Source organism: Nocardia nepalensis (genome assembly GCF_048910785.1).
Classification (GTDB): Bacteria; Actinomycetota; Actinomycetes; order Mycobacteriales; family Mycobacteriaceae; genus Nocardia; species Nocardia nepalensis.
This window is the reverse complement of sequence record NZ_JBKBET010000035.1, coordinates 170,338-225,800: the sequence shown is the minus strand read 5'-3', so window position 1 is coordinate 225,800 and position 55,463 is coordinate 170,338. Positions and strand designations below refer to the sequence as shown.

The following is a 55,463-nucleotide window of genomic DNA, read 5'->3' as shown; positions in this document are numbered from 1 at the left end:
GTTCGGGTGCCGCGCAGTCGCCATCGCGATCAGCGGAAGTCGGCGCGGTGGTCGGATACCCATTCGGCCAGGGAACGCGCCGGGCGGCCGGTGAGGTCGGCGACGGTGGAGGTGGTCACCGGTCGTGGTGCGGCCATCATCTTGTCGTATCCGTCGAGCAGGACCTCGACGAACGAGTCGGGGAAGGATTCGTCCGCGAGCAGCCGCTGCCTGGCCTGGTCGCGTGTGAGTTCGGCCCAGCGCAAGGAGCGGCCGAGTACTTCGCCGATGATCCGCACCTGCTCGGCCCGGGTGAGCACTTCCGGTCCGGTCAACGTGTAAGTCGCTCCGGCGTGGCCGTTTTCGATGAGTGCGCGGGCGGCCACGGCCGCCATATCGGCCTCGTGGATCAGGCTCATCGGCAGCTCGCCGTGGATGCCGTGCACGATGTCGCCGATGCGAATTTCCTTTGCCCACCAGAGCGTGTTGACGGCGAAAGTACTCGGCCGGATCACCACCGATTCGATGCCACAGCCGTGTACCAGCTTTTCCTGCTCCTCGAAGCTCAGATCCGGGATGCCGCCGGTGCCGAGGAACACCACTCGGCGGGTGTGCTCGGCGATGATGTCGAGCGCCTTCGGTAGTTGTGCGCCGGTATGCAGCGGCCATAACAGGAAGACCCCATCGGTGCCTTCCAGGCCGTCGATGAGGGTTTCGGGTTGCGACAGTTCGGCGCGCACGACCTGCACGTCGGGCGGGAATTCGGCTGCCGCGGGGGTGCGTGTGCCCGCGCGCACGCTGTGGCCGGCTGTCCGGAGTTGGTGGACGAGTTGTTTGCCGATGTTTCCGGTGGCGGCGAGGACGAGGATCTTTTCGGTCATGCTCCGATCGTGGCGGCGCGGGAGCGGCATCTGCCAGCGTCACGGCTAATATTGTTGGAAACTGTCATGAATGGAGACCTGATGATGGATACCGTCGACCGAGGCATCATCCACGCGCTGCAGATCGACGGCCGGGCATCCTTCCGAACCATTGCCGAAATCCTGGACGTCTCCGAGAACACCGTCGCCCGCCGCTACCGTCAGCTTCGAAATGTCCACGCGCTCAGAGTGATCGGACTTGTCAATGGTCACCGCCTCGGCTACGTCCAATGGACGATCCGATTGCGCTGCACCCCGGACGCTGCCGGATCGGTCGCGAAAGCCCTTGCGGCCCGGACGGATACGTCGTTCGTCTATCTGCTCTCCGCGGGCACCGAGGTGTCCTGCACCGTGCAGACCCGCAGCACAGAGGAGCAGGAAACCCTACTGCTACACAAACTTCCGCGCACCAGCCGACTCGTGGCCATGTCCGCCCACCTCCTGCTGCGCGGCTTCGTATTGCCCGACGGTTGGCAGGGTCTGAATGCACTGACCCCCGACCAGGTCGACCACCTGCGCCCCGCCCCCGTCGACATCGAAGACGGAGCCTTGCATCTGGATGAAGGGGACAAATCCCTGCTGCGCGCCCTCAACCACGACGGCCGCACCCCCTACTCCGACCTCGCCACCGCCACCCAGTGGTCCGAAACCAAGGTCCGCCGCCGCATGGACACCATGCGGCGCAATGGAATCCTGCACTATCAACTCGATATCCCGCCCGCCGCACTCGATTTCGGCACCGAAGCCCGTCTCTGGATCGCCACCCAACCTGCCGCCACCGTCACGGTCGGCGAAGCCATGGCCAGCCACCCCGAGATTTCCTTCGCGGCGGTCACCACGGGTGCCACCAACCTGGTCGCGGCCGTGAACTGCCGCGACCCGCACGACCTCGGCCGCTACCTCACCGAACGCATCGCCGGGCTAGCGGGCATCACCACCGTCGAAACTGCTCCGGTGATCCGCACCGTCAAACGCGCGGGATCCCTGCTCCTCTGACGCCCAGCGTGCGCTGCGTCACGGTGCCGAGCCGCCGCGCACGGCGTAAGTTCGTTAATTAGCGAAATATCGAAGGGAGGTAGGTGTGCTCGACGAGTGCAAGGCGCTGGCGAACGAGACCCGGTTGCGCATCCTGGCCTGGCTCAAGGATCCGGACACGAACTTCCCGGAACGGGGACCCGACACCGCCGAACTCGGTGTATGCGTCGGTCTCATCCAGCAGAAGGCCGGGACCTCGGCTTCGACCATCTCGGCGCATCTGGCGATCCTGCAGCGCGCCGGATTCCTCAACGCCACCCGGCGCGGCCAGTGGACCTACTACCGCCGCGACGACGCCCGCATCCGGGCCTTCACCGAAGAACTCCACCGCGTTCTCTGATTTCGAAAGGCAACGTCCTTATGCCTACCGCACTGTCGATCCTCGACTTGGCGTCGATCGCCCCCGGCCGCACCGCGCGCGAAAGTTTCGATAACAGCGTCGCGCTGGCCCGGGTCGCCGAGCGCAGCGGCTACCGGCGGGTCTGGTACGCCGAACACCACAACATGCGCTCGATCGCGTCCAGCGCCACCAGCGTTCTGATCGGCCACGTCGCGGCGCATACCGACACGATTCGGCTCGGCGCGGGCGGCATCATGCTGCCCAACCATTCGCCCCTGGTGATCGCGGAGCAGTTCGGCACCCTGGAGACGTTGTATCCCGGACGCATCGACCTCGGACTCGGCCGCGCGCCGGGCAGTGACCAGAAAACCATGCTCGCGCTGCGCCGGGACCCGACATCGGCGGACTCCTTTCCCAAGGATGTGCTGGAGTTGCAGGGCTACCTGACGGGGAGAACGCGAGTGCCCGGCGTGCAGGCGGTGCCGCGGGCGGAAGGCGTTGTGCCGCTATACATTTTGGGTTCGTCACTGTTCGGTGCGCAGCTCGCCGCGCAGCTCGGTCTGCCGTATGCCTTCGCATCGCACTTCGCGCCCGACGCGCTGCACCAAGCGATCGCCGTCTACCGCGACAATTTCCGGCCGTCGGAGCAGCTGGCCGAACCGTATGTGATGGCCGGATTGAATGTGTTCGCCGCCGATGATCATGATGCGGCGGCCGAACAGAAGGCGATCGCCTACCGTGCGCGGGCACGAGCCATGCTCAGGCGGGGTGCGGCGGGTGCCGACTTCACCGACGAGGAGATCGACGCATTCCTCGCCTCGTCGAACGGCAGCCAGCTCGCCGCGATGACTCGATACACCGCGGTCGGCACACCCGCCGAAGTTCGCGCGTACCTGGAAGATTTCGCGGGCTCCATCGACGCGGACGAGCTCATCGTCGCCCATCACGCCACGGAGATCGACGACCGGCTCCGGTCGGTCGAACTCACGGGCGCGGTCATGGCCGCGGACGAGCCTGTGGTGCGTTAACCGCGGTTCAGAGCCCGCTGCCGACGATCAGGTTCGCGGTGATGGAGCCGTCGGCTTCCTTATCGCCGTGCACGACGACAGCGGCGCCGACCTTCACATTCGACACGCTGGTGCCGCTGAGGACGAGCACCTGGGTGTTGGCGTTGATGTGCACCTTGGTCGTCGCCCCCAATAGCCCTGCCACCGTCATTGTTTTGCCGTCGTTCGCGGTGACCTCGCCGATGGTCAGTCCGCGGTTGACCTGGACCGCGTTCGCTGGCACGGCGGCGGTGCTGGCGGCCGCCGATCCGCTGGTTGGTGTGGCGTCTCCGGATCGGCCCGTGAACAGGAAGCCGACCACCAACGCCAGTACGACAACGATGGTGGTTCCCACGAGCATGCCGAGATCGGGTTGGTTCGGCCGCAACCGATTCCGCGGAATTGTGATCGCGGTGAGTATTACTCGGTCGACTGCCAGCTCGGTGCCACTGGACTCCTTGGCGGGCAGGCCCTCGGGCTGGTTCGACCACGGGGTGGCCGGTGGACTCATACCTTCAACGTTAAGTAACCGAATGCGGCCGGCTATCACCACTGACGGGAGCATCGCGGCGCGCTGATCGCGTCGGCGGGTCGGCGTGCAGCCGGACGGCCGGTACCTGGCATTATCCGTTCATGGTCATTCCCAGCGTGCTGCCGGAACGCCCTGCCGTCGGAACCCCGTTCGAAACAGGTTGGCCGGTCCGGCTCGCCGACACCGACCGGGACCGACGCCTGCGCCTCGACGCCATCGCCCGCTACCTGCAGGACATCGGCTTCGAACACCTCGATGCCGTCGAGGACGGTGACGCCCACCGCGGCTGGGTGGTCCGCCGCACGGTCATCGACGTACTCAAGCCCATCGAATTCGGCGAACACGTCACGCTGCGCCGCTGGTGCTCGGCCCTGTCCAACCGCTGGTGCAATATGCGCGTCCAAATCTGCGGCAGCAAGGGGGGATTGGTGGAAACCGAGGGATTCCTGATCCATTTCGGCACCGAATCCGGCGTTCCGGCCCGCATGAGCGACCGCTTCATGGCCCCCATGCTCGCCAGCACCACCGAACACCGTCTGCGCTGGAAGGCCGCCCTCACCGACCCACTACCCGCCGGCCCCGGAGTCCAAGAGCTGCCCTTCCCGCTCCGCGTCGCCGATATCGACTGGCTCGACCACGTCAACAACGCCGTCTACCTCAGCGCACTGGAAGAAATCCTCGCCACCCACAGCGACCTCATGTCCGGCCCGCACCGCACCGTCATCGAATACACGAAACCGTTGCAGGCGGGCGAACAGGTCCGCCTCATCGGCCGCCGCGACGGCAGCGCCCTCGACGTCTGGTTCACCGTCGGCGACGAATCCCGAGCCGCCGCCCGAGTCACCCCCCGCTGACCCCTCACACCCCACCCGCCACACCGATAACCAGGCGATTCGGCGTCTCGCCCACCCCTGAGGTAATCTTTCCGAGCGCCCGAACAACAGGGCGCAACGGGCTGTGGCGCAGCTTGGTAGCGCACCTGACTGGGGGTCAGGTGGTCGCAGGTTCAAATCCTGTCAGCCCGACCAAGTCAGAGGGGGTTAGCGCTCTTCGGAGACTGTTTGGCACTTCGAATGTGCCAGCAGTGTGCCAACGCACGGAGAGCACTCACATCATCCGAAGAGCGCGGCCCCCGCCGCACGCAAGTCCTCGGGCTGCGCGTCGCTGTAGATGCTCAGCGAGACGGCAGGGTCGTGCCCGTGCCCGGCAACGCCGCCCGACTCGGTCAGAGAGAAATGCGGTGACTGACACTTTTCGGCGCGGTCGCGAGCGTGGTGTTGGGGTTTACCCCAAAAAACGACGTCCTTCACGACGATGCACCGTCATCAGCGCTGCGCAACCAGAACTTCCGCTTCTGGTTCTGCTGGTCTTCCCAATCGTCGAGCAGGATCCCGAGGATTGCCATTGCGTGGAGGTTCCCGGCGTCGGCGGCCTTCCGCAACAACGACTCTGCCGCCTTCTCGTCGCCCGGCTCGTAGAGCAGGGCTCTGAGGTTGTCCACCGCGCCGGAGTGCCCGGCGTCGGCGGCCTTGCGCAACCACGACTCTGCCCCCTTCCTGTCGCCTCGCTCGTAGAGCAGGACCCCGAGGTTGTCCATCGCGCCGGAGTGCCCGGTGTCGGCGGCTTTCCGCAACCACGACTCCGCCTCCACCCCGTCCCCTCGCTCAGCGAGTAGGACCCCGAGGTTCGACATCGCGTCGGGGTGTCCTGCGTCGGCGGCCTTCCGGTACCAGCCCTCCGCCTCTGCCCGGTCTTCCCGCTCGACGAGCAGAACCCCGAGGCTGTACATCCCGTCGGGGTACCCGGCGTCGGCGGACTTCCGCAACCACGACTCCGCCTCTGCCCGCTCTCCCCGCTTGACGAGCAGAACCCCGAGGTTCGACATCGCGCCGGAGTGCCCGACATAGGCGGCCTTCCGATACCATGCCTCCGCCTCTGCCCGCTCTCCCCGCTTGACGAGCAGGACCCCGAGGTTGTACATCGCGCCGAGGTGCCCGACGTCGGCGGCCTTCCGATACCATGCCTCCGCCCCCTCCCGGTCTCCCCGCTTGTTCAACCGGACCCCGAGGTTGTACATCGCGTCGGGGTTCCCGGCGTCGGCGGCCTTGCGGTACCAGTCCTCCGCCTCTGCCAGGTCTCCCTGCTGAGTGAGCAGGACCGCGAGGTTGTACATCGCGCCGGGAAACCCGGTGTCGGAGGCATTCCGCAACCACGACTCCGCCTCCACCCCGTCCCCCCGCTCGACGAGCAGGACCCCGAGGCTCATCATCGCGCCGGGGTGTCCGGCGTCGGCGGCCTTGCGGTACCAGTCCTCCGCCTCTGCCCGGTCTCCCTGCTCGGTGAGCAGGACCCCGAGGTTCCACATCGCGTCGAGGTGCCCGGCGTCGGCAGCCTTGCGCCACAGTGTGCCCGCGATGGAGGTGTTCGCACGGAAAAAGGCGACAGTCCCGACCGTCGTCAGAATCTCGGGGTCGGCGTCGTGGGTCGCTCGGTGCCAGAACGCATCCGGGATAGGTCGCCGGCTGTGGCCGTTTTGACCGCCGTCGGCGGCGACGAGGTAGTCGAACGGCCGGTACCCGCGCATTCCGCCGTCGAGGTAGCGGGTGTGCAACGCCGCCGCCCGGCCCGCCCCCTGCGGGGGTGTCCGCGCGGCCGTGATCGCAGCGCGCACCGTCTCATCAGTCGTATCCAGTTCCGGACGGGTCTCCCGCAACCATTGGATCGCGAAATCGGTGAGAGCGGCCTCGGGAATCGGCTCGGATCGCCCTATCCGTGCCCAGTCGACCGCTACCGCGATCACAGCATGCTCGATCGGGTCGGCCGCCCGCGCGTCGTCGTAACGTGCCAGCAACTCCGGCGCCCCCGCCAGCACCTCACCCAGCCCGTAACCGTCGAATGCCTGCCCGGGGTACGCGGCCGCGGCCGCGGCTGACTCGGCAGGATCGTCGCTGGTGGAGGCCAGATCGATCAGCAGCGCCTGTTCCAGCAGCATACGAGTCTCACGCCCCAGTTCGCCGTCACCGCGCAACTGGGCACGCATCTCCGACCGCAACGTCGCCACCACCAGCGTCCGGCCCCGGCGAGCGGTCAGCCGAGCCAGCTCGGCAGGAGTCAGGGAATTCGGGCCGGACAGATACTCGTGCAGGTCATCCAGCCACACCACGACCGTGTCTGCGCTTGCGGCCAGGCGAGGATCCACAGCCAGCTCACCGATCCCGCCGTGCACCGGCCACACCACCCGCGCACCCGGATCGAAGGCATGGACCGCCTCGAACAGGGTGCGGGTCTTGCCCGCCTTGGACGGCCCCACCACGATCACCATCCGGGAGCCGGTCAACGCCTCGGCCAGCCGGGTATCGACCCGGTTCGCCGTCCGCGCGACATACCGGTCACGCACGCCATGCTCGGCGGGTCCACCGAACGCCGAACTGGTCGCCCCCAACAGATACGGGTCCAGCTCACCGACCGTCGGCAGGTCCTCGCGACCGAATACACGGACCAGCTCCCGCAACGGCCGCCGCACCACCGCGCCGCCCGAGGTGGTGACCGTGACGTCACCGTAGAAGGTGCTCCCAGCAATGTCGACGTTCCCGCCGCCGGTGGGGGCAGATGGCGCGGAGCTGCTGCCAGGGATCAGTCCCGCGCCGTGGTGGGGTCCGGCAGCGCCTGGAAACCCGCACGGATTCCGCTGATCTCGGTCGCACCGGTGATCGTGCCACCGGTGACGCGAACCCCGTCACCGGTCGAGTCGATATCGGTGATCTTCAACGCCTCGGCGATGTGATCACGAACCTCCGCACCCACCACGACATGCGGAGCGTGCTGCTGCAGCGCCTCCAGCACCGCCACCGCCGCAGCAGCCAGCTCCGCATCCCCCGCAGCGCCGGCATCTTCGAGATCTTCGGCCAGGGAAGCCTTCTTCGACTCCGAGTCGGGTTTACGCTCCACCCCCGACATATCCACATCCTTGTACTTACGCGAGATCAGACTCTTCAACCCGGTATAGGCGTCCTTCACCGCCTGCGCCGCAGTGTCTTTCACCCCCGCTGCCGCGCCCGCGGCGATCGCCGCAACCACCGCTGCCGTCACAGGATCCACCACGGTAAACCTCCCACTCCCCGAATACCGGCCCGCCACCAACCCGGTGCACCCCCGCCAAGATAGCCGAAAAGCACCGTCCCCGTAGTCGTTCGAATCGATGACAGGCACAAAGGACCCGAAGCTTCTGTCCGGCTGGGGCCTACTCCAACCGGACGGCACCGGCAGCGTCGCCAAGACCGGACCATCACACCTGCCGCCCCAGCTGCGGGCCAAACCCGAACGAAACCCATCACCCCACCCGCTCGAGCGCCTTGGTGAAAACGGATGGCGCCGGCCGCCTTTTCGCCGAGAGTCACCGGATCGAGGCGTGGACGTTCCCGCAATGGATGCACCCACAGCCGCCGCGGGTCCACGGAAACGCGCTGCCGAGATCGGATGTGTGAGTGGGGAACTCGTAACCTCGTCGCCAACCGGTTTGACGAGCACGCGGCCCGGGTCACCGTCGACCGCCACATCGACAACCCGGAACCGTGACACACCCTTCTCGCCGAGTTCGGCCAGTCGCCTAGCTTGATCTCCATTTGTCGCAGCTGGATTAGGACCGGTTGCCGTAGAAGGCGGTCCAGTCGCGCGCGGGACCGCTGGTGTAGGCGGGGGTGCCGGGCATGCTTCTCTGTTGGCCCACGCGCGTCGGCGCGCTGCCTCACCATTCCGGAGCGCAAGGCGATGGGGCTCAGCGGCGATTACCTCGGAGCAACTAACTCGAGCGCAATGTTGTCGGGGTCGCGGAACTCCAAGATGTAACTGACGCCGATGTCTTTGATGTCCTCATGCGCGACCCCGCAGGCATCGAGGTGCGCGGCAGCGGCTTCCAGGTCAGCGAGTGAGTCGACCGAGAAAGCGAGATGGTCGAGGCCGACGCGGTTCTCGTCGAACCGATCGTTCCCAGCTGGGCGCAGTCCGATCAATCCATGTTCCATTCGGTAGATCACCCCGCCATGGAGAAAACTGAGCCGCTGCCGTGTTGCGTCGTCCGCATCGGCGGGGATCTCCAGTGCTACAGGCCATCCGAAGACCTTTTCGTAGAAGGCCCTCGACCGGCGGATATCGCACACCGTCAGTCGGATATGTGCAACGGATTCCGCAGAAATCGGCATACCACCGATGCTTACACAGCATGTTCCTACTCGCTGGTTGAATCCCCCGGCGAGTCCGGAGACTTGACGGTGCTCGCCGGCTTCGGACGTGCCGCAGTCCTGCAGGCAGCAAAAATCCGCGCCGTGGCCGTGCTGCCCGGCTACGAGCGCCACGGAGTTGAAACGGCACTACTGCGCCGAGCGGTCACTACTTGCCCGCGAGGCGGGTGCGAACATCGTGTACGGCCAATTCGACACCAGCACAGCAGGACTGGCCCAATTCAATGGGGGAACGATTGTGGCCACTGTTCTTTCGTGTCCGGCGTGGTGTGAGTGGCATCGCGATCTAGATGAGCCGGGTGATTGTGGTGTGCATTGCGGTCCGGACACACTCTGGTTCAGGACATGACATGCGCAAGAATTCGCCGTTGTCACTGGATGATGCGGCCGAACTCGAGCCGTTCACCGGGAGCCAGGGCCCAGTGCTACCGCCTGCCGTCGTCGGCTGAGATTCGGCGACTATGACTTTCGACGATCTAGGGGCCGCTGTGGATGAGTGCCGCCCAGAGGTCGGGACGGTCGGGGTACTGCGCACGCAGGCTGCGGGAGGTGCGGTGAAGTGCGACAGCGGCGTGGTCTGCGGTGGGAGTTGGGGGCAAGTGTTCGTAGAAGTCGGTGGCACTGATGGCGGCGATGTCGTCGGCGAGGGGCCAGAGGCTGGCGATGACATGTCGGAATCCAGCGAGGTGGAACGCTGATGCCGGGTGAAGGGATTCATCGGCATGCCCGATCCCGCGGTGCGCGGTGGAACAAGCGGACAGGTAGACCAGCTCGGCCTCGGCGAGTTGGAGTCGGCTGATCTCGGGTAGGGACAGCGTTCCGTTGTGCAGACGCAATCCGCCTCGCGAAGGAGCGGTGAAATCGACACTGGCGTGACAGGCGAAGTGTGCCCAACTGGCCCGCGGAAGGGCCGCAAGAACGTGATCGGTGGTCGCGGAATCGTCGAGAAGAAGCGGGATGTCGGGGTGGTGTGCGTGCAGGGAGGTGGCTTCGTCGACAGTTCCGGGCAGGTCCGGCAAGCCGGGCGTGTGATGCAGCGCGACTGTCAGTTGGCGGCGCACGGTGGCGGGCGCTCGCCCGCGGGCATGAACCAGGGCGCGCAAAGTGGGGACGTAGGAGGAGATCACGGTGTCGAGGGCCCCGGGATGTCCATCGTGACCGGCGGCATGCAGCGGGAAGAGGCCGAGCAGTCCGATGGGCAGCCACCACACCCGCGGCAGTGACGCATCGGTGCGGGCAGGCAACAGTCCGGTCCGGAGGACGGGGTGGACGACCGCATCCCAGAGCCAGCCGAGAATCTCCGGTATCACACGCCGGCGCCGCAGCATTGCCACGAGGCTGTCGCCCTCGCTGGCGTCCAGCAGCATCTGAGTGTGGGCAACGACGTCAGCGAACGCAAGGTCGGGCAACCGCACGGCGACCGGATCGGTGTCAGCGCCAATGACGATCGCGTCGCTGCGATTTCGCCCGGCATTGACCATGATCGCGGTGCCCTCGGCGAGGGCGGGGTGCAGGTCGCTCAGACGCGGCGGCAACAGGAATCGGTCGAAGCCGTCTCGCTGGCGGATCTGCTTCAGCAGCTCATCGTGTTCTGTCCACCAGCGACGGCGTTCTCCGATCCAATCGGTGGCTCGAGCGGTTGCTCCGCCGGGGGCATTGTCGGGCGTTCGGTCGGTGTTGAGCATCGCCCGAACTCGCCGGAAGCGTTCGGCCAGATCGTGGTGGGCTCGGTCGAGATCGGTGAGGTCGGTGCGCGAATCCAGTTGAGCGGCCAGCAATACGCCGCGTCCCAATTCGCTGACCTCGACCGCACCCACCGTGTCGTTGAGCGCACAATGGGCGGCGATGGCCTCACCGACCAGGCCAAGATGTCGGCCGAGACGGTGTTCCTGGTCGGCCCACTGCGATTCCCGCGACACTACCGAAGGCATCAGCGCCACAGCGCCATCCAGCACTGTCGCCGCGAGTCGGTGCTCGTTGACGGCGTGTGCCAGGAACCCCACTCCACTTCCTGCCCGAACCCGATGGACCGGCGGCGCGGTCACCGCAGCAGCAACCTGATCGGCAAGGGTGTGCAGGGTCTCCCGGTCCACGGCCTGGCCGCCCAGATTCAATCGGACCTGATAGGCGTACGCGAGGTTGGACAGCATCACCGCCCGTCCAGGGTGATCGGCCGACAGAGTGGACACCGCTTGCCGACCGGTCTCGATCGCGCGATCGATATCGGCGGGTGCCCGGTGCCGCTCGTAGCGCAGCAAGTAAGAGTTCCCGAGATTGGTGTACGCGATCGCTCGGTCGGGGTGGTCGGTGCGAGTGGCGGCCACCGCCTGTTCGCCTGCCTGGATGGCCTGATCCAGGTCATCGGGTATCCCGTGACGTTCATATCGCGTTCGGTAGGCGTTGCCGAGATTGGACAGATACTTCGCCCGATCGGGGTAGTCGTGGGATGCGGCGATCACCGCCTGCCTGCCGACCTCGATCGCCCGATCCAGATCGGCCGGTGCCCAACGCTGGTCGTGGCGCGCGAGATAGGCGTTGCCGAGGTTGGACAGGTACTGCGCGCGGTCGGGGTGGTCGTGCGGTGTGGCGGTCACCGCCTGCTCGCCGACCTCGATCGCGCGGTCCATATCGGCTAGTACTCCGCTGTGTGTGAATCGCGACTGGTAGGCGTTGCCGAGGTTGGACAGGTACTGCGCGCGGTTGGGGTGGTCGTGCGGTGTGGCGGTCACTGCCTGCTCGCAGATATCGACCGCGCGTTCCAGGTGGGCCAACACCCCACTGTGGGTGAATCGGGTGTGGAACACGGCTCCCAGTGATGCCAACATCCCCGCGCGCTCGGTGTGGCCCACGGGTGTGGCAGCCAGCGCCTGCTCGCCCAGTTCGACCGCTCGGTCGAGGTCATCGCGACCGCCGAGGCGCTCGAATCGCCGCAGGTGGGCATGGCTGAGACTGGTCAGCGTCACCGCGTGGGCGGGGTGGCCAACGGGTACAGCGGTCACTGCCTGACGTGACACCTCGATCGCTCGGTTCAAGTCGTCGTAGTCGCCGTAGCGCTCCAACCGCGTTTGGTAGGCATCGCCGAGGTTGGCCAGCATGGCCGACCGGTTGGCATCATCGGAGGGTAGCGCGAGTGCCGCTTGCTCGCCGATCTCGATCGCTCGGTCCAAGTCGTCTCGGCTCCCAAGGCTGCGGAATCGCATCCGATAGGCCAGACCCAGGTTGGACAGTGCCCCTGCCCGGCTGATGTGGTCTGGGTGCCCGACGGCCACCGCCTGCTCACCCACCGCGATGGCTCGGTCGACGTCGTCGCGACCACCGAAGCGCTCGTAGCGCACCTGGTAGGCCAGGCCCAGGTTGGACAATGCACCCATGCGCTCGGAGTGGCCCACAGGTGCGGCGGCCACCGCCTCTTCCCCGACCTGAACCGCCCGATCCAAGTCGTCGAGCCCCCCACGCTGCTCATAACGCATTCGGTAGGCGACACCGCAGGTCGACAGCATCCACGCCCGGTCGGGGTGTGCTGTATGGGTGGCGGCCAAGGCCGACGTGAGCAGGTTGAGCGCAACGTCGAGAAGAACTGGATCGGTCGTGGTTTCGGCGTACTGCCGTATCCGTGCGGCGAGGTCGGCTTGGGCGACCGGATCGGCGGCCTCACCGAGGATGTTGTGCAGCACTTCAGGGATCGCCTCGATACCGAGGTGGGCTATCGGCTCAACGAGGACGATGGCGCGAGCGAGTTCTTGAACGTCGGGTCCGTCGGGTAGCACCATGTACCGCAGGGTGTGCAGCGTTCCCAAGATGTTTCGGGCCACGACGAGTCGCTCGCTGTCCTCGAGCGAGGGGTGATCCGGGTCGGTGGGCTGAGCGGCCGACCACAGCTCGGCGGCGGCATCGTCCAGCGCCGTGTCATCGAGTATGGCGGTGTCGATCGTCTCGCCTCGGTTATGGGTGAGGATTCGCTCGAGTAGCTTCCTCAGTAGCTCGTTATACGACAAGGTCGAGCCCCCCTCGTGCGGTACTCCAGGCTGCAGTTCCCAGATCGGCCCCGTTAGTGCATTATGCACTTACCGAGGGTGTTTCAGGTGAACTAGCCCACCTCTGCGGCGCTAGTTGGAACGGGGGGTGACGTGGTGGAAAGTGCTGAGCGGCAGGCGTTGTCGATGCTGTGTAGGGAGCTGGGCGCGTTGCGCGCAGAGTGCGCCCGCCAGTCCGAGGACCGCCAACAGTTGCTGGCACGCATCGAAGACGAGGCTCGGGCACGCCGCCCCATCATGGTGCTGTTGAGCCAACTGTTGGGCACCAATGCGCGGCAGATGATCGCTGTGGGCTTGCCCGGACTAGGTTCCGGCCAGCCGGATGAGGAATCGTTCGGTTGCCCGGACGGCGCCTGCAATCGACAATCCAGCACGCTGCCGGCCGGGCCGGTGCCACGCTGTCTGCTCACCGACATCCCGATGAAACGGCGGTAGAACCGCGTGGGTACCTTCTTCCAGGAGCTGGCCAAGAAGCTTGCCGAACGGTGGGTGACCCTTCTGGTGATCCCCGGCGCGCTACTCCTCGCCACGGTACGGATCGGTATCCGATTGCGGCACCAGCACGCCTTGGACTGCACGCGCCTTGGCGCGATCGCATCCGAGACCGCTACTTGGATCACACGGCAGTCCACGGGCAGCCAGGCCGTCCTGCTTGTCGCGGTGTTGTTGAGCGCCGCCGGGGCTGGACTGGCAGTCCAAGCTCTCGCAGGCGCGATCCGGCGGATCTGGCTCGGTTCGTGGCCAGGATCGCAGACTCTGGTGCAACGCACGCTGGTGGACAATCGACGCCGACGCTGGCGCGACCGTGTGGCCGATCGCCGCCGGCTCGAACAAGCCACCCCACGGGCCTCCCGCACTCCCGAGCAGCAACTGGCAATCAACACTGCGGCAGCGAGAGTCAATCGCATCGCCTTGGCCGAACCTGGCCGGCCCACCTGGATGGGCGACCGCATCCATGCGCTGGAATACACAGCGGCCAACCGCTACGGCCTGGACCTGACCTTCGCCTGGTCGCGCTTGTGGCTCGTCATACCCGATGCGGCTCGCACTGAGATCACTACAGCCAACGCCGCGTTCGCTGCAGCGGTGGCCATCGGAACCTGGGCTTGGCCCTACCTACTACTGGGCACAGTGTGGTGGCCCGCCGCACTCATCGGCATCGGAATCGGGACCACCGGATGGGTCCGAGCACGCGCCGCGATCGCCGACTTGACCACCCTGTCCGAAGCCGCCCTCGATCTACACGGCCGCGACCTCGCCACCGCACTCGGGGCGGCCGAACCCGACCGTGTCGGCCCGCTCACCATCACCGAAGGAGAGAAAGTCACCGCACTCATCCGCAAGGGCCGTTGACCGACCGCAGCTGTCATACCTCTGACCGCAGGAAAAAGTATTGCGCTGCAGCTGAAGTCGACAAATTCTCACCCTGCGGGCAGTGTCGTCAGTGACTGCAGCGAGACCCCCGCGTTGACCAGTGCGGTGGCGAAGGAGTGCCTCGTCTCCGCAGAGGCCCTTGTGCAGGCAAGTCCGTGTCGTAACACACAGCGACTGACTCGGAGAGTGGCGGTATGGATTGGGTGAGGTTGGGTGCCGAATTGGATGCGGTGTCAAGGCAATACGCGCATCGGCACGGGTTTCGTCGGACCGGCGAATGGCTGATGCTGAAGGTCGCCGAGGAAGCTGGCGAGTTGGTGCAGTGGTTTCTGGCCGCGTCCGGGCAAGGCCGCCCCCGCGGCAAATCACCTGCCGAGCTCGAGGATGCGGTCGATGACGAGATCGCGGACGTGATCTGTCATGCCCTGCTGTTGGCGCACCACCGCGGCACCGATGTCCAGGCTGTGATCGACCGAAAATGGCTGCGTCGCACGGACAATCATCCACAAGCACCGGCAGCGACGATGCTGGGCGAAGATCCCGACCTCCCACGCGCCGAGGTGGGGGAGTCAGCGCGGATTGTTGAACGCGTGCCGACGGTGGTCGAGTACCGGGCGCTGCGGGCCTCGGTCGGCTGGAAGGCCCCGGCAGCCGCCGAGTGCGAATCCGCGTTGGCCGCTTCGCTGTACAGCGTGGTAGCCGAGATCGGCGGGACGGCGGTCGGGATGGCCCGGGTAATCGGCGATGGCATCTATGCGGTCGTTGTGGATGTTGTCGTCACCGATGGCTATCAGCGGTGCGGGATCGGCGGATCAATGATGGATTCGATTGTCGGCTGGGCGACTCGGAGCCGGATCGCGCACGTTGGTCTGGTCGCCGACGATGCGGTGGCCGGATTCTACGACCGATGGCCGATGCGCGCCACCGGGCAGTTCCTGCGGTTGGATGGAAATGAGCAGTTCGATAACAGCACTCAGTCGGAGAGTTGACGGCGTCGGTCAGCGCGGTGGCGGTGGTTTTGCCGCTGAGCCGCGGACTGTTGCCGTGGCGGGGAGGTCGATATAGAGGCGTCGGCAGCCTGGATGGGCGGCGAAGAGGGGTTCGAGCGGTGTGAGTCAGGCCGGACTCTGGAAGATCAGAATGTCGTGGCCGTGTCGATTCTAGGCCTCGGTGCGCTGCTGAATCATCGCAAGCCGGGTCGAGGCCGCGAGCCGAACCTGTTGCGCCATATGGGTTTCGGCGCCTTCGGCATCTCCGGCTTCGAGCAGGGCGAGCAGCCGGGCGTGCGATTCCACGGCCTGGCTGGCGACCTTCGGGTTCGACCAAACCGATTGGGCGAGGGGGATGGGGTGGCTTTCCCAGATCCACTGCAGATGGCGGGCGATGATGGAGCGGCCGCCGACGCGCGCGATCTGGGCGTGAAATTCACGGCTGGTAGCGGCCATTCGTGCGGCGTCGCCCACGTCCAGCGCGGCGCGCAGTTCCCGATGGATGTCGTGCAGTCGTGCCAGCTCAGTGGGGGAGATGGACTTGGCGGCAAGTCGGGCGGCCAGGCCCTCGACGGTGGCTCGGAGCAAGTAGAGTTCCTCCAACTCGCCGGCGGCCAGTTCGGCGACTTTGGCGCCGAAATTCGATTCGTAGACCACCAATCCGACTGATTCGAGATTGCGCAGCGCCTCGCGCACCGGGGTGATCGAGACACCGAGCCGCTCGGCAACCTTGTCCTGCAGGATCGGGGTGCCGGGAGGCATTGCGCCGCTGAGGATTTCCGATCGCAGCACGTCCTGAACATAGCTGGCTCGGCTGCCGGGGGGCTTGACGCTGGCGTAGGTCAGGTCTGGGCCGGTCAGCCTGGGCCGTGCCGCTCCAGTTGCGGCGGACGCACTGCGTCGTGCCATCGAAGGCTCCTGTTCTGGGTCGCTGTCTGTCCTGATCGTAATCCCTCCAACGACCTCTTGACGCCTCATCTTATAACTTATAAGTTAATGCCCATGATGTGCCCTGAGTCACTGAAAGTGGTGGATGCCGCGACGCTGTTCGCGGGTCCACTGGCGGCGACGATGCTGGCGGATTTCGGCGCCGACGTCGTCAAGATCGAACACCCGCGCCGTCCGGATCCCAGTCGTGGTCACGGCGCCAGCAAGGACGGGGTGGGATTGGTCTGGAAACAGTTGGGCCGCAATAAGCGCCCAGTCGGAATCGATCTGTCGAGGCAGGACGGACAGGCGATCGCCCGGGCACTGCTGGCCGAGGCCGATGTGTTGATCGAGAACTTCCGGCCCGGCACGCTCGAGCGCTGGAACCTCGGGCCGGACGTGCTGCACGAACTCAACCCGCGGCTGGTGATAGCCCGGGTCACCGCCTTCGGGCAGTTCGGGCCCCGCTCGCACGAGCCTGGTTTCGGCACCCTGGCCGAGGCCATGAGCGGATTCGCCGCTATGACCGGTCAGCCGGACGGGCCGCCGACTCTGCCGCCGCTGGCCCTTGCCGATGGAATCGCAGGGCTGGCTACGGCTTTCGCGATCATGGTGGCGCTGGCTCAGCGGGAGCGCACCGACCGTGGGCAAGTGGTCGACCTGGCCATCATCGAACCGATCCTCATGATGCTCGGCGCGCAGATCACCAGCTACGACGCGTTGGGCGCCGTGCCGCGCCGCACCGGAAACCGTTCGGACAACAATGCGCCCCGCAATATCTATCGCAGTCGGGATGGGCGTTGGCTGGCGGTCTCGACCAGTGCCCAGTCGATCGCAGAACGCGTGATGACCCTCGTCGGCCGTCCGGACCTGGTGGAGCAACCGTGGTTCAAGAGCGGCTACGGCAGGGTCCAGCACGTCGAGGAGGTGGATGGCGCGGTCGCGGATTGGATCGCCCAGCGTGACGCGGCCGAGGTCGTCGAGGCGTTCACCGATGCGCAGGCGGCTATCTCGCCGGTCTACGATATCGCCGACATCTTCGGGGATCCGCAGTACAAGGCGCTGGAAACCATTGTGCGACTACCGGATCCGGATCTCGGCACGGTCGCGATGCAGAACGTGCTGTTCCGCCTGTCGGACACCCCCGGCACCATTCGCTGGCCCGGCCGGGCGCCAGGAGCCGACACCGACGAGATACTCGGCTCGCTGGGCTTTTCCAGCGAACAGATTCGCCAGTGGCGCGCAACCGGAGCGGTGGCATGAGGTATCCGGGAACCTGGCTATACGTTCCCGGCGATCGGCCCGACCGGATGGACAAAGCCGTCGCGTCCGGCGCCGCGATCGTGGTCCTCGACCTACAGGACGCGGTGGCAGAAGACCGCAAGCAGCAGGCTCGCGACGCGGTCGCGGACTTCCTCGCACGAATCGAACCCGATACCTTCTCGACACGGATTCATGTGCGGGTCAACAATATTCGTTCCGAGGCGGGGCGGCGTGATCTCGACGCCATCGCTGGGCTGCGAGCCCTCGCCGGTATTCGCCTGCCCCGAATCGAGTCCATCGCGGACATCGAAGCCGCCACCCGTATCGTGCGTGCGGGGGGAGCGCAGGCCGAATTCCACTGTCTGATCGAGACCGCGTTGGGCATCGAGAACGCGTATCAGATCGCCTCGGCACCCGGCGTCGTCGCGATCTCCCTGGGGGAGGGTGACTTACGCGTTGAACTGGGTGCCCTGGACGAACAGGCATTGGTATGGGCGCGCAGCCGGATCGTCGTTGCGGCGGCTGCCGCCCAGTTGCCGCCGCCCGCGATGGCCGTTTTCGGGAATGTGAAAGATGTTGCGGGACTGCGTGAGTCCTGTTTGCGCGGTCGCCGTTTGGGTATGCGCGGCCGCTCGGCCATTCATCCCGCACAGTTGCCTGTCATCGCCGACGCGTTCCGTCCCACGGACACCGAGGTCGAGCAGGCGCGGCGCGTCGTCGCCGCGGCGGACGCCCATTCGGGCGGATTCGCTTTGGAAGATGGCACATTCGTTGATCAGCCGGTCGTCGCCGCGGCCCGGCTGACGCTCGAATGGGCCCAGCTCTACCCACCGCTCGAGTACACAAGGTCGTGACCATGAGTGCCCACCCCACACCGGACCGGTCGCCGGTATTGATCGAATTCTCCGACGTCGCAATGACGTTCCGTGACGCCAAGCGTTCTTTTCGTGCGATAGACCGGCTGTCGCTCGCGATCCCGCGCGGGCAGTTCTGCTGCATTGTCGGGCCGAGCGGATGCGGTAAGTCGACACTATTGAACCTGGTCGCCGGGCTGCTGGAGCCCAGCGGCGGCACGGTGCGCTACGACGGAAAACCCGTGGCGGGTGCGAACACTCGCGTCGGCTACGTCACCCAGAAGGACAATCTGCTGCCATGGCGTACGGTGCGCGCCAATGTGCGGCTGCCGCTGGAACTGCGCGGACTCGGCAAGAGCGAGATCGAACGCCGCACCGAGGAAGTACTCGAGCTGGTCGGCCTCAGCGGATTCGCCGAGGTGTATCCGCGGCAGTTGTCCGGTGGGATGCGCAAGCGGGTAACCCTGGCCCGCACCCTGGTCTACGAGCCGGAGGTAATCCTCGCCGACGAGCCGTTCGGCGCCCTCGACAGCCAACTGCGCACGGTGTTGCAGGGCGAACTGCTCGACATCCGGGCACGCACGAATGCCACCGTCCTGTTCATCACCCATGATCTGGGTGAGGCGATCGCTTTGGGGGACCGGGTGCTGGTGATGAGTGCGCGACCCAGCCGTGTCTTGCTCGACGAACCGGTCACGCTGCCCCAGCCGCGTGATGTTTTCACGGCGCGTTTCGATCCAGCGTTCTCGCGATTGCACGAAACACTGTGGGCGGCCCTGAGTCCCGAAGTCGAATCAGGGGTGCCCGCATGAGCGCCATCGCGGCTGCCCGCGCCACCGCTACAGTGACCACCGCCGTGGACGACGCCGATTTCGACGGTCGCTACCGCCGGAGAAAACGCAGGTATCGGCTGGTGGTATACACGGCCCGGATTCTGATCGTCGCCGCGTTGCTGGGTGCCTGGCAGGGATTGTCAGGGCCGGTGATCGATCCGTTCTGGGTGTCCTCGCCGCAGGCTATCTGGGAGCGGCTGTCGGAGTGGACTCGCGACGGTACTCTGGCCGCCAACGCACAGGCGACGCTGCTGGCCATGGCAATCGGCCTGATGCTGGGTTCGGCGGCCGGGATCGTCACCGGATTCCTGTTGGGCCGCGTCCGCTTCCTCGGCGATGTGCTCAATCCGTTCATCATCGCCATGAACAGCCTGCCCAAACTGGCGCTCGCGCCGCTGTTCATCCTGTGGTTCGGGATCGGGTTGCAGGCCAAGGTCGTGATGACGGCGCTGGTGTGCTTCTTCCTCGTCTTTTACAACACTTTCGCCGGAGCCCGCGACGCCGACGCCGAACTGCTCGGCGTGGTCACCGTGCTCGGCGCCAACGGCCGCCAGCGACTGATGAAAGTGATTCTGCCGCACACGATGTCGTGGATCCTGACCGGATTCCGGCTGGCCGTGCCGTACTCGCTGCTCGGCGCGGTGGTCTCCGAGATCACTGCATCCAATGAGGGATTGGGCCATCTGCTCAAGACCTCAGCCAACACCTTCGACACCGCCGGCACCTTCGCCGCCATCGCCGTTCTCGTGGTGGTCGCGCTGCTGCTCAATATCGCGGTGACTCGCGCCGAGAGCCTCAGCTCCCGGTGGAAGTGAAAGAAAACGCCATGTCACCCAGAATCCGAATGGCGGCCGTGCTGGCCGCGCTCGCCCTCACCGGGTCCGCTGTCGTCGGCTGCGCCGCGGGCGGACCCACCGTCACCAGCTGTTCCGGGGAGACGGTGAAGATCGGCCAGTCCACGGCGAACAACCTGCAGTACGCGGCGCTGTACGTCGCCCAGGAGCAGGGTTTCCTCCGAGATCACGGTCTGACGATCGAATCCCTGGAAATGGGTGGGGGTTCGGAAGCCATCCAAGCCTTGGCAGGCGGCAGCGTGGATGTCGCCCTGACCACCTTCGCGGCCATCCTCAGCGCCTCCGAGCGCGGCGCGCCGCTGGTGGCTTTCGCCGCGACAGCCAACCGCAACACCGCCGACATCGGCGTGAAGAACCGTTACGCCCCGCCCGCGGGCGCGGACCTGGACACCGCGGTCCGGGGCCTGCGCGGCCTCAAAGTGGCCGTGACCTCGGCCGGTTCGGGCGCTGACCAGACGCTGCGCTATTTGCTGCGGCATGCGGGCATGAATCCGGACACCGATGTGAACATCGTGTCGGCCGGCGGTGCGGCCGAAACCGTCGCCGCCTTCGCCAACGGCTCGGTCGACGGCTACATCATCGGCCCGCCGTCGTCACTGGTGGCCGCCGAACGCGGCGACGGGCGCGTCATGCTGCGCCTGGCCTCCGGAATCGCTCCCGACCTGGACAATCTGCTCTACGGCGTGGCCGCCACGAGCAAGGCCACCATGAGCAGGAAGGAGGTTGTGATGCACTGCTTCGCCAAGGCGTTGAGCCAAGCAGACGCGTTCATTCACGGTCAGCCCGAGCAGGCAGCGGCCCTGCTCCGGTCCCGCTTCCCGGACATGGACGACAAGCAGTTCGCGCAGAGCTGGGATCCGATCGTCAAGGCGACACCCGCTACCGCGGCCATCGATCCCGCAGAGGCCGCCAAAGCCGCCCAGTTCGTGAGCACCGTGCTCAACAAGTCCGGTATCGACGCCACCAAGGCGTACGACACCCGCTTCGCCGAGGACATGAAATGACCAACCACACAGTCGATTCCGGCGCAACCCTGCGATCCGTCATTGCCGCACTGGGTGGATGGCGCACCATCGAACTGGGCCAACCGCTCGAGAACGGCATGCCCTGCTCGCCCAGTCACCCCGGCTTTCGGATGGCCTTGCTGCGCCGCCATGGTGATCGGGTCAATGCCCAAGGTGGCTCGGGCGCAAACGAACTCATCGTCACTGGTGGGCATGTCGGCACCCATCTGGACGCCCTGTGCCACGCGTCCATCGACGGCCACATGTACGGCGGTGTCGACGCGCACGCCGCCAGCGTCGGCGGTGCGTTCACCGCCTACGGCGTGGACACGGTCACGCCGTTCCTGTGCCGGGGTGTACTGGCCGATATCCCGACGCTGCTCGGCGTGGCGCGGCTGGAGCCGGGATTCGGGATCACCGCTGAGCATTTGCGCGCGGCCTTCGGCGATACCGTTCCCGGTACCGGTGAGGTTGCGCTCATCCGGACCGGCTGGCCGCAGCTCTATCATGACCCGGTCGCCTACGTGGGTCATGAGACCGGCGTCCCAGGTATCACTGCCGAGGCGGCGAAGTACCTGGCCGACACCGGAATCCGGGCGGTGTGCAGCGACACCATCGCCACCGACCGGATTCTTCCCGGCGTCGGCCACGCCGCCCTGCCCGCCCACGGTGTGCTGCTCGTCGAGCGCGGCGTGCACATCATGGAGGTGCTGACCTTCGAGGAGCTGGCTGCGACGGGCGCACGCGAGATCCTGTATCTGGCCGTGCCGCTGCGGATCACGGGCGCCACCGGCTCGCCGATCCGGCCGCTCGCGTTGGTTCCGGAGGCGGTCGAGGATGCCTCCTGAACTGACGCGGGCAGTGGCCGAGTGGGCGCATGCGGTCTACTCGAAGTCCGAAGTGCCTGCTGCGGTCGTCCAAGCCGCGGGGGCGCATCTCGTCGACACCGTCGCCGTCACCATCGCCGGAATGCGGGAAGCGCCTGTCGAATCCGTCAGGCGCGCCACGCGGACCCGGGACGACAGCGGCAGGTTCGCTCTCGTGCTTGGCACCGCCGCGCACGCCCTCGACTACGACAACGCCCAGACACCGTCCCTGGTCCATCCGGGTTGCGTCATCGTGCCGACGGCTGTCGCCGCCTCGGTCGCGAGTCAGCGATCCGATGCTCTCGATCTGCTGCGCGCCATCGCGGTGGGGGAGGAGATCAGTCTCTGGCTCGGTGAGAACGCAGTGAGCGAGGGCAATTCCGTGCTGTTCGAGCGCGGGTTCCATCCGACCGCGGTATGCACGCCGATCGGCGCCGCGGTGACCGCTGGACTGCTGCGCGGCCTGACCCCGGGGCAGCTCATGCATGCCATCGGCACCGCGGCCTCGCTGTCCGGTGGAATTCTCGAAGGCAACCGGACCGGTGGCCAGACCAAACCCATGCACGCCGGATTCGCCGCGGCGGCAGGGCTGCTGGCCGTCGACCTTGCCGCAGTGGGCGCGACCGCGCCACCGACCGCCCTCGAAGGCCGATTCGGATTCCTGCACGCGTTCCTGGGTGTCGAGCCCGCCGCGGTCGACTGGCCGACCGGCGAGCTCTGGCGCGTCGAGTCGGTGACCACCAAACCCTATCCCACCAACGGGTTCACCCACTCCGCCATTGACGCCGCGTTGCTCCTGCGCGCACAGGGATTTCGTCTGGAGCAGGGGGCGAGACTTCGGATCGGCGTCGCGGAACAGGTGCTGCGCACCATCGCCTTCCCCGAAGACGCCAAGTATGCACCAGAGACTCCGTACGCGGCCCGCTTCTCCGGTCCGGTGGTCGTCGCGATTGCCCTGCTCCGCGGTTCGGGACTCGGTGTGGGGCTCGCGGACTTCGACCAAGGGAATCCCTTGCGGGCCACCGTGCTCGACGCGGCCCGACGCATCCGATTCGAGGCCGATCCGGTGGCCACGGCGGCGTTCCCTGCTCGGGTGGCCGCCGATGCGTTGGGTATCGACAGCGACGGCGGCACCCACCACGTCCACGTCGATACCGGTCGGGGCAGCCCAGGAAATCCGCTGTCCGCACCCGAACTGCGCACGAAATTCGATGACTGCGCCGCACCGCAGCTGGGTGCGAATGCCACCTCCACGCTGTGGGATGCGCTCCAAGCAGTCACTGCGGGCGACGACAAGGCCTGTGCCGCAGTGATTTCCACCCTCACCGAACATTTCGGCTGAGCGCCGCTCACCACTTCTACCCCGCCTGCCACGCCGGACGACTTCTCGTGTCGGCGTGACCAGGCGCGCCCAGAACTCGACCGGTCCGGTCCGAGAAGAAATAAGGAGTACCCGATGAAGAACACGACCATGGCATCAGCGCTGCTCGTCGCAGCCGTCAGCCTCGGCGCGGCGCACGCGAACGCCGGTCCGCTCGCTGACTCCGGCGCGGTCGCCTACACCGCGACAAGCACCGACAGATCCACCATCATCAGCACCGACGCAGGCTCGATGGTCGTGGACGACGGCGTATTCAAGATCAAATCAGGTAACGGGACCGTGCTGGCGGGAACCGAATTGTCGTTCCGGGTAGACGATTTCGTCTTCCCGATCGCTGCCCACATCTCGGGGCGGACCGCCACGCTCACGCCGCTGTTCGATCCGCAGCACGCCACCTACCAGCCCGTGGCCCTCCCGTTCGAGGATCAAGCGCCGTGGAAGAACTCCTACGACCGCGAGCAAGCCGCTTGGAGCCGGATGACGAGCACCATCACCATGGGTGCCACCATCGGCACCCTCGCCGGTGGACTCGGCGGCGCGGCGATCGGCTGCCTGCTCGGCGGAATCGCCGGTGCGACAGTCGCTTCCGCCGCCATTGTCGGGCTGTTCGGAGGCTTCCTGCCTGCCGCCGCGATCGGCTGCCTCGGCGGAATCCTGGCCATCGGCGCACTCGGCACGGTCGCAGGCCAACTGCTCGTCACCGCCCCGGTGGCGATCATGGCCGCGGTGCAGTATTTCACCACCATCAACCAGGCACCGCCGACGCCGGCCAAGTGAATCACTCCTCACCCGGGAGGCTGCCACCATAAAAAGACTCCATTGATCAGCCTGACGGGTGCGGTCAGCGTGACGGGTGGAAGAAGTTGTTGAACGCTTGTCTGTTCGGATGCTGGCGTCGGCGTATCTGGAAATCGATGCGAGGTATGTCCGGTGTGGGCGATCATGGATGGGCGATGGCGCCTCAGGTCACTGACGTCGCAGTTGATAGTTCTATGAACACCCGGAATGCAGCTCGTCTTGCTCGCTGAATGTTTGCAGTCAGCCACTACTTCGGGAGGTTTGTCATGAACGATGAGCGTGACCGGTTCGCTGAGCTGTCCGACGTCAGGATGTGCTACCGCGACGAGGGGGATCCGACGGGGGAACCGCTGGTGCTGATAATGGGGCTCAGCTCTCAGCTGATCCACTGGCCCCAGGAAATCGTCGACCACCTCGGCGCGCGCGGCTACCGGGTGATCCGTCCCGACAACCGCGACAGCGGTCTGACCGAGTGGAAAATCACGCCGAGCCAGTACTACCTGAGAGCAATCGCGCGTGACACTGTCGAGTTGCTCGACTATCTCGGTATCGACAAGGCCCACGTCGTCGGCGCCTCGATGGGCGGTATGGTCGCCCAACTCCTCGCTATCGAGTACCCCCAGCGGGTGCTTTCACTGTGCTCGATCATGAGCACACCGCACGTCAGCATCGGCATGGCCGATAACGAAATCCTCCAAGAGCTGACAAAACCGCTACCACCCGATCGTGACGCGGCGATCGAACAGATCGTCGCGCTGTACACGCTCATCGGCTCGAAGACCTACGCCGAGCACGAGCGTGAGCGCCGCTACGCACTCGCGGCCCAGGCCTATGACCGCGCGCGCCACCCCGAGGGCCCAGGACGCCAAGTCACCGCGGCCGTCATCGCTCCCAACCGCACGGAAAGACTCCAGCAACTGCAGTTGCCCGCGCTGGTCATTCACGGTGTCGAGGATTCGCTCATCAAGATCGCCGGCGGCGAGGCCACCCACGCGGCGATCCCCGGATCGAACTACCTGCCCTTGGCCGCGATGGGCCACGACATACCCGCGCCGCTGTTCGACGCAATCGTCGCGGCCATCGACGAAAACGCGGCCCGGCGCCCCGCGATCGTCTGACCCTCGCCACACCCCACGCTGTCACCGGGTGGCCCGCGCCAGACGCCACCCGGTGACGGGGCCGTGTCAGTTCTCGATTCGGCGAACGAGTGCTCGACTCGAGTCAGGCGGCGGGGATCGATGTGCTGGCCGTCCGCGCGCCGGGCCGACCCGTCCGACAAGGCGTTCGGCTCGACATGACCGAAGAGGCGAGCGTCCTGTGTCAGGGCGTGTCCAGCGCAGTGGCGGGGACGCCGTAGGGCAGGAACCGCACGCGACGGCGTTCATCGGTATTGTCCCGATGCGCACGCAAGGCCTCGAGCTCGCTCGGAAAAACCTGCTCGACCCTGGCCTCGCCAGCGTCGTCGACGCTGTAGATGACCCACACCCCACTGCCGGTCTCGCCGGTGGTCTCACCCTCCGGCTTCGGCGGCCGGGTCCGCCCCGGCTGAACGAACTGATCGAGCAGCGACGCCAGCGAAGTCGCGCTCGCACGATCGATATATTCGCTGGCCTTTCCGAGCAGGTCGCGGAATTCGATCCCCATCTCCCGCAACACGCGTTCGAATTCTTCCGGATCAATTCCGAAAGGCCTGTCGGGTGCCATCACATTGCTCCTTGACGACGAATTCGGCGCACGCCTTCAGTGTCCTCGCGCAACCCCGACTTCGCCACGCCCGCCGTGGTCATGGCGATTTCGGCGTGTCCGCCGGTAGGCCCGCACCTGAGCCTGGATGTGCAGAACCCGCATCGATCGCAATCGATGGCATTTCGATGGAGGCCATCATGGGTTGATGACGCGAAGCGACGATGAGTTGGGGTCAGCAGGAACGGGAGCGCTCGCAGCTGAGGCGGTGCTGTCCGCTGCCGCAATCGCGGTACGCGAGATCCGTGTGCTCGCATTGAACACGTGGCACAGCGGCAGCAAAGTCGCCAATGGTATTCAGCTGATCACCGATCTCATCATCTCGACGCAGGCCTCGATCGTGCTGCTCTCGGAGGCAACCGAAGCGACCACGGCCGTCGCGGCCGAACTGGCACGGCGGGGCCGCGAGTTCAACGCCGTCCCCTCGCACGACACAGGAATTCTGTCGGTGTTTCCGGTCGAGGACAGCGCCGATCGGCGATGGATGGTCAAGGCGCGGTTGAACATCGACGGTAAGCGCCTCACCGTCTACTCCGCGCATCTGGAATATCGCTGGTATGCCTGCAACCTGCCCCGAGGGTACGGCCCCGGGGTCCCGGCGCCGGGGGAGTTCGCCGAGCACGAGTGGAACCGGCTGCCGGCGGGCCCAGTGACCGACCCCGCCGTGATCCGGCGCATCAACGCGGCCTCGGGCCGCCCCGAGGTCATCAGCGACTTTCTCGCCGACGCGAAAGCCGAGATCGCCGAGGGGGCTTCGGTCATCATCGGTGGGGACCTGAACGAGCCGTCCCTGCTGGATTGGACGCCCGCGACAGCGAAGATGTTCGACCACAACGGTGTGGTGTCGGAGTGGGAGACCACTCGACGCCTGCAGCAAGCCGGTTTCGTCGATGCCTACCGATCGATGTACCCGGACCCGGCCACCCACCCCGGATCGACCTGGCCCTCGGACAACGTCGATGTGGATGTCTCCGAGCTCGCCTGGGCTCCCGCGGCCGACGAGCGCGACCGCGTCGACTACATCTTCGCTCGTGGTGCCGCGCTGCGGTTGTCTGCCGTCGGCATCATCGGCCCGCGCGGGTCCATCGCGCGCGGTACCCGACTCCAAGAACCAACCCAGGACAATTTCCTGGCGACGCCGACGCGGTGGGGCAGCGACCACAAAGGCATCTTCGCGACATACCAACTCGCCGACTGACACCGCCGTCGCGGTGCGGATCGTATAGTCGTACCGGTGCCGAGGATCCGCCGCACGTTGTTCGAGAATCTGCCGCTACCGATGAAGAAGGCGGCAGTCCAGACGATGCTCGGTCTTCCACGACCGATCCGGCGGATCATCGCGGGACCGGCCGCACGCATCGACGGTCAGGAACAAGACCTCGACGCCCAGCTCGTGACCCGCCTCATGAGGGTCAGCGGCATGGAGTTGTTCGGCGGTCCCATCGACCGGGCCCGCGCGCACACCGACGAGGGCGCGACCGTCATGGGCGGTACTCTCGCTGGCCCTGACATGGGCATCAGGGAAATCACCATCCCGGCAACCGGTTACGACATCCCGGCGACCCTGTACTCGCCCGCCGGTCTGCCCGACGAGGTCGGACTGCTCGTGTTCTATCACGGTGGCGGCTGGAGCGTCGGGTCGCGCCACAGCCACGAACCCGTCGCGCGTTTTCTCGCCGTCCACGCCGGTGTCCGAGTCCTGTCGATCGAGTACCGGCTCGCACCGGAGAATCCGTTCCCGGCCGCCGTCGACGATGCGGTGACAGCCTTCGGTTATGCCCACGCCCACGCGGGCGAAATCGGCGCCGACCCCGCGCGCATCGCTGTCGGTGGCGACAGTGCCGGTGGCAATCTCGCTGCCGTGGTCGCTCAGTGCACCACTGCCGGTGGCGGACCGTCTCCGGCGTTTCAGCTACTCCTCTATCCCGCAACGGATCTCGGTGCGCGAACCGCATCCCGGCGCCTGTTCGCCGCTGGGTTCCTGCTGACCGCGGACGACATTCGGTGGGCGAATACCAATTACCTGCCCGACGGCGCCGAGCTGACCGACCCCCGGCTCTCGCCCCTGCACGGCGACCCTGCGGGCGTCGCGCCGGCCTATATCGCCACCGCCGGATTCGACCCGCTTCGCGACGAGGGCGACAGCTACGCCGAGAAACTGGCGGCCGCGGGAGTCGCGGTCATTCATGATCGTTATCCCGACCTGCCCCATGGATACCTCAACTTCCTGGGCATCGGCGGGCGGGCACACCAAGCCGCACTCGCCGCTGCGCACGCACTCGAAACCGGCCTCGCTGAGGGGAATTAGCCCACACTGCGAAACGCGGCTACGGCGACTTTGTCAAGGCACGGACATGTGGCCATGCCTTGGCAAGTGCGAGTAGCTGGCGCAGCTCCGCGGTGAGGTCCCGTGCCCCCGGTTGGACTTGGTGCCGGGGCGTGAACCGGCTCGCGCTCGGGGGGTGCCCGGCAGCTTTGGTGGCAATGGCCTCGGCGATGCTGCGGGCATAGATATGTGGGTCACCGCCGGTGGCAGCCAGATCGCCGGGGATGTCGCTGTAGCGCTTGAGATGTAGCAGGCTGTCGCGGATCTCGACCGTCATGCGGTGCAGACGGATGGCCGGGTCTGTTCGGCCGTTGTGGTCGCGGCGCATCTCCAGGACGATTTCGGGTGCGGCTGCGGTGAGATCGGCCCACATCGGCCGCAGGCGGCGGCAGTACCGGCCGGTGCGGTCCCATCCGAGGTGGGTGAGCAGGGTGCTGATCAGCGGCACCGTGATCACGGCGGGAGCGCCGACCGCCGAGAGCAGGAAGCCGCTCCATGCTTTCCAGTGCATCTCGGGATCGAATGACGGTTGGCCTGTCATGACATTGACGGCGGTCTCGAGCGGGTACACCACGGCTATGGCACCCAGACCCACTATGGTGCCCAGGAGCGCTGTGTACAGTGCACGTTCCTGCCAGGTGGTGGCGCCGGCGGCGCGCATCTCGCGCACACTTACCCGACCGCCGAGCAGCGCTGTAGCGCCGAGCGGCAGGGAGAACGCGACCCAGACCACGACGGCCGGCCAGCCGAGGGCTTGGTCGATCAACTGGTCGGCGCGGCGGGCGGGCGTCCCCGCGATCAGAATGACGGCGGTGGCGGTGAAGGTGACGAGGTAATAGCGCCACTGCCTGCGCCACGTGTCGGCGGGATCGGCGCCTGCCCACAACTTGACTAGGCCATAGATGTTCGAGACGGCCAACACGGTTGCTCCCAGCGAGAGCTGTCGGGCGATGTTCACCACGTCGCGGTCGTCGCCGGGCAGCAGCCAGGCCAGTGACTGTTCGAACCATGCCTCCCGCAACAGGTATTCGCAGAGGCCGGCGGCGAGCGCGCGGTTGATGAGCCGGTCGACGAAGCTGTCCCGCAACAGCCACCACCGACCGGCGAGCACCAACGCCATACATATCAGGACGGGCCAGGTGATCAGGCCCGGGATCGGGGAGGTCATCTCATCGATGCCGGTTTCGGAAGAACGTCGAGCGGAACCGGCTCGCCGACCGCTTCGGCAGCATCGCTTCGACCAGCAGCAGGTCGGCGAAGGTTTCGGCGGCGCGCTCGCGCTCACTGCCGTAGTCCTGGCGGCGCAGTACGCTGCGGATGGTTTCCAGCGACAGCGAGGGCATCAATTCGTGCAACTGCAGATCGGCCGCGGCGCCACCGGGACCGCTCGCAGTCCCACCGTGGCCGAGCAGCATGTGACCGATCTCGTGGGCGATGATGTGATCGGCATGCCATTCGGTGTCGGCCCCGTACATGATCACGTCGTCGCCTTCCCGGGCGATCCACAGGCCACTTCCGGTACCGCATCCGTTCCCCGAGAGTGCGCCGACGTCGATCGGGCACAACGTGATCGGCCGTCCCCGGTACTCAGCCACGCGCGCGATGTATTCCGTTATGTCCCATGGGTGGGGAATCGGTACCAGGCGACCCAGCTCCTCGAATCGCGCGGCGAGATCCTCCATTACGCCTTCCCTCGTTGATCACCTGACCCATGCTGATATTGCGGTGAGCTTAGTCGCCCACGGAGCATTGCCGCTGACGTGGCCTGTCGCGCAAGCCTTCTCGCATCCCCTTCGGCGGATGACGTTGTGTGCCTGCCCTACCCGAGGATCGGGCTGTCGGCCCAGCGGAAGACATGGGCGATGGCGGGCTCGACGATTGCGTCGGGAATCTCCGGGTCGAACCAGCGATCGACGCAGGTCCAGTGATAGGGGTGCAGCAGGTATTCGCCGTTGAGACCGTCGGTGTCGGTGAACTCCTGCTCCCACGCGTGCGTCCAGCCCGCGGCGGCGTCGGTTCTGCTCAGTGCCCACGACTGAATGCTGTGGATGTGTCGGGGCATCGCGGTGAGGTCCGCTTCGAACCGTGCGACGGTGTGCTCGGGTGTGCCGGGGCGGACCCGCAGTAGCAGGGTCCGTTTGACTCGCGGCCCCGATAACGCAACCTGCTGCGACGCAACCGGTGTCAGCGCCACGATATCGGCTGATGCAGGCAGGCCGGGCACTGCTTGCCGGGGCTCGACATCGGCGGTCAGGTCCCACGTCATGCCCGATCCGCCGACGCTGCCGGGTAGATCGGGCCCAGCCGAACAGATACGCACCCCGGATGTCCCGGCTTCGGGTAGCACGACCGCGGTATCGACCGGCGTGCGAATGAACCAACGGGTCATCAGTTCACCTCCAGTGGTTGCAGCATGCGGCGGTCGCGGGAGATGGCGATGGCGTCGGACTCGACCCAGAATCGGATCACCTTCGGATCCGCACCGGCCGCGGCGCGCATACCGTAGAAGGCGTAGCCGCCGTCGAGTTCCCACAGAATGTGGATCGAGACGGTGTCGGGTGATGGGTAGGAGCGCCATACGCGCACGACGCGCATGCCACGCTGGTCGTGCGCGTCAGGTAAGTAATCGGTATGCCAGCGTTGCAGCCACGAATCGGCGTGCTCTGCCGGGAGGGTTACCTCATCGAGTACGTTGACGACGTCGCTCACGGGTTTCACAGTTTCTCCAGCGTGTCTTGATAGCGGGCGAGGTAGTCGCGCAGGCCGTTCAGGCCCCGTGGGCCGAGCATCGATTCCGGGCCGAACAGCGGCGGGTTGATCACCAGTCGGGAAGCGCCCGCTGTCACATACGGCCGGATGAAGTCCGGGTCGAACTCGCGTGTCATGTCACACGAGCCCGGCCAAGCGGTGAATTCGACGGCATCCGAGGCTCTTCCGACCGCGGCGGCGGTCTCCCGGATCAGGTCGGCTCGCAGCGCGAAGTCCTCGGGACCAATCGTGTAGGGGAACCAACCGTCCGCGAGTCGACCCGCTCGCCGCACCGCGGGTTCGCTGTTACCGCCCAGCACAATTGGAATCGCACCGCTGGCCGGTTGCGGCACACAATGCAGTCCGTTGAAGGATGCGTAGGCACCGTGGAAACTTGCCGGAGCGTCGGCCCACAGAGTCCGCATCGCGCCGATGCAGTCGTCCAGGCGAGCGCCCCGCGCACGATAGGGCACACCGACCGCGGCGTATTCCTCTTTCTGCCAGCCGATGCCCAATCCGAGCATCAGCCGACCGCCGGAGTGCAGGTCGATGGTCGCGGCCCGTTTGGCCAGCACGACCGGACTGTGTAGGGGCGCGACGACCATAGCGGTGCCGAACCGCAGCGTGGTCGTGGAACCCGCGGCGAAGGCGATGGTCTCGAGCGGATCGGTCATCGGGACAACTCCGGGTTCCGGACCGGGCATTCGTCCGTCGGCCGAATACGGATACAACGGTTCATAACTCTCCGCTACCGCCACATGCTCGACGGTCCACAATGATTCGACGCCGCAGTCCTCCAGCGTGCCGGCGAAGTCGCGGAGAAACCCGCCAGAGGTGATGAGACCCTCGACATAAGGCGCCAATACGCCGATTCGAACCATGGTCGCGGCTCCATTCGTTTTCCGAGCTATCCGCCGAACCCGCGGCTGCGGGCTGCCGAATCGAGCCTGACGTGTGACGGCCGTCGCATACTCGGCCGATCTCGCTGATCAAGACCCATGGGTCAAATGGCATGCGGAGCCGATATCGGGGGACTATGGCGCATGCGCCCGCGAATACGGGCTGCCTGTGGTCTGCGTCGAGCTCGTGAATCCGGGGCGACTTCCTCTGTGCTGAGCCAGATTTGGCCGTTACTGCCTTCGGCCGCTTTCGCTGCGTCGTTCTCGGCGCGGCTTGCGTCGGTCGATGGTGGCTATGTCTCGCAACGCCCTGAGTCGAGCTCGGATCCGCATGGCTGGCTCAGCTGTTGGTGAGCGCGCGGTCAGTGAGTGCGGCGATGACCGGTGCGAGTGTTCTGGCATAGCTGACGGTGATGTGATTGTCGTCGCGGTAGACCAGGTTGTCACCGATGATGAGGGGGCAGCGGGCGGTGGTGCAGAACAGCGAGGTCAGATCGGCGTACTGGCCGCCGCCGGCGATGGCTGCCGCCTGCTCGGCCGCGATACCCGCGTCGTTGACCGCGTCCGGGCGCGCTGGCGCGCATGCCGCGGCATTGTCGATATGTTCGGACAGGCAGGTCGGCACGGTGGTGTGCGGATCGGGGATGGACCCGAGGACGAGGACCGCTGCTCCGGTCGCGCGCAGCTGGCCGACCAGGAGGTTCAGGCTCTCGACCCAGGCCTGGTCGTAAGAGACGAAGCCGAAATCGGCGCCGTAGCGCCGGGACATGCTCACCACGATCAGGCGGGGGTGCTCGACCCGCAATCGGGTCAGGATCTGGCCGCGCCACTGCTCGCATTCGGTGTAGTTCCGGCCGAGATACGGGCTGGTGATGGGCAGTTCGAGCAACGGGCAGGTGACCTTGGCCATGGTTTCCAGCCGCCAGTGCCGCTGCGCGGCGATCGTCTCTAACGCCGGCTGCCACATCGCGGCGTGTGAATCGCCGACCAGGGCCACCGTCGTGGCCGAGTCCGGATCGCCGGAGGCGCACTCGGCCTGGCCCACCTCACGCCACGATCGCACGCAGCCGTCGACGAACACGCCCGCCTTGTCGCCGGGCGCGTCCGCCAGTGAGGGGGTGAGATTCGAAGGGACAGAACGGATTTCGGCCGAGGCAGCGACTGCGGTCTGCGTCTGTGCGGTCAGCTGCCGGACCGCCGCGTCGCGCGTGTCGGCGCTGGGAGCAGCCGGTGCGGCCGGCGTGGCGAGCGTAAGAGCCGCGGCCGCCGCGCCGCGGCCGACCGGGACGGGAATGAGCACCAGCAGCATCAGCGCCACACCACCGGCGACCGCGGTGATCGCGCCGCCACAGGCCAGGCTGCGTGCGCCCGACCCGCGCAACGGGGCGGCGAAGCGCACCGGATTCTCGACCAGCCACAACGTGAGCATGGCGAGTCCGCCTGCCATCATCACCGCGCCCATCGAGCCGACCCGTCCGAGCTGGTGACCGAGCACGCGCGGCGCCAGCAGCAATACCGGCCAGTGCCACAGATACCAGGAGTAGGACACGCGGCCGATCGCCCGCATTACCGGCAGCGCCAGTCCGCGACCGATCCCGAATCGTGTTTGCGCACAACCCGATCCGATCACCAGGGCGGTACCGAGAACGGGCAGCAGGGCCGCAGTGCCCGGATACGGTGTCTTCCCGTTCAGCTGGGTACACGCCGCGACTATCAGGGCGAGACCGATCCATCCGGCCGGGGCGACAACCGATTTCGGTAACCGGGACCACGCAGTGACCGACAGCGCGATCATGCCCCCGGCGCCCAGCTCCCAGGCCCGCGTCGGCAGCGAGAAGAAAGCCAACGGTGGCAGCGTGCGGGTCCAGATCAGCGAGATCACGAAGGAGAGCCCGGTGACGACGGCAAGAACGATCAGGTACGGGAACACGGTGGCCGATCCGATTCGGCGCCGTCGCGCGAACCAGGCCGTGACGGCGATCAGTACCGGCCACAGCAGATAGAACTGCTCCTCCACACCGAGCGACCAGAAGTGCTGAAACGGCGACGGAAGCGTGTCGCCGGCAAGGTAGTCGGTGCCGCGCAGCGCGAGCCGATAGTTCCCGGCGTACAAGGCGCTGGCGATCCCATCGCCGAGGACCTGCCGAGCCTGCAGTGGCGGCAGCAGTACGGCCGCACCGATCGCGGTGGCAACCAGCACGACCCCCGCCGCGGGCAGCAGACGGCGAGCCCGCGCGCCGTAGAACCGGACCAGCCCGACTGTGTCGGCGGTAGCCGCTGCCCGCCAGAGGATTCCGGTGACGAGGAAGCCAGAGATGACGAAAAAGACATCGACACCAACGAATCCGCCCCCGACCCCGGGCATGTTCGCATGGAAGAGCACAACGGCCAGTACGGCAACTGCTCGTAACCCCTCGATATCGGGCCGAAATCGCCCGCGCGGTGTCGCATCGTGCGCCTGATCAGCCCGCCGATCTATCAATCCGCCGCTCGCCGCCACCGTCATGGGCGGCATTGTTATCGTTCTCGCCGGCTATGTCACGGCAACTCACCGCGTAGCAGATTTCCCCGATCCGCACCGTAGCCTCGAGGTGACCGAGCAGTTCTGAAGCTATGGCGTCAGCCGAACCTTACGGGATTCACGACGCGAACTTCATTTTGTGGGCCGACGATCAGGATCGCGTCGGCGCCCTTGATGCCACGAGGGATCTCGAGGTTCTGTTCGACACACTGCTTCGCTTCGCCCAGTTTCCATGTGCTCTCTGCCTGGAAGAGAACGGTGCGTTTGTCGTCGGCGATAAAGGCGATGACGAATGGCGTGGCATCGGGTATCCCGGTGACCTCGAATTTTGCGTAGATGACGTCGCCGACCGCAATCCCCGTCAACGTCTGGGGGTGGTCCTCGGTGCTGGCACCTTCGCATCCCTCCGAAGAGGATTTGCCCCAGCCCGCCGATCGCACCGTCGCCTTCGCATCGAGATGCGGCAGTTTATCGAGGTAGGGCGATACATACTTGGGGTCGCCGCCCTTGCGCGCGATCCGAATGATGTCGGCGCCGAGTGCGACCGGTCGGATGAGAGACGAACCCGATGTGAATTCGCCGAGCCTTCCCCCCGAGGTCTCGGCTGTCACGACCGCCGAGTTGATCCCGATCAATTCACCGGCGTTGTTGATCGAGGCACCTCCGGAGTTTCCCGAGGCCAATCGCTCGGTGCTGTCGATCCAGAAGCGGTCGGTGTGTGTCACCGGGTCGGACATGAAGCTCGAGACATCGCCGCTGGTAACGGTCAGCGGTCCGGTAACCGCGCGGCCGGAGGTCAACGAGGGGTAACCGAGGGCGGTGATGTGGTCGCCCGTGTGCAAGGCATCGCTGTTACCGATCGGCAGGGGTTCGGGCAATTCGAGTTGCCCGCCGTCGAGGGCGGACCCGTCGGCCTTGGCGTTGATCTTCATCACCGCCAGATCGAGATAGCCGTCGGAGACGATGGTGGTCGCGCGATACTTGGTTTCCGCCGGGCTGGCGTCGTCTTTCGTCAGCGCGATCAGGTACATCGGAGCCTCGTCGCTTTGTTCCGGGCTTCCCGGCGCGCTCGGATGCCCGACGTGCACGTTCGTCAAGATCAGCCCGTCGGAACTGATGAGGGTTCCCGATCCCCGCCACAGGGGCACACCGTCTTGCTCGGCCGCGATGATCTCGACGCTCGCCCGCTTGGCGCGGTCGAGTCGCGACGCGGTCAAGGTGGTCGGTTCTGGTGCTCTGCCCGAGAGCAGGAACACCGCAGCGACGCCGAGGGCCAAGACCAGGACGCCCAGGACGGCCGCCCCGCGCACAAGGATGCGGCGGCGACGCTTCGCGGCGAAAAGCTTCTGTGCCGCGGCGACATCGACCAGGGGCACCAGCGTCAACTCGTATCCGGCAGTCGGGTGACCCAGATACACCTGGGTGGGCGTGGTGATCTTCTTCTCGACGATTCGTTCACCGTCGATAAAGGACCCGGACGTGGAGCGGTCCAGCAACCACCACCCGTCCGGTCGTGCCTCGACCACGGCGTGCTGTCGCGAGACGGCTGGGTGGTCGGCGACGACGTCCAAATCGGGTTCGCGGCCGATCCGGACTGTGGAGCCCCACTCGATCTGCGTGTCGCCGTCCCGGGTGCGGATCAACATGCCCGGGCCGGGCTGTCCCGTGGCGGACTCTCCGGAGATGTAGACGCGGGTGGCCTCCAGGTATGGCGTTCGTTTTGTCGGCTCGTCCGCAGTCGGCAGGTCGATCGTGATCGTCGCCTCGACGCCATCGGCCCCCATACCGAAGCGCACCGCTGTCGACGGCCCCAGCGTGATGTGCTCGACGCGCTGTTCGTTCACCCATGTGCCCTGGCTGCTGGCGTTGTCGTGCAGGTCCCATCCGACGGCGGTTGGTCGCAGTTCGGCATGTATGCGCGAAACACCTGGTGCATCCAGCTGGATATCCGCATCCTGAGACCGCCCGATGCGCAGGACTCTGTCCTCGTCGAAGGTCCATGCGAGGCTTGCGGCCTGAAATTGGAGGCGATACATGTGTCTCTCCCAATCAGGGTGTTCCCATTGTCAGGATGACGCGGTGCAGGTGGCGGCTGAGCAGAATTGCATTGAGCAGCGTCAGCCGCGGGCAGACGACCGTGTGGTCGTACCCGCCCGCACGCCGTGGTCAAGCTTCTCACAAGATTCGGCGGGGTTCGGACGAATTGCGCTTCGCGTGCTGGATATCCGATGAGTGAATACGGTTGACGGCGTCGATCCGAGAAAGACAGGCAGGAAGTACGGCCAGAAGCTCGTAATTCAATGTCTGGGCGGCGAATTGCAGCGTGTGCATATCGGAGGTGCAAAGCTCCTCGAGGGCGGTCAGCAACGGATTCTCATCGGACGTTCGGCAATAGGCCCGCAATCGTCCAGCAACCCGCCCCGGTTCGTGAGAAACTTGACCATCATGCGCGGTCGTATGTATCTGCAACGGTCGTGGAGATCGGTTCGGTGACCGAAACGCCGCGATCTCCCGGTGCCGGCGCGTGGTTCGGGAAGTACCGACTGGACCGATTGATCGGTCGGGGCGGTATGGGCGAGGTGTACGAAGCCTACGACGCGACCAAAGACCGAACCGTCGCGATCAAGGTGCTGCCGGCGCAACTCGCCGATGACCCGCTCTACCGGGAACGGTTTCAACGCGAGTCGCACTCCGCGGCCCGTCTGCAGGAAGCGCATGTCATCCCCATCCACGACTACGGAGAGATCGACGGGCGTCTTTATATCGACATGCGGTTGGTCCAGGGTTCTAGCCTGCGGTCGCTGCTGAACTCGACGGGCCCGCTGCCTCCCGCCCGGGCTGTCGCACTGATCGCGCAGGTAGCCGCGGCATTGGACGCCGCACACGCACAAGGCCTGATTCATCGCGATGTCAAGCCGGACAACATCCTCGTCACGGCCGGTGACTTCGTGTATCTGGTGGATTTCGGGATCGCGCACGTGGCGACGGATGCCCGGCTCACCTCGGCCAGTGCCACGATCGGTTCCTTCCACTACATAGCCCCGGAACGGTTCGGAGCGGCCCCGGTGTCCGCAAGCGTCGACGTCTACTCGTTGGCGTGCGTGCTGTACGAATGCCTGACCGGTGTACGTCCATTCACCGCTGATACCGACGCCGCCCTCATCCACTCGCATCTGTACGAACCGCCACCCAAACCCAGCATGATGCGATCCGACATCCCACCCGGGTTCGACGCGGTCATCGCGCGCGGCTTGGCCAAGTCTCCCGAAGACCGGTACGCGAGCGCTGGTGAGTTGGCCAGGGCAGCCTCCGAGCAAGTGGGCGGCTCGTACTACGACTCACCAACCATCGGCCTGGTGCCGCCCGACGCCGTCGCGACCCGACTACCACCGAGTCCATTGCCAGCGGCATCCAGCGGTGAACCATTGCCAGCTGCATCCAGCGGTGAACCATTGCCAGCTGCATCCAGCGGTGAGCGTGGACCGGCATCGGTGGGACGGAAACGGCGTTGGGTAGTGGTCGGTGTCATCGCGGCGCTGGTGATCTTGGCCGCTGGTGGCCTTGGTATCTGGAAACTGGTGGGACACAGGTCCGTATCCGAATCCAAAGGCAACCCGGCACCCACGGCGGCGTCGCCGCCCGCAGCCCCGCCGACCGACCTGACCGCGGCGGATATCGGTCTGCTCAAGGTGATGCCCGTGTTCGGTTACAACCGCAGCAACTGCAAACACCAGAACCCGGCTTTCGGGGCCGACGCCGTTCTCAGGTGCGGCAACAATCCCTCCGTCGGTGCGCCAGGTGGGCTGTTCTACCACTTCCCGAATGCCGATGTCCTGACGGCGGCCTACCGTTCGTTCACAGCCTCATTGCATACCAGCAATTGCCCTGCGGACCCGCCCGGTATCGACGGGTCGTTGACCACCGAAGGCAAGGAGGTCGGGCGCCGTGCGTGCTACGCCGACAAGTCCGTCACGCCGCCCGCGCCGTCGACGATCATCACGAACAACAACCCCGCGGTCATGGAATTCTTCAATTGGACCGACCCGGGCGGACAAGACGCACTGGATTCTTTCGTGCACGACGGTAACGCAGCGGTGCAGAGCGAACCCGGGCACGACCCGGACTTCTATACTCCGGCCGACCTCGAGCTGTTCGACAAGTACATGGATACCAAGAGATACGGCAAGGCGAACTGTCGACACTCCGATCCACCGTCCCCGGCGAAGGCAATCCTGGTCTGCGACAGCAACCCGGCCGCCGGCGCGCCCAACGGCGTATTCTTCGCATATCCGGACAAGGAATCGACGCAGACCATGTACGACGCCATCTTGAAGATGCAGCAGGTGCACGGCTGCGGCGGATCGGTTGGGTCCGACGATGCGTGGTTCGTAAAGGGCAAACGTGTCGGCCGATACACCTGCATGATAGACCCGAGCGCCAAAAACGTTCCCGCGCTCGTGGCCAGCGCCGAAAATGCATTCCTGAATGTCGAATTCTTCGCCGACTCGCCGGATAGTCCTTACCAGGTTCCCAAGACCGAGACCGAGTTGGTCGATTGGTTCAAGAAGACATATCCTGCTTGAACCCTGGATTTGTAAGCGGCCGACCCGACCCGGGATCCCGGAACGAAGTCGAAGGGTTGACCTTCGTGCTCAGTGATGAATTGCCGCGAAGGCAATGAGGGAGACCACAACCACTGCTATGCAAATGCAGTAGACGCTGCCGATGACGCCGCAGATGTAACCAGCCTTAACTGCGCTCCGGCCGCCGATCGTGCCACCGGACCTGTCGATCTCGCGGAGTGCCCGTTTGCCCCGCCGCCAGGCGAAGGGGCCGATAAGCGCACAGATGGTCAAGCTGAGGATGCCCAGGACCAGAATGGTCGTCGCTTCAGGATGCTCTCGCGTCCCGTAATACCAACGCGGGGTTGGGGTTTCGGTCATCGGAGGCATGTCGCCCTGCCCGGGAGTCCGGCCCGTCCAGCTCGCCCCATCCCAGTAGCGCATCAACGCAGCGCCGCCGGGGTCGCGGTACCAGCCGGCGGGCAGCGTGTCGGCGGGAGTGCGCGCCATCGTCTTCCCGAGCCTGGCCAGCCCGATCACGGCCACGAGGAGGCCGAGCAGAATTATCCAGTGCCACGCACTCATCGCACTTCCCCCACCGCGATCAGCGTGGGCACTCGCGCCATCTGTCGACTACGCCAGGTCATCGTTTTCATTTGCGGATCGCTGGTGCATGGTGCTGTCGGATCCGCCGAGTCGGTCTTGTCCAGACGATCCGCTGTCCGATGATCTCGCGTGCCGCGCGCCGCTGATGCCGGCCATGAGCATGCCGGCGAGGGTAACTACGCCCCCGAGAATTAGCGCTGTTTTGTCCATGTGATTCCTTCATGGCGAAAGCCCGCCACGCCGATGGGTTTCGGTACAGACCCTGGTTCCGGATCCGCTCGTCGAGGCGACTTCCGCTGGATAATCGCTGCTGGGAAGTGGATTTATTCGCGTTCAGCATCGACCCGCGTCGGGGACGCCGATAGGCACCCCGGGGTTGGGTTCGACCACCCCCAGGGGTTTCGGCGGTGCGCCCACCGCGCGGGTCAAAGATCTAAACCCTGGGTTGGGTATTCGCATCGGTGGATCGGGCACAAGATGATGAATAACCCGACGGCGCGACTCGAGGCGCGGACCGGGTCCCCCCACCAGTACGAAGCCGAGAGGTGCACAAGCATGTCCGCATACCAACGACCGCTGGGATCGTCACCACCGCAAACACTGCCGGGGGCATGGATCCGGTTCGCGGCGTTGTTGATCGACATGGTCGCCTCGGCTGTCCTCCTCTTGCCCATCGCCTTCGCGGTTGGAGCTATCGGACTGACGCATGAACTGAGCGACCTCACCTCGCGTCTTATCGTCGCGGCCCTGATACTGCTCTACTTTGCGGGGTTCCAGGCTTGGGTGGGTTGGACCCCCGGCATGCGGTTGCTGGGTATGCGGGTACGGGGACCCGGGGATGCGAACAAACCGAGCTTCGCGGCGGCTCTGATCCGCAACTGCTACCTGCTACTGTTCCTCGCTACCCCCGACACGGACCTGTATGCGCTGATCGACTTCGCCTTATTAATAGCCATCGGTTACACGATCGCGAAAAGTCCTGCGCGCCAGGGAATTCACGACCAATTGGCCGGAGGAACCCGAGTTGTCGCCTACCGGCCCGAAGGGAGCACCGGTTTGCCATGAGTTCGGGACCGGATCGCGTCCGGTGGCGGGCCTGGCCACGGGTTGGCCGATGTATGACGCATGGCCGCGGACGAGGATCGTGGCCCGCCGACCGCGAGCTGTGCGGCGGGCGGTCGGCAGGCCGAGTAGTTACGCCAGGTCGGAGGCGATGATCTTTTCGATATTGCGTTCCGCGAGGCCGGTGATCGTCAGGAACGGGTTGACACCTGTGTTGCCCGGAATGAGTGACCCGTCGATGACGTACAGGCCGGAGTATCCGTTGAGGCGGCCGTAGTTGTCGGTGGCCTGTCCGAGCAAGCAGCCGCCGAGCGGGTGGTAGACGAAGTCGTCGCCCCAGACTTTGTAGACGCCGAACAGATCGGTCCGATAGATCGTGCCCGCCTTGGAATTAATGGCATCGAATACGCGTTTCGCGGCATCGATCGACGGCTGGGTGTACGACGCCTGCCAGGACAGATCTACCCCGCCGGTGGACGAGTTGTAGGTGAACTTGGCGCGGTTGGGGTTCTTGGTGATTGCCAGATAGAGATTCACGCCGTTCTCGGTACCTGTTGGGAACGGGGCGATTTCGGCGAATACCGGACCGTTGGCGTCGGCCCAGCTGTCGATGCCCATGCAGGGAATCGCGGATTGCAGCGCCCCGGTCAAATCCAGCCCGGCCCGGCCGACCATCACATTGCCGTTATTGCCCCAACCCGCGCCGACCGAATCGGCCAGGTTCGGCAGCTTGCCCAGCGCTTTCATGGTCACCAGCAGCTTGCTGGTGCCGACGCTGCCCGCCGCGAAGAAGACCTTGTCCGCGGTGACGGTTTTCGTCGCCACTGTATTGCCGAGCACGTCGATCTGGGTGATGACCACCGTGTAGCCGCTCGCCGCCGGTGCCACGCTGGTGACCTTGTGCAGCGGGGAGATGCTCAGGTTGCCGGTCGCGGCGGCCACCGCCAGATAGGTCTTGTCCAGCGAGCGTTTTCCGTAGTTGTTGCCGTAGATCACCTCACCGCCCAGTGCCGAGCGAGTGGCGGTATTCGCCTGCTCCTTCTGCATATAACCGAAGTCGTAGACATTGGGCACGAATGTTGTTGTGTAGCCTGCGTTGTTGGCGGTTTTGCGACTGACCCGCGCGTATTTGTAGCATTCGGCGGATTCGAACCAGGCCGAGTCGACATTGTTGACGCCGAGCGCGGCCTGCGCCCGGGGAAAGTAGGTGGAGTACATCGTCGTCGCGTCGACCGATGGCAGGATCTGTTGGAAGTAGTCCTGTTTCGGCAGGGGAGCCATACCGCCGTTGACCAGCGAGCCGCCGCCGACCCCGCGGCCCTGGTAAACCCGTGTCGCCGCGAAATGCTCCGAATCGAGCACACCGGCGTCGCTCGGGCTGATGTCTCGGTTGATATCCGCCCCGACGAAATAGCCGATCGGCTGCTCGGTCCTGGTTCGGAACCAATACGAGCGCTCGTCCGGATCGGTCATGGTGCAGAAGACTTTTCCGTCCGAGCCGGGTGTGGTCCAGTTCTGCCCCATCTCGATCATCGCCACCTGCTTGCCCGCCTGGCACAAGCGCAGCGCGGCGACCGCGCCGCCGTAGCCGCTTCCGATGATCAGATTCGGCACATGATCCCCGTTGCCGATGGGTGCCGCCGACGCCTTCGCGGTCCACGCGGCCGGGCTGAGCGCCATAGCTCCGGCCGCAATTGCGGTGCCCGCCAAGAATTTGCGGCGGGTCATCCCTTGGCGAACGCCGGTGTTGGCCGAGGGGCGTCGGTCGTACATGAGTGAAACCTTCCGATTTGAGGCGTAGGAAAGTGCCTCGAGTCGGCAGACTGTAACAGGTTCTAATTGGGCGTCGACGTAAATCGTATTGTTGACGTGCCAGAATCTTCGGCACGTTCGGCTGGCGAATGCTCGAACCGCGTCGGTGCTGATCAGCGCATGGCGGTTGCGAAAGGCGTTGCTACAGGGTCGGATTCGGCACGGCTGCCGTGTAGGTCCAGCATTCGGCACTGGCCCTCGGATTCGCTGCGGGCCAGGCTGGTTCGTACGCTTTGGATTTCGGCCGGGTCGAGGCCGGAGAACGGGCGATCGGCCATGGCCCATGCCTGTTCCGCGGTGTCGCGGGTGATCACTGGGCCGATCTTCGAGCGCATCGCGTGGTCGAGCGCGAGATCGATCGGCGCCGGAACATGCCCGGCAGAACCGGGCATGTCGTCGAGTGGGGGGTCGAAGCGCCCTGATATTAGGTGCGAACTGGGGTGAAATCGCCACCGATGTGTGCGTCGGCTAGGAAATCGGGCAGGGACAGCGACAGTCGCGTGCTGATCTCCCCTAGTCCGGACATCAATGCTTGCACCGGTTCCTTGCCGGTCGCTCGGATCATCATCGGTGCGGGCTGTAATCCCTCGATACGTAGTCGGCATACGTAGTTCGAATCAGTCGAGGAAAACAGCTGTGGGGTACCGACGGTCACCAACACCGATCGGCCGCTCCGCTGAATCATCCTGGTAACCAGCACTTTCCCAACCTCAACGGTCATAGCGAGATCGTATGGTCTGTATCGGTTTCAGCCTCAGCGCTGTCGGCGTGTTCGATTACCCGGCGTGTCCCGACAGCTCACCTCTTGTCGCAGGTGGCACCACGCGGAGCTGCCGGTGTGCTACTCGGTCAGGCGGTCGGCGACCTTGTCGTGGGAGCCGAACAGGCCGTCGCGCATCAGGCCGATGCCGGTCCACAGGTTCGGCGCGAGTTCGAGACGGTGCGGCATCGAGGGCCGTGATCCGATCGCACGGATTCAAACCCTCCTGTCGGTCGGCTTCCGGTGCTGGAGTGGAAGGGGCGCACTCAGCTGCACGGTGTGATCTGATCCGAGCGAGAAGAGGGTAGGGAAGTGACAGTTACGGTCGTCGTCGGCAATCCGAAGCCGGCCTCCCGCACGCTGACCGCGGCAACGCTGGTCGCCGAGGGGTTACGCCCGGACACGGCACCCGAGGTGATCGATCTGGTCTCCTTCGGTGCGGGCCTATTGTCCTGGGGTGACCCGGATGTCGCCGCTGCCGTGCGCACCGTGGCGACTTCGGACCTGGTGGTCTTCGCCAGTCCGACCTTCAAGGCCACCTACACCGGTCTGTTGAAGCTGTTCCTCGAACAGTTCGAAGGCGGCACCGGCCTGGCCGATGTCGTGGCCGTCCCACTCATGCTCGGTGCGGGCCCGGCGCACGCACTCGCGCCGGACCTGCTGCTCAAACCGGTGCTGGTCGAGCTCGGCGCGACCGCCGCGCTGCCCGGTCTCTACTTGTCGGACAGCACATTTCAGGAGGACGGCGCCATCGAGCGCTACACCACCCGCTGGCGACCCATCGCCGCGGCGCTGAGTTCGAAGGCGGCCGATCATGCATGAGCTCTTCGAATTTCCATCCGACGGCGCCGGCCTGCGCCGGGTATTCGCCGGCTTCCCCAGCGGTGTCGTCGCGGTGTGCGCCGAAATCGAAGGTACGCCACATGGTTTGGCGGTGAGCACCTTCGTTCCGGTCTCGCTGGATCCGCCGCTGGTGTCGTTCTGCGTGCAGAACAGCTCGGCCACCTGGCCCAAGCTGGACACCGCGACGCACCTCGGGCTGAGCCTGCTCGGCACCGACCAGGAGGACGCCGCGCGGGCGTTGAGCACCCGCAACGGCAACCGGTTCGACAATGTCGACGTCCACCGCGGCGCGGCCGACGCGATATTCATCGACGGTGCGACGGCGTGGATCGAAGGCGCGGTCCAGGCCCGCATTCCCGCGGGCGACCACACGGTGGTCATCCTGCGGATCAACCGGCTGGCCGCCCGTGCCGACGCCGAGCCGCTGATCTTCCACGGCAGCAGATTCCGCAGCCTGCATCCGCACCGCGAGATCCGCGGAATTGCCAGCTGACCAGTGTAATTCAGGTGCGGCTCGGGGCGGTTCCGCCGGGGAAGGCGGCCTGGCGGGCGGCGGCGTATTCGGCCTGGACCTTGTAGTAGCGGGTGTCCGGGCCGTAGGTGGCGTAGAAAACGAATCCTCGCGTGTCCGGGTCGGCGAACGGTGCGCCGTCGACGAAACGGTCCAGAACCGGGTCGAGGTAGGTCGGGAAGCTCGACGGCTCGCAGCGGACCGGGAAGCAGATGCGTTGCATGCGCGGTGCTGTCCAGGAGAAGGTGCGGTAGAGGTTGAATGTGCGTCCGAGCAGCGCCAGTTCGGCGTCCGCCGGGGTGAAGTCGAGTTCGGCCAGAATCCCGGCGATATCGGCGGGGGCAAGGGTTCCCGGCTCGAAGACGTTCGAGTAGAGATTCATTGTGCGGGCATCGAAATCGACTGCCAGTATGCCGATTTGGCCACCGTAGCGGGACAGGTGCTCGGCGTGGGCGCGTGCCGAGTCGGGGATACCGGCGAATTCGAGAATCCGCTCCACGCTGAGTAATTCGGGGAAGACCAGCCAGATCTTCTGCACACCGCCGGCAAGTGCGAGATCGACACCCGAGCGGACCGGTACGGCGGCCGAGATATCGGCAAGCAGCTGCTCCATCGGATGTCCGGTGTAGGTGAGAAGTCCTGCACCGCAGAGTCTTTCGATCAGGTCGGTGGGATCACCGGGATGCATCACCCGGGCATTGACTTCGCGCTCGGGCACCGGATGCGTGGTGGTGCGCACGCCGACCGCGGAGCTGGTCCACAGATCGGCGAGCGTATCCAGCACCGGATCCACGACCGCCGGGTCGTAGCGAGCCTCGGCTAGGCGCGCATACTCCCGCAAGTCCGTGCGGAGTCGATCGAGCGTGAGTGCGACGGATTCGGTCATGGCCTTCATCGTTGCGGAAGTGGCTGGCCGATTGCACCACTTCTCGAGATTCCGGTGCGTCCCGCTCACCTCTTGTTGGCATGTGGCGCCGGTCGTTCGCATGCTGTTCGCTCGGCACTGATCGGCCGTTTCGAACGGCGGTCCGCAGCCGCTTGACCCTGACGTTACGTGAGGCTCGACGATGTCGAGGTGAGCGAAAACTACCCCGCATTCGATATCAGTCCGGTGCCCGTACCCGCGCTCGACGCTGTCGCACCGGAGCCTTTCCGCGGCATCTACGGGATGCCGATGTTCGTCACGGTGCCGACGCCCGATCTGGCTGCGTCGGTGGACTTCTGGACTCGCGGGCTCGGCTTCTTCGACCTGTTCACGGTCCCCGGGCAGATCACGCACCTGCGGCGCTGGGCGTTTCAGGACGTCCTGCTCGTGCCGAACGAGCGCTCGGCCGAGTCCACCGCACTCAGCGTGAGTTTCGCGTGCGTGCTGAGCCAGATCGATGAGATCGCGGCGGCGTGTGCGCAGGTGCTGCCGGGTTGCACGACGGGGCCGCGGACGATGCCGTGGAACTCGGTGGAGCTGGAGATCCGCACGCCGGACAACACGCGGGTGATCATGACGGCGGCGCGGCCGTACGACCCGAGCAGCGCCGAGGCCGCGTATCTGCGGTCCATCGGAATCGAAGGGCCCGGCGAATGAGGATGTCGTCTGGCCCGGCTGTCAGACTGGACGGTGTGGATCTCGACGACGGCGCCGGTCTCACCGTCGGTGCTGCCGCGGCGCGGGTGGGCGTCACGATCCGGGCTCTGCATCATTGGGATGCGATCGGGCTGGTCCGCCCGTCCGAACGCACCGAGGCCGGATACCGGCTCTACACCGTCGCCGACATCGCCCGGATCCACCGGGTGCTCACCTACCGTGAGCTGGGCGTACCTCTCGACGGCATCAAGTCGTTGCTGGACGACCCGGCCACCGATGCGATGGCATCGCTGCGCGGGCAGCGCGACTCACTTCGCGAGCGCGCTGCCCGCCTGCACCGGATGGCCGACGCCATGGACCGCATGATCGAAGCCAGAGAGTCCGGGATCCTGCTTTCGGCCGAGGAGCAGATCGCGATCTTCGGCCAGCACTGGCAACCCGACTGGGCCGCGCAGGCACGCGACCGCTGGGGCGACACCCGCCAGTGGGCTCAGTACGCCGAACGCGCCGCAGGCAGAACGGCTGAACACTGGCAGCAGATCGCCGACAGCGTCGAGGTTCTGAACGCGGATCTGGCGGCGGCCCACCGCGCCGGAGTGATCCCCGGAAGCGACCGGGCCAACGCCCTGGCCGAGCGGCACCGCGCATCGATCGACACCTACTTCGACTGCACCCACTCGATGCAGGTCTGCATAGCCCGGAGGTACACCGCCGACCCAGAATTCTCCGCTTTCTACGATGCGCTCGAGCCCGGACTGACCACCTGGCTGCGCGAGATCATTGATGCCAATGCCCGCGCCCGCGGCATCACCCCGGAATCAGCGACCTGGGTCTGAGGTCGCCTCGGTGCGCAGAAGTTCGATCAGTGCCGGGAAACGCTGCGCCAGTTCGGCCCGTCGAAGTTGGGCCATATTGCTATTGCCGCGATTGACCTGACGGATCAGACCGGCCTGGCGCAGTACTCGAAAGTGGTGTGTGAGTGTGGCTTTCGACAATGGTAGGCCGAACGAGCTGCAGTGCCGTTCGGTTCCGTCGGGCTCGGCGAGCAAGGTGAGCACTATCCGGCGACGGTGCTTGTCCGCCAGAGCGGCGAATACCGTGCCCAGATCCATCTCCTCCGGGGTGGGCTCAGCACTGTCGGGCACCACGACATCTCCTCACACAAGGTATGACTTGCATCGTACCTGATCGGCGGATAGCGTCCGAGGTATGACAGATTTCGTACCTGACGCCGATATGCCCTATGCCTTGATCGGTTTCGCCCGCCCCAAACCGGAACGCGCAGCCGAACTCCAGGAACTGCTGCTGTCGTTCGTCGCACCGACCCGAGCCGAAGACGGTGCGCTCGAGTACCACTTCCACGAGGACAAGAACGACCCGGGCACATATGTCTTCTACGAGGTCTGGCGATCGAAGGAAGACCTGGACAGACACCTGGCGCTGCCGCATCTGAAAGCGTTCTGGGACAAGCGAATGGAGTACCTGGAGCAAGACCTCGACATCCGCTGGCTGACCATGCACAGCCCCTACCCCCGACCGATCGCGTCGTAGTTCCGGCGATTCCAGGTGCTGCTGTGCCACGATGAGGTGGCCCGGTCGGTGGCAAGGAGGTGACGAAGTTGTCGCAGCGATCCCTCGGTGACGATCCGTTCGCGGCCCGGCATCCGACCAGTCACGAACGCATGACCGGACTGCCCTGGGATGCGTCGTACCACGACGGCCCAGCACCTTGGGATACCGAGCAGCCGCAGCCGGCAATAGTGCGCGTGGCAGCCGAGGGCGGATTCACCGGCGCGGTGCTCGATGCGGGCTGCGGCACCGGAGAAAACGCTCTGCACATCGCCTCGCTCGGATTGCCGGTCCTGGGCGTCGACGTGGCCGAGACGGCACTGGCGATCGCCCGGGCGAAGGCCGACGACCGCGGGATCGAGGTCGAGTTCGCTGCGGCCGACGCGTTCCGGTTGCAGCGTTTGGGGCGCAGGTTCGACACGGTGCTGGACTGCGGACTGTTCCACACCTTGGACGGCGACGAGCGACCAGGATACGTGGCGAGTCTGGCGTCGGTGACCGAGCACGACGGAACCGTGTATGTGTTGTGCTTCAGCGACAATGGTCCTGATACCGGCCCGCACCCCATCGGTCGGGAAGAGCTGAGAGCGGCATTCAACCCCGAGGCCGGATGGAATATCGCCGCCATCGAACCGGACCGGATTCAGACGAGATTCCACGACGACGGCGCACCGGCCTGGTTCGCGACAATCAAGCGGATGTAGACCACGATCCGGTTCGACTCTTCGTCGAACCGGATCGCGTGGATGTTGCTGGAGCGGCCCCGTAGTGATCCAGCAAACCCTGACGAAACAGTCGGCGGCACCGATGCGATCTGCTGAATATGTCCACCGACACCATGAATCTGGCCGAGCGACGTCAAGCGATCCGAAGGCTCGTTGCGGTCTGTCACCAAGTGAATCGGCTGGTGGAGCTGGCCGAGATCGAGTCGTCCGAACCCCTTATCGCGCAGGCTTATACAACGCGCCGGGTGCTGCAGGATCTGGTGCTCGATATGGTCGACGTCAATCGGCGGACTCGGGCCTGAGCCGGAATCGTCAGTGCCGCAGTGGAAACCAGTGCGTCGGATGGGATCGCAACCGCGACCTCCTACCTGCTGAATCAATCCGATTTCTGAGGTGTGCCGGGACCGGGCACCGGGCAGGCATCGGCCGCCTCGGCGACGACCTGCGGTTCGGTGGCCGCCGCCGGACGCTCACCGCGCTCCCAGCCCGCACCGGTCACGGGCTCGATCGCGGCCAGAGCAACAAGCTCGGTGTCGTCGAAAACTCTTCCGCGACTGAGGAATCGAAATCCTTCCGGCGATTCCAAGCTGAATCCCGAACCGCGCCCGGGTACGACGTCCAGGACGAGTTGGGTGTGTTGCCAGGCGGCGAACTGCGGGCCCGAAATCCACACCGGCGCACTATCATCCGGCTCCGGTTCGGTCGCGGGAAGTTCGCCGACCCGCAATCGCAGATCGAGCAGTCCGAGCAGCACATCGCGATCGCCGACCACGAATTCGCCTGCGGGATAACACATCGGCGCCGAACCGTCGCAGCAGCCGCCGGACTGGTGCAGCATCAGCGGTCCGTGCCGCCCGCGGAGGCGACGGAGCAGATCCATCGCCGCCGCGGTGGCGCGCACGCGCCGGGGGACCATGGCCATCAGAAGAAGCCTTGCGCCTTCGACGCGTAGCCCACCAGCAGGTTCTTCGTCTGCTGGTAGTGATCGAGCATCATGCGGTGGTTCTCGCGGCCGATGCCAGACTGCTTGTAGCCGCCGAACGCGGCGTGCGCGGGGTACTGGTGGTAGGTGTTGGTCCACACCCGTCCGGCCTGGATGTCGCGTCCGGCCCGGTAGGCGACCGCGCCGTCGCGCGACCACACGCCGGCGCCGAGTCCGTAGAGGGTGTCGTTGGCGATCTTGATGGCATCGTCGTAGTCCGAGAACGAGGTCACCGAGACGACCGGCCCGAAGATCTCCTCCTGGAAGATCCGCATCGAGTTGCTGCCCGCGAAGACGGTCGGCTGCACGTAGTAGCCGCCGGACAGATCGCCGCCGAGGTCGGCGCGCTCGCCACCGGTGAGCAGCGTGGCGCCCTCGCCCTTGCCGATTTCGATGTAGGACAGGATCTTTTCGAACTGATCGTTGCTGGCCTGCGCACCGATCATGGTGTCGGTGTCGAGTGGATCGCCCTGCCGCACGGCCTTGGTGCGCACCACCGCCGCGGCCAGGAATTCGTCGTAGATATCGGACTGGATCAGCGCGCGCGACGGGCAGGTGCAGACCTCGCCCTGGTTGAGCGCGAACATGGTGAAGCCCTCCAGGGCCTTGTCCTGGTAGTCGTCGTTGGCGGCGAGGACGTCGGAGAAGAAGATATTGGGGCTCTTGCCGCCGAGTTCCAGGGTGACCGGAATCAGGTTCTGCGAGGCGTACTGCATGATCAGGCGGCCGGTGGTGGTCTCGCCGGTGAACGCGATCTTCTTGATCCGCGGGCTGGAGGCCAGCGGCTTACCCGCCTCGACACCGAAACCGTTGACGATATTGACCACACCGGGCGGCAGCAGATCGCCGATCAGACCGATCAGGAACAGGATCGAGGCGGGCGTCTGCTCGGCGGGCTTGAGCACCACGGCATTTCCGGCGGCGAGCGCGGGCGCGAGCTTCCAGGTGGCCATCAGAATCGGGAAGTTCCACGGAATGATCTGGCCGACCACGCCCAGCGGCTCGTGGAAGTGGTAGGCGACGGTGTCGACATCGATCTCCGACAGCGAACCCTCCTGGGCCCGGATGGCACCGGCGAAGTAGCGGAAATGATCGATGGCCAGCGGGATATCGGCGGCCAGGGTTTCGCGGATCGGCTTGCCGTTGTCCCAGGTTTCGGCGAGGGCGATCGCGTCGAGGTGTTCCTCCATCCGGTCGGCGATCCTGTTGAGGATGAGGGCGCGCTCGGCGACCGCGGTCCTACCCCAGGCTGGTGCGGCGGCGTGCGCGGCATCGAGGGCGAGTTCGATGTCCTCGGCGGTGCCGCGGGCGACCTCGCAGAACGTTTGCCCCGTCACCGGGGTCGGATTTTCGAAGTACTGCCCCTTGACGGGCGCAACCCATTCGCCGCCGATCCAGTTGTCGTAGCGGGCCTGGAACGACATGGCGGCGTCGGGTGTTCCGGGGCGGGCGAAGACGGTCATCGAATGCTCCTCGATCTGCGGACGATTGCTGTGTCAGATGTGATCCGGAACACTACGAGTATCCATGTTGCACGACGGTTGCAACAAACTGGTCAGATGCCCAACCTGCTATCGAGCAGCCGCAATTGCGTCTTGACCTGGGCATACATCGAGGACCGCCGGTCCAGCGAGGAGAGGTAGGCGGTCCAGGCCGCAACGTCGTCGCGTCCGTCGACCGAATCGGTCCAGCGGGCGAGCAAGCGGCGATCGCCCGCCGCGAGCAGGGCGGCGCGCAGGCGTCCGCGCAACTCGACGCGCAGCTCATCGATGCCGGGTGCGAGCGAACGGGGCAGGACCGGACCCGGGTACGCCCGCAACGCCCCCGACGTGTCGCCGCGCGCGAGTGCGCGTCTGACCTCGGCGACATCGGTGTCGAGATCCATCAGCAGCCGATACGGTCGCGAGCCGAGACCATTGGCGCCCAACATCTTTCGCACCCGCGACATTTCCGCGCGCACGGTCACCGGATCCAGTTCCGATTCGTCGAGCAGCATGGCGAGGTGGTCGGCGCTCAGGCCCTCGGGATGCTCGGCCAGCAGCAACAGGATCTCGGCATGTCGCTGCGACAGGCGGATCTGCTCGCCGCCGCGGGCCAGGATCGGCCGGTTCGAGCCGAGCACCCGCAGGCGGGCCGCCGGGGCGGCGAGCGGTTCGGTCGAATCGAGCATGAGCAGCCGCAGTTCGGATTCCGCGGCCAGCACCGTCGCGCGGATCAGGGACAATACCTCCGGCGCGGCGACTCTCGGGCCGCCGGTGATATCGATGGCCCCGATGATCCGGCCGCTGAGCGGATCGTGCACGGGGGCGGCCGAACAACTCCAGTCGTGCACCACGCGGCTGAAATGTTCGGCACCGAAGATCTGCACGTGATGATCGAGGGCGAGTGCGGTGCCCGGCGCGTTGGTGCCGACGCGGTCCTCGCTCCAATCGGCGCCCTCGACGAAATTCATTGCCAGCGCGCGGTCCTTGACCTTCGAATCGCCCTCGACCCAGAGCAGCCGGCCCTTGGCATCGCTGATCGCGACGAGCAGTCCGGCCTCGGCGGCGTCCTCTACCAACAACTTTCGCACCACCGGCCGGATCAGCGCGGTGGGATGCGCGGCCCGATACTGCTGCAGTTCCGGACCGTCGAGATCCACCGCATCGCCGAAGCCGTCCGGGTCGACGCCGCTACTTCGGCTGCGCCGCCAGGAATCCAGCACGACCGAACGCACCGAATCACCGTCGGGGCGCACGGTCGGCAGCAGGTCGACGCCTTCGACGAAGCAGCGGTGCGCCGATGACATCCGCAGCGCCAACTGCGTGAGGTCGTCATCGGGTCGGACGGCCACCCAGGGGTTGCCGTGCGCTGCTGTGCTCAATCGGTTTCCTTCGTGTCTGCCCATAACCACTGTAATGCCGGTCACATGTCGCATCACCAGGGGTGGCGATCGCGGCAGGCACGGAAGTGGTGGCCCACGTACCCTGACTGTTGCTCTGAGCGGGCGGCATTGAGGCGTGCCTGCTCACCGTTTCTGCTCATCGACTGGAGTTACGTCACTTGACCACGCCAGAGTCGGCAACCCACCTTCGCTCCTGCCCGATCGCACACGGATCGCCGATCGATACCGACGGCCCCCGAATCTCGCTGTACTCAGATGAATTCGCCGCGGATCCGCATACCGCGTACCGCGAGATGCGTGAGAGATACGGTGCATTGGTGCCGGTGGAACTGGCGCCCGGCGTGCCAGCCACTCTGGTGATCGGCTACTACACCGCGCTGCGAATCCTCAATGATCCCGACCATTTTCCGGCCGATTCGCGGACCTGGCAGCGGGACGTCCCCGAAGACTGCCCGATTCGGCCGATGCTCGAATGGCGTCCGGCCGCGGTTCGCAGTGATGGCCTGGAACACACCCGCTATCGGGAGGCGACCGTCGCCGGACTCGTCGAAATCGACCTGTTCGCTTTGCATTCCACCGTGGAACAGATCGCCATTCCGCTGATCAACTCGTTCTGCGAGAACGGCACGGCGGATCTGATCAGCCAGTACGCTTTTCCCCTATCCTTCGCGGTGATCAATGAGATGCTCGGCTGCCCGCCGGAAATCGGTCAGCGTGCCGCGGCGGGTATGGCCGCGATGTTCGAAGGCGTCGACGCCGCCGCGGCGAACAAGATGTTCGGCGACGCGATGTTCGACCTGGTCTGCCTCAAACGTGAACAGCCCGGCGACGATATCGTCTCGCGGCTGCTGGCCCACCCGGCGCAACTCGATGACGGCGAGATGATCCACCAGGTGCTCAGCTTCTATGGCGCGGGCATCGAGCCGACCCAGAATCTGATCGTCAACACGCTGCGGTTGATGCTGACCGACACGCGGTTCGCGGGTGGCATTCTCGGTGGGAGTCTTCCCACGCGAGATGCGTTGGACGAGGTGCTGTTCACCGACCCGCCGCTGTCGAACTATTGCGTCAGCTTCCCGAGGCAGCCGATCCTGATCGATGGTGCCTGGCTGCCCGCGCACCAGCCGGTCGTGATCAGCATGTCCGGCTGCAACAACGATCCGGCCATCAATACCGGGGAGTACACCGACAACCGCTCGCACTTGGCATGGAGCGCCGGCCCGCACGCCTGCCCCGCCCGATCGGTCGCGTCACTGATCGTCCAGGACGCGATCGATCAACTGCTCGACGCACTGCCCGAAATGCGCCTCGCGGTCCCCGCCGAGGACCTGACCTGGCGCCCCGGCCCCTTCCAGCGCGCCCTGACCGCCCTCCCCGTCAGTTTCCCCAAATCCACTCCGCTGCAAATCTTCTGAGGAAGCCTCTGCCCCTGCGGCCTGGCGCAAGTCAGGCTCGGATGCTTGGATCGGACCATGACCGACGACACCGAAGTCCCGCGCATCGTCACCGCCAGCCGCGATATCGCCGCAGGGGCGGAGCAGATCTTCGAGCTGATCGCCGACCCGGCGCAACAGCCGCGCTGGGATGGAAACGACAACCTCGCGCACGCACCGGAGGGTCAACGTGTGCGCGAGGTAGGCGAGATGTTCTCGATGACGACCACCAAGGGGGCTATCCGGGAGAACCATGTGGTGGAGTTCGAAGAGGGCCGCCGCATCGCCTGGCTGCCCGCGGAACCGGAGCAGGCACCCCCGGGTCACCTGTGGCGCTGGGAGCTCGAACCATTGGACCCGGCACTTACCCGGGTCACGCACACCTACGATTGGTCGCGCTTGACCGACGAGAACCGGCTCCCACGCGCCCGAGCCACTACCACCGACAAGCTCCAAGCATCCGTCGACAGACTCGCCGCCATCGCCGAAGGGTGATCGTCCAGGATGCGACCCGCCGATCAACGCCGCAGGGAGCCCGGCTCTCAGATGCCCAGTTCCGCGGCGGCCAGGGCGGTGCCTTCGATGCGGGCGCGGATCTTGGCGAAGGCGATATCGCGGGAGGTGGAGGTGTCGTCGGCGAATGGTGCGAATCCGCAATCGTCGCAGGTGCCGAGGCGGTCGACAGGAAGGTAGCGCGCGGCGTTGAGGACGCGGTCGCGGACCTGCTCGGGGGTTTCCACGCGCGGGTCGATGGGGTCGGTGACGCCGACGAAGATGCGGGCGTCGGGGGGCAGGTACTCGGCGATAACGGCGAGGACCTTGTCCGGGTCCGGCTCGCTGGCCAGTTGTACGTAGAACGCACCGACCTTCAGCTGCAACAGTTTCGGCAGCAGCGCGGTGTAGTCGATGTCGAGGCTGTGGGTGGAGTCCTGATCGCCGCCGGGGCAGGTGTGCACGCCGATGCGGGCGCGCTCGGCATCCGAAAAGCGTTCCAGCACCGAGTTGTTCAGTGCGATGAAGCTATCGAGGACGCCGCCGCTCGGATCCAGTTTCAGCGAAAGTCGGCCTTCGGTGAAATCCAATTGGACCAGGTGTGCGCCCGCGTCGAGGCAGCCGCGGATATCCTTTTCGGCTTCGTCGGCCAGATCCGCCAGGAAGTCCTCGCGGGCATAGCCTGCGATGCCGTCGGCCGGATAGAGCAGGCTCAGTGCCGAGGGCGCGATCACCGCCTGCTTCACCGGAGCCTGCGAATGTTGTTGCGCCGCACGCAGATACTGCTCGGCGTAGACCTGGTACCGGAATGGCCCCGCGGTGAGCCGTGGCAACTGCCGCTGATGCCCATCCGCGAACGGGATCACCGCGCCGTCGGGCGCAAGTCCGGCCAGTCCGGTAATGGGATAGGTGGCAAAACTCGGTTTTGTCTGTTCCCCGTCGGTGACGACCGGTGAGCCGAGCGCGATCAACTCGTCGATGGTGTCGGCGACCGCGCGTGCCTGGAGTTCGGCGAGGGCGGGGGCGTCCAGTTCGCCGGGATTGTGGGCCGTCATGGCGGCCAGCAGGTCGGAGAAACGAGGTACGCTGCCGATGGGCTCTGTGGGAATGCTCACACCGCGAGTGTAGGTCGATCGA

General features: G+C 65.8%; 57 protein-coding genes and 1 tRNA gene. 31 read left to right on the top strand and 27 right to left on the bottom strand.

Going from position 1 to position 55,463, the window contains the following annotated elements:
* Positions 1–29 precede the first annotated feature (29 nt).
* The gene (locus ACHQ4I_RS29695) at positions 30–860 is read right to left on the bottom strand and encodes an NmrA family NAD(P)-binding protein (protein ID WP_420775174.1); all 831 of its coding nucleotides are present in this window, start codon (positions 858–860) and stop codon (positions 30–32) included.
* A 66-nt stretch (positions 861–926) separates the two neighbouring features.
* Here ACHQ4I_RS29695 and ACHQ4I_RS29690 point away from each other — a divergent pair, with 66 nt between their 5' ends.
* From ACHQ4I_RS29690 to ACHQ4I_RS29680, 3 genes are all read left to right on the top strand, one after another.
* Positions 927–1,895 (top strand): Lrp/AsnC family transcriptional regulator, encoded by a 969-nt coding sequence (locus tag ACHQ4I_RS29690; RefSeq protein WP_420775173.1) that lies wholly within the window; start codon positions 927–929, stop codon positions 1,893–1,895.
* An 85-nt stretch (positions 1,896–1,980) separates the two neighbouring features.
* Positions 1,981–2,274 carry an ArsR/SmtB family transcription factor gene (locus tag ACHQ4I_RS29685; protein ID WP_420775172.1) on the top strand — a complete coding sequence of 98 codons (294 nt, stop codon included), beginning with the start codon at positions 1,981–1,983 and terminating at the stop codon, positions 2,272–2,274.
* Between the two features lie 20 nt (positions 2,275–2,294).
* Entirely contained in the window at positions 2,295–3,302 is a 1,008-nt protein-coding gene (locus ACHQ4I_RS29680; RefSeq protein ID WP_420775171.1) for an LLM class flavin-dependent oxidoreductase, read from the top strand.
* 7 nt (positions 3,303–3,309) lie between these two features.
* On the opposite strand, the gene ACHQ4I_RS29675 is transcribed toward ACHQ4I_RS29680, so the two are convergent.
* Positions 3,310–3,831 carry a DUF5666 domain-containing protein gene (locus ACHQ4I_RS29675; RefSeq protein ID WP_420775170.1) on the bottom strand — a complete coding sequence of 174 codons (522 nt, stop codon included), beginning with the start codon at positions 3,829–3,831 and terminating at the stop codon, positions 3,310–3,312.
* 122 nt (positions 3,832–3,953) lie between these two features.
* Here ACHQ4I_RS29675 and ACHQ4I_RS29670 point away from each other — a divergent pair, with 122 nt between their 5' ends.
* Entirely contained in the window at positions 3,954–4,706 is a 753-nt protein-coding gene (locus ACHQ4I_RS29670; RefSeq protein ID WP_420775169.1) for an acyl-[acyl-carrier-protein] thioesterase, read from the top strand.
* 97 nt (positions 4,707–4,803) lie between these two features.
* Positions 4,804–4,880, top strand: a tRNA-Pro gene (locus ACHQ4I_RS29665).
* An 84-nt stretch (positions 4,881–4,964) separates the two neighbouring features.
* On the opposite strand, the gene ACHQ4I_RS29660 is transcribed toward ACHQ4I_RS29665, so the two are convergent.
* The 4 genes from ACHQ4I_RS29660 to ACHQ4I_RS29645 form a co-directional block, all read right to left on the bottom strand.
* On the bottom strand, positions 4,965–5,162 hold the full coding sequence (locus ACHQ4I_RS29660) for a hypothetical protein (protein ID WP_420775168.1): 198 nt from the start codon (positions 5,160–5,162) through the stop codon (positions 4,965–4,967).
* The gene (locus tag ACHQ4I_RS29655) at positions 5,159–7,363 is read right to left on the bottom strand and encodes a tetratricopeptide repeat protein (RefSeq protein ID WP_420775167.1); all 2,205 of its coding nucleotides are present in this window, start codon (positions 7,361–7,363) and stop codon (positions 5,159–5,161) included. Before ACHQ4I_RS29655 ends, ACHQ4I_RS29660 begins: the two co-directional genes overlap by 4 nt.
* Positions 7,364–7,485: 122 nt before the next feature.
* Positions 7,486–7,953: a hypothetical protein gene (locus ACHQ4I_RS29650; protein WP_420775166.1), complete on the bottom strand. Its 468-nt coding sequence runs from the start codon at positions 7,951–7,953 to the stop codon at positions 7,486–7,488.
* Positions 7,954–8,636: 683 nt separating this feature from the next.
* Entirely contained in the window at positions 8,637–9,050 is a 414-nt protein-coding gene (locus tag ACHQ4I_RS29645) for a VOC family protein (RefSeq protein WP_420775165.1), read from the bottom strand.
* On the opposite strand from ACHQ4I_RS29645, the gene ACHQ4I_RS29640 reads away from it, so the two are divergent.
* Positions 9,021–9,362, top strand: coding sequence for a GNAT family N-acetyltransferase (locus ACHQ4I_RS29640; protein WP_420775164.1), 342 nt, complete (start codon positions 9,021–9,023; stop codon positions 9,360–9,362). The genes ACHQ4I_RS29645 and ACHQ4I_RS29640 overlap by 30 nt on opposite strands.
* 203 nt (positions 9,363–9,565) lie before the next feature.
* Here ACHQ4I_RS29640 and ACHQ4I_RS29635 read toward each other — a convergent pair whose 3' ends face one another.
* A complete protein-coding gene (locus tag ACHQ4I_RS29635) occupies positions 9,566–13,084 on the bottom strand; it encodes a CHAT domain-containing protein (RefSeq protein ID WP_420775163.1) in 3,519 nt (1,172 codons plus the stop codon).
* Positions 13,085–13,219: 135 nt separating this feature from the next.
* Between ACHQ4I_RS29635 and ACHQ4I_RS29630 the strand changes: the two genes are divergently transcribed.
* The 3 genes from ACHQ4I_RS29630 to ACHQ4I_RS29620 all read left to right on the top strand — a co-directional run bounded on the left by ACHQ4I_RS29630 (position 13,220) and on the right by ACHQ4I_RS29620 (position 15,486).
* Complete coding sequence (locus ACHQ4I_RS29630; protein ID WP_420775162.1) at positions 13,220–13,558, top strand: hypothetical protein; 339 nt, start codon at positions 13,220–13,222, stop codon at positions 13,556–13,558.
* 6 nt (positions 13,559–13,564) lie between these two features.
* Positions 13,565–14,476, top strand: a complete 912-nt coding sequence (locus tag ACHQ4I_RS29625) for a hypothetical protein (RefSeq protein WP_420775161.1) — start codon at positions 13,565–13,567, stop codon at positions 14,474–14,476.
* A 215-nt stretch (positions 14,477–14,691) separates the two neighbouring features.
* Positions 14,692–15,486 (top strand): GNAT family N-acetyltransferase, encoded by a 795-nt coding sequence (locus ACHQ4I_RS29620; RefSeq protein WP_420775160.1) that lies wholly within the window; start codon positions 14,692–14,694, stop codon positions 15,484–15,486.
* 171 nt (positions 15,487–15,657) lie between these two features.
* Here the strand turns inward: ACHQ4I_RS29620 and ACHQ4I_RS29615 are convergent, their stop codons facing one another.
* Complete coding sequence (locus ACHQ4I_RS29615; protein ID WP_420775159.1) at positions 15,658–16,395, bottom strand: GntR family transcriptional regulator; 738 nt, start codon at positions 16,393–16,395, stop codon at positions 15,658–15,660.
* Between the two features lie 93 nt (positions 16,396–16,488).
* Here ACHQ4I_RS29615 and ACHQ4I_RS29610 point away from each other — a divergent pair, with 93 nt between their 5' ends.
* From ACHQ4I_RS29610 to ACHQ4I_RS29570, 9 genes are all read left to right on the top strand, one after another.
* Complete coding sequence (locus tag ACHQ4I_RS29610) at positions 16,489–17,676, top strand: CaiB/BaiF CoA transferase family protein (RefSeq protein ID WP_420775158.1); 1,188 nt, start codon at positions 16,489–16,491, stop codon at positions 17,674–17,676.
* Positions 17,673–18,530: an HpcH/HpaI aldolase/citrate lyase family protein gene (locus tag ACHQ4I_RS29605; protein WP_420775157.1), complete on the top strand. Its 858-nt coding sequence runs from the start codon at positions 17,673–17,675 to the stop codon at positions 18,528–18,530. Before ACHQ4I_RS29610 ends, ACHQ4I_RS29605 begins: the two co-directional genes overlap by 4 nt.
* 2 nt (positions 18,531–18,532) lie before the next feature.
* The gene (locus ACHQ4I_RS29600) at positions 18,533–19,342 is read left to right on the top strand and encodes an ABC transporter ATP-binding protein (RefSeq protein ID WP_420775156.1); all 810 of its coding nucleotides are present in this window, start codon (positions 18,533–18,535) and stop codon (positions 19,340–19,342) included.
* Entirely contained in the window at positions 19,339–20,178 is an 840-nt protein-coding gene (locus tag ACHQ4I_RS29595; RefSeq protein ID WP_420775155.1) for an ABC transporter permease, read from the top strand. Before ACHQ4I_RS29600 ends, ACHQ4I_RS29595 begins: the two co-directional genes overlap by 4 nt.
* Before the next feature lie 11 nt (positions 20,179–20,189).
* Positions 20,190–21,221 carry an ABC transporter substrate-binding protein gene (locus tag ACHQ4I_RS29590; protein ID WP_420775154.1) on the top strand — a complete coding sequence of 344 codons (1,032 nt, stop codon included), beginning with the start codon at positions 20,190–20,192 and terminating at the stop codon, positions 21,219–21,221.
* Entirely contained in the window at positions 21,218–22,069 is an 852-nt protein-coding gene (locus tag ACHQ4I_RS29585; RefSeq protein ID WP_420775153.1) for a cyclase family protein, read from the top strand. Before ACHQ4I_RS29590 ends, ACHQ4I_RS29585 begins: the two co-directional genes overlap by 4 nt.
* Positions 22,059–23,429, top strand: coding sequence for an MmgE/PrpD family protein (locus tag ACHQ4I_RS29580; RefSeq protein ID WP_420775152.1), 1,371 nt, complete (start codon positions 22,059–22,061; stop codon positions 23,427–23,429). The genes ACHQ4I_RS29585 and ACHQ4I_RS29580 overlap by 11 nt, the downstream gene beginning before the upstream one ends.
* Before the next feature lie 114 nt (positions 23,430–23,543).
* Positions 23,544–24,245: a DUF8020 domain-containing protein gene (locus ACHQ4I_RS29575; RefSeq protein WP_420775151.1), complete on the top strand. Its 702-nt coding sequence runs from the start codon at positions 23,544–23,546 to the stop codon at positions 24,243–24,245.
* A gap of 287 nt (positions 24,246–24,532) precedes the next feature.
* A complete protein-coding gene (locus tag ACHQ4I_RS29570; RefSeq protein ID WP_420775150.1) occupies positions 24,533–25,384 on the top strand; it encodes an alpha/beta fold hydrolase in 852 nt (283 codons plus the stop codon).
* 202 nt (positions 25,385–25,586) lie between these two features.
* On the opposite strand, the gene ACHQ4I_RS29565 is transcribed toward ACHQ4I_RS29570, so the two are convergent.
* The gene (locus tag ACHQ4I_RS29565) at positions 25,587–25,970 is read right to left on the bottom strand and encodes a hypothetical protein (protein WP_420775149.1); all 384 of its coding nucleotides are present in this window, start codon (positions 25,968–25,970) and stop codon (positions 25,587–25,589) included.
* Between the two features lie 187 nt (positions 25,971–26,157).
* Between ACHQ4I_RS29565 and ACHQ4I_RS29560 the strand changes: the two genes are divergently transcribed.
* Both ACHQ4I_RS29560 and ACHQ4I_RS29555 read left to right on the top strand, forming a co-directional pair.
* Entirely contained in the window at positions 26,158–27,207 is a 1,050-nt protein-coding gene (locus ACHQ4I_RS29560; RefSeq protein ID WP_420775148.1) for an endonuclease/exonuclease/phosphatase family protein, read from the top strand.
* Positions 27,208–27,243: 36 nt separating this feature from the next.
* Positions 27,244–28,317, top strand: coding sequence for an alpha/beta hydrolase (locus tag ACHQ4I_RS29555; protein WP_420775147.1), 1,074 nt, complete (start codon positions 27,244–27,246; stop codon positions 28,315–28,317).
* Between the two features lie 19 nt (positions 28,318–28,336).
* On the opposite strand, the gene ACHQ4I_RS29550 is transcribed toward ACHQ4I_RS29555, so the two are convergent.
* The 8 genes from ACHQ4I_RS29550 to ACHQ4I_RS29515 form a co-directional block, all read right to left on the bottom strand.
* Positions 28,337–29,503 carry an MAB_1171c family putative transporter gene (locus tag ACHQ4I_RS29550; RefSeq protein ID WP_420775146.1) on the bottom strand — a complete coding sequence of 389 codons (1,167 nt, stop codon included), beginning with the start codon at positions 29,501–29,503 and terminating at the stop codon, positions 28,337–28,339.
* Position 29,504: 1 nt separating this feature from the next.
* Positions 29,505–30,017 carry a zinc metalloprotease gene (locus ACHQ4I_RS29545; protein WP_420775145.1) on the bottom strand — a complete coding sequence of 171 codons (513 nt, stop codon included), beginning with the start codon at positions 30,015–30,017 and terminating at the stop codon, positions 29,505–29,507.
* A gap of 137 nt (positions 30,018–30,154) precedes the next feature.
* A complete protein-coding gene (locus ACHQ4I_RS29540) occupies positions 30,155–30,724 on the bottom strand; it encodes a Dabb family protein (protein ID WP_420775144.1) in 570 nt (189 codons plus the stop codon).
* On the bottom strand, positions 30,724–31,044 hold the full coding sequence (locus ACHQ4I_RS29535; protein ID WP_420775143.1) for a hypothetical protein: 321 nt from the start codon (positions 31,042–31,044) through the stop codon (positions 30,724–30,726). Before ACHQ4I_RS29535 ends, ACHQ4I_RS29540 begins: the two co-directional genes overlap by 1 nt.
* A gap of 5 nt (positions 31,045–31,049) precedes the next feature.
* Positions 31,050–31,964, bottom strand: coding sequence for an LLM class F420-dependent oxidoreductase (locus ACHQ4I_RS29530; protein WP_420775142.1), 915 nt, complete (start codon positions 31,962–31,964; stop codon positions 31,050–31,052).
* A gap of 358 nt (positions 31,965–32,322) precedes the next feature.
* The gene (locus tag ACHQ4I_RS29525; protein ID WP_420775141.1) at positions 32,323–34,488 is read right to left on the bottom strand and encodes an acyltransferase family protein; all 2,166 of its coding nucleotides are present in this window, start codon (positions 34,486–34,488) and stop codon (positions 32,323–32,325) included.
* Between the two features lie 113 nt (positions 34,489–34,601).
* Entirely contained in the window at positions 34,602–36,539 is a 1,938-nt protein-coding gene (locus ACHQ4I_RS29520; protein ID WP_420775140.1) for an FHA domain-containing protein, read from the bottom strand.
* Positions 36,540–36,678: 139 nt separating this feature from the next.
* A complete protein-coding gene (locus ACHQ4I_RS29515) occupies positions 36,679–36,870 on the bottom strand; it encodes a hypothetical protein (RefSeq protein ID WP_420775139.1) in 192 nt (63 codons plus the stop codon).
* A 122-nt stretch (positions 36,871–36,992) separates the two neighbouring features.
* Between ACHQ4I_RS29515 and ACHQ4I_RS29510 the strand changes: the two genes are divergently transcribed.
* A complete protein-coding gene (locus tag ACHQ4I_RS29510) occupies positions 36,993–39,086 on the top strand; it encodes a serine/threonine-protein kinase (protein ID WP_420775138.1) in 2,094 nt (697 codons plus the stop codon).
* Between the two features lie 69 nt (positions 39,087–39,155).
* Here the strand turns inward: ACHQ4I_RS29510 and ACHQ4I_RS29505 are convergent, their stop codons facing one another.
* On the bottom strand, positions 39,156–39,650 hold the full coding sequence (locus ACHQ4I_RS29505) for a DUF2510 domain-containing protein (protein ID WP_420775137.1): 495 nt from the start codon (positions 39,648–39,650) through the stop codon (positions 39,156–39,158).
* A 264-nt stretch (positions 39,651–39,914) separates the two neighbouring features.
* On the opposite strand from ACHQ4I_RS29505, the gene ACHQ4I_RS29500 reads away from it, so the two are divergent.
* The gene (locus tag ACHQ4I_RS29500; protein WP_420775136.1) at positions 39,915–40,736 is read left to right on the top strand and encodes an RDD family protein; all 822 of its coding nucleotides are present in this window, start codon (positions 39,915–39,917) and stop codon (positions 40,734–40,736) included.
* Between the two features lie 129 nt (positions 40,737–40,865).
* Here ACHQ4I_RS29500 and ACHQ4I_RS29495 read toward each other — a convergent pair whose 3' ends face one another.
* From ACHQ4I_RS29495 to ACHQ4I_RS29485, 3 genes are all read right to left on the bottom strand, one after another.
* Entirely contained in the window at positions 40,866–42,506 is a 1,641-nt protein-coding gene (locus ACHQ4I_RS29495; RefSeq protein ID WP_420775135.1) for a GMC oxidoreductase, read from the bottom strand.
* A gap of 152 nt (positions 42,507–42,658) precedes the next feature.
* The gene (locus ACHQ4I_RS29490) at positions 42,659–42,937 is read right to left on the bottom strand and encodes a hypothetical protein (protein ID WP_420775134.1); all 279 of its coding nucleotides are present in this window, start codon (positions 42,935–42,937) and stop codon (positions 42,659–42,661) included.
* 32 nt (positions 42,938–42,969) lie between these two features.
* Positions 42,970–43,266, bottom strand: a complete 297-nt coding sequence (locus tag ACHQ4I_RS29485; RefSeq protein WP_420775133.1) for a DUF6968 family protein — start codon at positions 43,264–43,266, stop codon at positions 42,970–42,972.
* Between the two features lie 351 nt (positions 43,267–43,617).
* Here ACHQ4I_RS29485 and ACHQ4I_RS29480 point away from each other — a divergent pair, with 351 nt between their 5' ends.
* Positions 43,618–44,127: an NADPH-dependent FMN reductase gene (locus tag ACHQ4I_RS29480; protein ID WP_420775132.1), complete on the top strand. Its 510-nt coding sequence runs from the start codon at positions 43,618–43,620 to the stop codon at positions 44,125–44,127.
* On the top strand, positions 44,120–44,641 hold the full coding sequence (locus ACHQ4I_RS29475; RefSeq protein WP_420775131.1) for a flavin reductase family protein: 522 nt from the start codon (positions 44,120–44,122) through the stop codon (positions 44,639–44,641). The genes ACHQ4I_RS29480 and ACHQ4I_RS29475 overlap by 8 nt, the downstream gene beginning before the upstream one ends.
* 10 nt (positions 44,642–44,651) lie before the next feature.
* On the opposite strand, the gene ACHQ4I_RS29470 is transcribed toward ACHQ4I_RS29475, so the two are convergent.
* Positions 44,652–45,545, bottom strand: coding sequence for an aromatic prenyltransferase (locus ACHQ4I_RS29470; protein WP_420775130.1), 894 nt, complete (start codon positions 45,543–45,545; stop codon positions 44,652–44,654).
* A gap of 189 nt (positions 45,546–45,734) precedes the next feature.
* Between ACHQ4I_RS29470 and ACHQ4I_RS29465 the strand changes: the two genes are divergently transcribed.
* Both ACHQ4I_RS29465 and ACHQ4I_RS29460 read left to right on the top strand, forming a co-directional pair.
* The gene (locus tag ACHQ4I_RS29465) at positions 45,735–46,241 is read left to right on the top strand and encodes a VOC family protein (protein ID WP_420775129.1); all 507 of its coding nucleotides are present in this window, start codon (positions 45,735–45,737) and stop codon (positions 46,239–46,241) included.
* 35 nt (positions 46,242–46,276) lie between these two features.
* Complete coding sequence (locus tag ACHQ4I_RS29460; protein WP_420775128.1) at positions 46,277–47,077, top strand: MerR family transcriptional regulator; 801 nt, start codon at positions 46,277–46,279, stop codon at positions 47,075–47,077.
* On the opposite strand, the gene ACHQ4I_RS29455 is transcribed toward ACHQ4I_RS29460, so the two are convergent.
* Complete coding sequence (locus ACHQ4I_RS29455) at positions 47,060–47,386, bottom strand: ArsR/SmtB family transcription factor (protein ID WP_420775127.1); 327 nt, start codon at positions 47,384–47,386, stop codon at positions 47,060–47,062. The two genes, ACHQ4I_RS29460 and ACHQ4I_RS29455, sit on opposite strands and share 18 nt — an antisense overlap.
* 64 nt (positions 47,387–47,450) lie before the next feature.
* Here ACHQ4I_RS29455 and ACHQ4I_RS29450 point away from each other — a divergent pair, with 64 nt between their 5' ends.
* The 3 genes from ACHQ4I_RS29450 (at position 47,451) to ACHQ4I_RS29440 (ending at position 48,837) form a co-directional block, all read left to right on the top strand.
* Positions 47,451–47,792 (top strand): putative quinol monooxygenase, encoded by a 342-nt coding sequence (locus ACHQ4I_RS29450; protein WP_420775126.1) that lies wholly within the window; start codon positions 47,451–47,453, stop codon positions 47,790–47,792.
* A gap of 131 nt (positions 47,793–47,923) precedes the next feature.
* Positions 47,924–48,514 (top strand): class I SAM-dependent methyltransferase, encoded by a 591-nt coding sequence (locus ACHQ4I_RS29445; RefSeq protein WP_420775200.1) that lies wholly within the window; start codon positions 47,924–47,926, stop codon positions 48,512–48,514.
* Positions 48,515–48,633: 119 nt separating this feature from the next.
* Positions 48,634–48,837, top strand: coding sequence for a hypothetical protein (locus ACHQ4I_RS29440; RefSeq protein WP_420775125.1), 204 nt, complete (start codon positions 48,634–48,636; stop codon positions 48,835–48,837).
* Between the two features lie 74 nt (positions 48,838–48,911).
* Here the strand turns inward: ACHQ4I_RS29440 and ACHQ4I_RS29435 are convergent, their stop codons facing one another.
* The 3 genes from ACHQ4I_RS29435 to ACHQ4I_RS29425 all read right to left on the bottom strand — a co-directional run bounded on the left by ACHQ4I_RS29435 (position 48,912) and on the right by ACHQ4I_RS29425 (position 52,305).
* Complete coding sequence (locus tag ACHQ4I_RS29435) at positions 48,912–49,457, bottom strand: DUF779 domain-containing protein (protein ID WP_420775124.1); 546 nt, start codon at positions 49,455–49,457, stop codon at positions 48,912–48,914.
* Positions 49,457–50,980 (bottom strand): aldehyde dehydrogenase, encoded by a 1,524-nt coding sequence (gene adh, locus ACHQ4I_RS29430; RefSeq protein WP_420775123.1) that lies wholly within the window; start codon positions 50,978–50,980, stop codon positions 49,457–49,459. Before adh ends, ACHQ4I_RS29435 begins: the two co-directional genes overlap by 1 nt.
* Positions 50,981–51,072: 92 nt before the next feature.
* Entirely contained in the window at positions 51,073–52,305 is a 1,233-nt protein-coding gene (locus ACHQ4I_RS29425; RefSeq protein WP_420775199.1) for a sigma-54-dependent transcriptional regulator family protein, read from the bottom strand.
* Between the two features lie 254 nt (positions 52,306–52,559).
* Between ACHQ4I_RS29425 and ACHQ4I_RS29420 the strand changes: the two genes are divergently transcribed.
* Both ACHQ4I_RS29420 and ACHQ4I_RS29415 read left to right on the top strand, forming a co-directional pair.
* Complete coding sequence (locus ACHQ4I_RS29420) at positions 52,560–53,816, top strand: cytochrome P450 (protein ID WP_420775122.1); 1,257 nt, start codon at positions 52,560–52,562, stop codon at positions 53,814–53,816.
* A 57-nt stretch (positions 53,817–53,873) separates the two neighbouring features.
* A complete protein-coding gene (locus ACHQ4I_RS29415) occupies positions 53,874–54,329 on the top strand; it encodes an SRPBCC family protein (protein ID WP_420775121.1) in 456 nt (151 codons plus the stop codon).
* 47 nt (positions 54,330–54,376) lie between these two features.
* Here the strand turns inward: ACHQ4I_RS29415 and ACHQ4I_RS29410 are convergent, their stop codons facing one another.
* Positions 54,377–55,441 (bottom strand): cobalamin-independent methionine synthase II family protein, encoded by a 1,065-nt coding sequence (locus ACHQ4I_RS29410; protein ID WP_420775120.1) that lies wholly within the window; start codon positions 55,439–55,441, stop codon positions 54,377–54,379.
* Positions 55,442–55,463: the final 22 nt, after the last annotated feature.

Excerpts from the sequence above, each read along its gene's own strand:
- ACHQ4I_RS29695 (WP_420775174.1), bottom strand. The coding sequence starts at position 860 with ATGACCGAAAAGATCCTCGTCCTCGCCGCCACCGGAAACATCGGCAAA.
- ACHQ4I_RS29690 (WP_420775173.1), top strand. The coding sequence starts at position 927 with ATGAATGGAGACCTGATGATGGATACCGTCGACCGAGGCATCATCCAC.
- ACHQ4I_RS29680 (WP_420775171.1), top strand. The coding sequence starts at position 2,295 with ATGCCTACCGCACTGTCGATCCTCGACTTGGCGTCGATCGCCCCCGGC.
- ACHQ4I_RS29675 (WP_420775170.1), bottom strand. The coding sequence starts at position 3,831 with ATGAGTCCACCGGCCACCCCGTGGTCGAACCAGCCCGAGGGCCTGCCC.
- ACHQ4I_RS29670 (WP_420775169.1), top strand. The coding sequence starts at position 3,954 with ATGGTCATTCCCAGCGTGCTGCCGGAACGCCCTGCCGTCGGAACCCCG.
- ACHQ4I_RS29640 (WP_420775164.1), top strand. The coding sequence starts at position 9,021 with ATGTGCAACGGATTCCGCAGAAATCGGCATACCACCGATGCTTACACA.
- ACHQ4I_RS29645 (WP_420775165.1), bottom strand. The coding sequence starts at position 9,050 with ATGCCGATTTCTGCGGAATCCGTTGCACATATCCGACTGACGGTGTGC.
- ACHQ4I_RS29620 (WP_420775160.1), top strand. The coding sequence starts at position 14,692 with ATGGATTGGGTGAGGTTGGGTGCCGAATTGGATGCGGTGTCAAGGCAA.
- ACHQ4I_RS29615 (WP_420775159.1), bottom strand. The coding sequence starts at position 16,395 with ATGGCACGACGCAGTGCGTCCGCCGCAACTGGAGCGGCACGGCCCAGG.
- ACHQ4I_RS29610 (WP_420775158.1), top strand. The coding sequence starts at position 16,489 with ATGATGTGCCCTGAGTCACTGAAAGTGGTGGATGCCGCGACGCTGTTC.
- ACHQ4I_RS29605 (WP_420775157.1), top strand. The coding sequence starts at position 17,673 with ATGAGGTATCCGGGAACCTGGCTATACGTTCCCGGCGATCGGCCCGAC.
- ACHQ4I_RS29600 (WP_420775156.1), top strand. The coding sequence starts at position 18,533 with ATGAGTGCCCACCCCACACCGGACCGGTCGCCGGTATTGATCGAATTC.
- ACHQ4I_RS29595 (WP_420775155.1), top strand. The coding sequence starts at position 19,339 with ATGAGCGCCATCGCGGCTGCCCGCGCCACCGCTACAGTGACCACCGCC.
- ACHQ4I_RS29590 (WP_420775154.1), top strand. The coding sequence starts at position 20,190 with ATGTCACCCAGAATCCGAATGGCGGCCGTGCTGGCCGCGCTCGCCCTC.
- ACHQ4I_RS29585 (WP_420775153.1), top strand. The coding sequence starts at position 21,218 with ATGACCAACCACACAGTCGATTCCGGCGCAACCCTGCGATCCGTCATT.
- ACHQ4I_RS29580 (WP_420775152.1), top strand. The coding sequence starts at position 22,059 with ATGCCTCCTGAACTGACGCGGGCAGTGGCCGAGTGGGCGCATGCGGTC.
- ACHQ4I_RS29575 (WP_420775151.1), top strand. The coding sequence starts at position 23,544 with ATGAAGAACACGACCATGGCATCAGCGCTGCTCGTCGCAGCCGTCAGC.
- ACHQ4I_RS29570 (WP_420775150.1), top strand. The coding sequence starts at position 24,533 with ATGAACGATGAGCGTGACCGGTTCGCTGAGCTGTCCGACGTCAGGATG.
- ACHQ4I_RS29565 (WP_420775149.1), bottom strand. The coding sequence starts at position 25,970 with ATGGCACCCGACAGGCCTTTCGGAATTGATCCGGAAGAATTCGAACGC.
- ACHQ4I_RS29560 (WP_420775148.1), top strand. The coding sequence starts at position 26,158 with ATGACGCGAAGCGACGATGAGTTGGGGTCAGCAGGAACGGGAGCGCTC.
- ACHQ4I_RS29550 (WP_420775146.1), bottom strand. The coding sequence starts at position 29,503 with ATGACCTCCCCGATCCCGGGCCTGATCACCTGGCCCGTCCTGATATGT.
- ACHQ4I_RS29545 (WP_420775145.1), bottom strand. The coding sequence starts at position 30,017 with ATGGAGGATCTCGCCGCGCGATTCGAGGAGCTGGGTCGCCTGGTACCG.
- ACHQ4I_RS29540 (WP_420775144.1), bottom strand. The coding sequence starts at position 30,724 with ATGACCCGTTGGTTCATTCGCACGCCGGTCGATACCGCGGTCGTGCTA.
- ACHQ4I_RS29530 (WP_420775142.1), bottom strand. The coding sequence starts at position 31,964 with ATGGTTCGAATCGGCGTATTGGCGCCTTATGTCGAGGGTCTCATCACC.
- ACHQ4I_RS29525 (WP_420775141.1), bottom strand. The coding sequence starts at position 34,488 with ATGACGGTGGCGGCGAGCGGCGGATTGATAGATCGGCGGGCTGATCAG.
- ACHQ4I_RS29520 (WP_420775140.1), bottom strand. The coding sequence starts at position 36,539 with ATGTATCGCCTCCAATTTCAGGCCGCAAGCCTCGCATGGACCTTCGAC.
- ACHQ4I_RS29505 (WP_420775137.1), bottom strand. The coding sequence starts at position 39,650 with ATGAGTGCGTGGCACTGGATAATTCTGCTCGGCCTCCTCGTGGCCGTG.
- ACHQ4I_RS29500 (WP_420775136.1), top strand. The coding sequence starts at position 39,915 with ATGGGTTTCGGTACAGACCCTGGTTCCGGATCCGCTCGTCGAGGCGAC.
- ACHQ4I_RS29495 (WP_420775135.1), bottom strand. The coding sequence starts at position 42,506 with ATGTACGACCGACGCCCCTCGGCCAACACCGGCGTTCGCCAAGGGATG.
- ACHQ4I_RS29490 (WP_420775134.1), bottom strand. The coding sequence starts at position 42,937 with ATGCCCGGTTCTGCCGGGCATGTTCCGGCGCCGATCGATCTCGCGCTC.
- ACHQ4I_RS29485 (WP_420775133.1), bottom strand. The coding sequence starts at position 43,266 with ATGACCGTTGAGGTTGGGAAAGTGCTGGTTACCAGGATGATTCAGCGG.
- ACHQ4I_RS29475 (WP_420775131.1), top strand. The coding sequence starts at position 44,120 with ATGCATGAGCTCTTCGAATTTCCATCCGACGGCGCCGGCCTGCGCCGG.
- ACHQ4I_RS29470 (WP_420775130.1), bottom strand. The coding sequence starts at position 45,545 with ATGACCGAATCCGTCGCACTCACGCTCGATCGACTCCGCACGGACTTG.
- ACHQ4I_RS29450 (WP_420775126.1), top strand. The coding sequence starts at position 47,451 with ATGACAGATTTCGTACCTGACGCCGATATGCCCTATGCCTTGATCGGT.
- ACHQ4I_RS29445 (WP_420775200.1), top strand. The coding sequence starts at position 47,924 with ATGACCGGACTGCCCTGGGATGCGTCGTACCACGACGGCCCAGCACCT.
- ACHQ4I_RS29440 (WP_420775125.1), top strand. The coding sequence starts at position 48,634 with ATGTCCACCGACACCATGAATCTGGCCGAGCGACGTCAAGCGATCCGA.
- ACHQ4I_RS29435 (WP_420775124.1), bottom strand. The coding sequence starts at position 49,457 with ATGGCCATGGTCCCCCGGCGCGTGCGCGCCACCGCGGCGGCGATGGAT.
- adh (WP_420775123.1), bottom strand. The coding sequence starts at position 50,980 with ATGACCGTCTTCGCCCGCCCCGGAACACCCGACGCCGCCATGTCGTTC.
- ACHQ4I_RS29425 (WP_420775199.1), bottom strand. The coding sequence starts at position 52,305 with ATGTCATCGGCGCACCGCTGCTTCGTCGAAGGCGTCGACCTGCTGCCG.
- ACHQ4I_RS29415 (WP_420775121.1), top strand. The coding sequence starts at position 53,874 with ATGACCGACGACACCGAAGTCCCGCGCATCGTCACCGCCAGCCGCGAT.